We start from the raw sequence: 56,463 nt of genomic DNA, 5'->3' as shown, positions 1-56,463 counted from the left end.
CTGGTGGTTCGATATCCTCAATTGCCAGCTCCATCTGCTCAACGCCTCGACACGGGATCGCCGCATCGTCTCGCTGCCCGAAATGGCCAGTGCGATGGCCGTCGTTGACGAACACCGCCAGATCATCGCCATGGAAACCGGCCTTTATTTTCATGATGTCTCCACCGGAGCGCTGTCGCTGCATGCGGCCATCGAACCGGACAACGCCGTTACCCGTTCCAATGATGCCCGGGTTCATCAGTCCGGGGCATTCTGGGTTGGCACAATGGGCAAGAATGCGGAAAAGGAAGCGGGCGCGATCTACCATGTGCTCGGCGGCACGGTGACGAAGATCTTCGACAAGGTGACCATTCCCAATGCCATCTGCTTTTCGCCCGAAGGGGATACCGGCTATTATGTCGATACCGACCTCAACACGCTGATGCGGGTTCCCCTCGATCCCGAAACCGGGCTGCCGGACGGGCCGGAGGAAGTGTTTATCGATACCTCGCAAAAGCCCGGCGGCATGGATGGGGCGATCTGCGACGGTGACGGCCATATCTGGAATGCCCGGTTCGGGGCCGGTGTTCTCGACCAGTATGACCCCGCCGGCAGGCTGGTTGCCCGCTTTCAGCTGCCGGCCCGGCAGCCGACCTGCCCGGCCTTTATCGGCCGTGACGGCGGCTGGATGATGGTGACGACCGCCGCGCGCGATGCGAAGCTCGATCAGGAGCCCAATGCCGGCTTCACCTTCGCGCTCGTCACCGGCGCCAAACCGCGTTTCGACCCGGCCTACAAGGCGTTTTGAGCGTTCATATCAGCGAACAATAGCGCAGTGCGTCATAAATGGCGGCATGGATGTTGCGGGCATGGATCGCATCGCCGATGCGCAACAGGTCGAAACTCCCTTCTCCGTTTGTCCGGGGCAAGGGGGGCTTGCGGGCAGTCAGCGCCGTGTAATCGACGGCTCCGCCGTTGCGGGAAAGCGGTTTGAGGGCGAAATAAAGATCGTCCATCGGCATCGTTCCGTCTTCGACAACGACCTGTCCGGTCTCGATTTCCTCGACGAACCCCGGCGCATAATCGGAGATCAACTGCGCCTTCAGCCCGTTGCCGTCGCGCCTTATGGCGTGGAGCCGCTTGCTGATGGTGATCCGGACGCCCTTTTCGGCAAAACGCCGGGCATAGGGCACGTGATTCATGCCGCCGACATCGGGGGCGAAGAAACGTTCCGGGGTGACGATTTCGAGCGCTGCACCGCTGTCGGCGATCATCTCCGCTGCCGTCAGGCCGGGATGGCCACCGTGATTGTCGTAAAGCAGCACCTTGTCTGCCGGTTTGACGGTGCCGGCGAGGATATCCCAGCTTGAAACGGCCAGCGCTTCGCTCGCCTCAAGCGGCGGCGATTGCGCAATGCCGCCGGTGGCGATGACCACCAGATCCGGTTTTTCGGCCAGAACCTCTGCTTCTTCGGCGAAGACATTGTAGCGGATCGGAACGTTCAGGCGTTCCAGCTCGGCAAGTCGCCAGTCGACAATGCCGATCAGTTCGCGCCGGCGCGGATTGCGGGTCAGAAGGTTGATCTGCCCGCCGGCTTCACCGGTTGCCTCGAACACGGTGACCGCGTGTCCGCGTTCGGCGAGCACCCGGGCGGCCTCCAGCCCGGCCGGTCCCGCGCCGACGACGACAGCCTTGCGGGGGTGAGCGGCCTTGGGAATGTCATGCGGGATCGTTTCTTCGCGGCCGGTTGCGGCGTTGTGGATACACAGCGCCTCGCCGCCCTCGTAAATCCTGTCGAGACAGTAGGTGGCGCCGACGCAGGGGCGGATACGGTCCTCGATCCCGGCCATGATCTTGCGCACGATATGCGGATCGGCGATGTGCGCGCGGGTCATCCCGACCATGTCGAGCCGGCCCTCGGCAACCGCGTGGCGGGCGGTGGCGACATCGGCAATGCGGGCGGCATGGAACACCGGGAAACGGGTTTGCTGGCGCACATCGCCTGCGAAATCGAGATGTGGCGCAGACGCCATGCCCTGGATCGGGATCACCTCGGTCAGCGGTGCATCGTGGTCGATATGGCCACGAATGACGTTGAGAAAATCGACCATGCCGCTGTCGACAAGGGCCTGACAGATCGAAAGCCCCTGCGCGCGGGAAAGGCCGCCCGCCCGGTTCTCGTCGGCAACGAGCCGCATGCCGACGATGAAATCCGGCCCGCAGCGCTTGCGGATTGCATCCAGCACGAGAAAGGTGAAACGCAACCGGTTTTCCAGTGCGCCATTATGCTCGTCGTCGCGCAGGTTGGTCAGCGGCGACCAGAAACTGTCGAGCAGGTGGCCATAGGCCTCGATCTCGATCCCGTCGAGACCGGCCGCCATCATCCGTTCGGCGGCGCTGGCGTAATCCTCCGCAATCCGGGCAAAGTCGAAATCCTCCATCGCCTTCGGGATGGTGCGGTGGGCCGGTTCCCGCGTCGGCGAGGCGGACAGCACCGGAAGCCAGTCGCCCATGTTCCAGCCGCTGGTGCGCCGGCCGAGATGGGTGAGCTGGATCATCACCGCGCAGCCATGTTCATGACAGTCTTCGGCAAGGCGGGCCATCAGCGGAACGATCTCGTCGCGCCAGGCGTGGAGGTTGCCGAAGGCCGCCGGGGAATCCGGCGCCACAACCGCCGAACCGGCCGTCATCGTCAGCGCAATTCCGCCCCTGGCCTTTTCCGCATGGTAGCGCCGGTAGCGCTCTGTTGGCAGCCCGCCTTCGCCATAGGCCGGCTCGTGCGCGGTCGACATCAGGCGGTTCTTGAGACGCAGATGCTTCAACTGAAAGGGTTGCAACAGGGGATCATGTTCCATGGCAGCGCTCCGGCGGCGTTCGATCGTGCCATGTTACACCGAAAACCGATGTCCGGTTCGGTCGATCCCGCCGGGTGCTGTTCAGCCTGCGTCAAAACCCGAGGGGCGGCGGCCGTCTTCCAGTCCGCCGCCTCATTACTGTCGCGTCTCTCACCACCTGACGCGGAAGCCGACATTGCCGCCGTAGCCGTAGGAACTGCTGTCGAAGCCCATGGAGGCGGTGACTTCGCCGTAGATGCCGTAGCTGATTTCGTTTGCGCCCTCCCAGTCATAGGTGCCGCCGAAGCCGATCTCGCCGGTCCAGGCGTCAAGCTCGGTTTCCAGTGTGTAAAACTGTTCCACCGTCGCCTTGGTCTTGTTGTCGAAGTCGTAATAGATATTCGCGATGCCGTAGACATTGCCCTTGCGGGAAAGGCCGCTCTCGTCCTTCCAGTGGCTTTCATGCTCCAGCGCAAGGCCGAGCCGGGCCGTCAGGCTGTCGCCGTCATTGAAGGCGGCATCGTCATTATAGGCGCCGGTCAAGCTGTCGATATCGACCGATGACCACATCAACTGGGCCTGCGGGGTGACGAGCATGTTGTTGTCGCCGAAGCCGATCTGCTGGCCGGCCTCGAGAGACAGCGCGTATCCGAAAGCGTCGCTGTCTTCGATGCCGTCATAAAGATCCTCGGCCTTCATCTCGCTCGAATACCAGGTCGCCTCTGCCTGGGCGTCGGTATAAAAGCCGTTGTCGCCCAGCCAGGTCAGCGTGCCGCCGAAGCCCCAGCCATCCGGAAACAGCTTGCTGTCGCCGTAGCGCGAGCTGAACTTCGCTTCACCGGTGCGATAATGGCCCGTCAGCCCGGCAAACAATCGGCCGTTTCCATTGTCGAGGAACAACCCGTCGACACCGGCCTGCGCTTCAAACTGCGACAGGTCGTAATCGTAATCCAGCGTTGATGACGTCGGGTCGATATGATCGAAACCGCCATCGATCCGGCCCCAGACCGCATCGAATGCCGGGGTCGTCTTATAGTCCGCGCCGGCGGTCATCGGCTGCGCATAATAACCCTCATCCTTCGGCGTCAGCATCGGAACAACGGCCACGTCGTCATAAAGCCAGTAGCGCTTGCCGACGCGCTGGCGCATGGTCGGCAGTGTGTTCATCTCCAGAAGCGCCGACTGATAACCTTCGTAAAGCGGGATGAAGGGCTGGATGGAATCCGGGTCGGCATAAAGATAAAGGCCCGGTGTCGACCCGATATTCGGATCGCCGGTGAGGTTGTAATAAAGCGCATAGGCGTAAAGGCCCGAGGCCGTCTTGCCGGCGCGTTCCACGGCGAATTCGTTCCGGTCGATGGCCGTGGCGACGGTGGTATCGGCAATCAGGATGGCGCCGAAGCGGGCGCGATTGGCGCCGGTCACATCGGCGATGTCGAACCGGCTGAAGCCGTCAATGGCGCCGCCGAAGGTCACCACATCGGATTGAAGATTATAAAAATCGACATCGAGACCAAGCCGGCCTGCCGTGCTCTGATAATCGCCGCCGATGATGAAATTGCCGCCGGTGAGGCCGTCCTGCATCGACAGCGCGCCGGCGTTCACCAGATTGGCGTTGAGGGTGAAGGGGCTGGTCAGCCCACCCATCAGCGTGGCGCCGGGCGTGATCGTGGCAAGGCCTAGGTCATTGGCATTGCCGCCGTCATAACCATCCAGCGTCATCGATCCGTCGGCAAAGCCGACCGTCGCATTATTGGCGACGGTGAACTTTTCCCAGTGCCGGATATTGTTGCCCATGAGGCCGTCATTGTTACCGGTGAAGGTGATGGTGTCGGAATCGGACGAAATCTCGCTTTCCGGCGCGCCGCCATCCTCGCCGCCATCGAAGATCGCCGCGGCAAAAGACGGCGAGTTCGGCACGGATATCGTTGCCGTGTCATTGCCGCCCTGACCGTAAAACCCGCTGTTCAGCGTGCCGCCCGTCCAGATGAAGTTGTCGGAGCCCTGCACCGGGGTTGCGAGGCCGGGAATCGGGTTGTTCGGGTCGAAATCGCCATAGATGTCGCCGGTCCACGACCCGCCGGAAAGCGTAAAGGTGGAGCTGCCACTGCCCATCATGGCATCGCCTGCAACCGAACCTGCTGTGGTCAAAACAACGTTGTTGTCGCCGCTCGGGTCACCGTTCCAAAGCGCGTAGCCGAAGGACGAGGTTGATGCATCGATCACCATGTCCGGGCCGATCGTAATGATCTGCTGATAGGCAGGGTTGCCGCTCCCGCCACCTGTGCGGTTCGACATGGCAATTGCAGCCAGGCCATCGCCGGTAACATTGATCGTGCCACCGGCGAGGTTGATTACGCTGGCACCGGTTTCGTAGTTATAGGCCTTGACCCCGATTGAGCCATAGCCGGATGCATTGATGGTGCCGCCAGTCATTTCGACGAGGCTTTGGTATCCAGCTTCGGAATATGCAGCTGTTCTGAGGCCATATGATCCATGGTTGGCAACGATGCCAGCGTCATCTGTATCGCTCAGAAGGTCAATTTCGCCACCGGTCATTGTGGAAATCACATTGGCGGTGCCGGTGACATAGACGCCAGCCGTAGCGCCGTCCTGAACGATGATTTTGCCGCCATTCACGGCAACGGATGCGTCGCCGTATCCGTAGTTATACGAGGCCACGCCAACGGCCGAACTGCCGGCAGGGTCGCCATAGAGGGTAATTGTACCGCCATTCATCACAGCCGTTGCCGAGCCGGTCGCCACGGATGAATTTACCAATGCGATAACGCCGTAGGCTTCGCCGCTTTTCTGGTAGACATCGATGGTTGCTGTGTCGAGGCCGCCAGAAAGGCTGGCATAGGCACTGCCGGTTCCACCATTGCTGATCGAGGCATTGACCCCCCAGGGGGCATTGCAGCAGCCGCTTGGGCTAGGAGCGAAATTCTGGCCGACGGTGATATTCGAAGGCCCATCACTGTCGTCCATGGTCACGATCGAGTCACCGGAACCGAAATTGCCCGTTGTAAGGGCGTAGTCGCTCTCGGAAATCACTGTGCCACCGGTGAATTTGATAACCGCATCGGAGGAAGCGGAAGTGGAGTGAACGTTCGCCTGTACCGGACGGCGCCAGGCTTCGACATGGCCGCCGGACATTTCGACCAATGCTTCTCCGGAGCCGTAGCTGTCGGCAGATACCCCGAATTGATTGGCTGTGGGATCGGTTGTCGAATTGTTGATGACCGATGCCGTGCCTGAAATGACGACATGCGCATTGCCCTGCTGCGCGCGCGCATAGACGCCATAGACGTTTATGCTTGTGCTGGTAATCGACCCGCCGGACATGGTGGCAATCGCATCGCCGGTCCCGTTGTTGTAGGCGACGATGCCTCTGGTGCCCTGAGTGGTCTGCGTCAGAGTGATGGTGCCGCCGGTCATGTTGGCCACTGCATCGCCGGTCGCGGCACTGTTGCTGATCTCGGAATCCAGAGCATAGGCATTTCCACCGCTTGTGGTAATGGTGCCGCTGGAAAAGTTGACTGTCGTGGTGCCCAGCCCCGAGGTCTTGGCCGCAACTGCGTGTGCATTGGCCGCCGTTGTCGTGATCGTGTCGAAGGACTTGGCGTCAATCACCAGATCGGCCGTCGAGGACGTATCCGTGTCCTGCAGAAGAACCGGCCCGGAGATTGCCATGGCAGCGTTGTCGAGGTTCAGCGTCAGGTTATCTGCGCCCGACGTGTTGTAGGTGATGCTCGCGTAGGATGCATCGTCGCAGGTCACTGTTCCATCGGAGGCCGATCCGCACTCGCTGTCCGCCGCGGCCATGCCGGCGCCAAGCAGCCAGAGCGAGCCGGCCGATGCGGCAAGTGAAACGGAAGAAAGAAGCCTGACGGTTGTCGACTTTTTGTTGAACTCAAGACAGAACACGGAACCCCTCCACGCAATAATAGGACGATGGAGAAGAGAGTTTCATTTTTAATAATAAAATATCAACATGTGATATTTTTATATAAATTTAACAAAGTTTTCTTATGATATTTATATAAATAATATTTAATGTAAATTTTACATTATTTAACAAACTATGTTTTTAATATTATTAATAATGAATGAATGTTGTTATTAATGGTCTTTGTGGCCGTTCTCTCTGTTTTCGGTGTATGTCAAATGTCCACAAGGTTCGGTATGAAGGATAGGTGTCGCTAACCATCGTTATGTGCCGCCGGAAATGCCGGTTACCTTTTCCGTTTTCGAGAAGAACGCGAATCTTTGTTTTTGTTATGCAATTGTTGCATGCGGGCAACAGAGACGGGCCTCCGGCCTGCCGGTTAAGCGGATGATCGGCGATAAATGACGCCGTTCTGGCCGCTACGGTGGAAGAAGATGTCGGAGCGGGCGCCGATCCAGCGTAAAAGCCGATCGAGCCCGATTTCCGGCACAAACACAGCATTTCAATGTCGGGTGACACGCAGCGTTTCCATATCGCGCGAATCCCTTTAGATATGTGCCATGAGCATCAGACAGCTTTCGGAAACCGTCATCAACCAGATTGCCGCCGGCGAGGTCATCGAACGGCCGGCGAGCGCTGCCAAGGAACTGGTGGAAAACGCGCTCGATGCCGGGGCGACGCGCATCGAGATCGCGACGGCCGGCGGCGGCAAGGCGCTTTTGCGGGTCACCGACAATGGTTCCGGCATGACGCCGGACGATCTGTCGCTGGCCGTCAGGCGGCATTGCACCTCGAAGATTTCCGCAGATCTCACCGATATCCGCACGCTCGGTTTTCGCGGCGAGGCGCTGCCGTCGATCGGCTCGGTGGCGAAGCTTGCCGTTTCGAGCCGCACAAAGGGCGCGGGCGAAGGCTATCGTATCGAGCTGCATGGCGGCAGGCTGACGGAACCGCAGCCCGCACCGGTCAATCCGGGCACCATTGTCGAAGTGCGCGACCTGTTCTTCGCGACGCCGGCCCGGTTGAAATTCCTGAAAAGCGAGCGGGCGGAATCGGGCGCGATCACCGAGGTGGTCAAGCGCATGGCGCTTGCCTTCCCCGCCGTCCGCTTCGTGCTGTCCGGCTCCGATCGTTCGACGCTCGAACTGCCGGCCACCGGTGATGATCGCCTTGCCCGCATCGCGCAGGTTCTGGGCAAGGATTTCCGGCCGAACGCAATCGAAATCGATGCACTTAGGGAGGATATCGGGCTTACCGGCTATGTCGGCGTGCCGACCTTCAATCGCGGCAATTCGGGGCACCTTTATGCCTTCGTCAATGGCCGTCCGGTGCAGGACAAGCTGTTGATGGGCGCAATTCGCGCGGCCTATGCCGAGACCGTGCCGAAGGGGCGGTATCCGATGGCGGTCCTGTGGTTTTCGCTCGATCCGGCGCTGGTCGATGTCAATGTCCATCCGGCCAAGGCCGATGTCCGTTTTCGCGATCCGGGGCTTGTGCGCGGGCTGATTGTCGGGGCGATCCGCGAGGCGCTGATCAAGAGCGGCGACCGGGCCTCATCCACCGGTGCGGATGCGATGCTGCGGGCTTTCCGTCCGGGCACGGCGCCGCAGGATGGCGGCGCATCGCCGGGGCGTTTCGGCGGCGGTTTTGGCAATCGCGACGTGCGGCGGTCGAATGTCGACTGGTCGGCGGAACGTTCGCCCTTCCGGCCTCAAGGTTTTGGCGAGACGCCGGCCCCCGGCTTTTCCGCCGATGCGACGGTTGCAGAAAGGGCAGGGCAGGGCGGCGATGTGTTCGCCGGTTTCGAGGCGCCGTCGGCGCGATCCGAAACGTTTGAGCCGCGTACGGATGATGCTGCGAGCGGGCACCCGCTGGGCGCCGCCCGCGCACAGGTGCATGAAAACTATATCGTCGCCCAGTCGCAGACCGGTCTTGTGATCGTCGATCAGCATGCCGCGCATGAGCGTCTGGTCTACGAGGCGCTGCGCAAGGCGCTGGCCGAGCGCAGGCTGCCCTCGCAGGTGCTGCTGATCCCCGAAATCGTCGACATGCCGGAAGAAGACTGCGACCGGCTGATGCCGTTTTCCGAAGAGATGAACCGTCTCGGTCTCGTCTATGAGCGTTTCGGACCCGGGGCAATTGCGGTGCGCGAAACGCCGGCCATGCTGGGCGAGGTCGATGCGCCGGCGCTGATCCGCCAGCTTGCCGATGAGGCGGGCGAATGGGAAACGGCCGACGGCCTGCGCTCAAAACTGGAAAGCGTGGCGGCGACCATGGCCTGCCATGGTTCCGTGCGGTCCGGCCGGCGCTTGCGCGTTGAGGAAATGAATGCTCTCTTGAGGCAGATGGAAGAAACACCGGGCTCCGGACAGTGCAATCACGGCCGTCCGACCTATATTGAATTGAAGCTTTCCGACATCGAGCGCCTGTTCGGACGCTGACAACGGCAAGCAGAACATCCTGAATTTGGAGAATGTGCGGTGAATATCCTGGAAGGCAATGGCAGGGGCGAGGCGAAAATTCGCTATCTGGATGCTGATTTCGATGTGATCGTACCGGGCACGCATGTGATCTGCGCGGTCACCGGAAAGCGGATTCCGCTCGACGAACTGCGCTACTGGAGCGTGGCCCGGCAGGAAGCCTATGTCGATGCGCCGGCCGCCTTCGAAGCCGAGAAAAAGGCTGGAGCGCTGCCGACCGACAAGGTCTGATTTGGCCACGCTGATCGCTCTCGCCGGACTTCCGGGCACCGGAAAAACCACGATCGCGCGGCTTGTTGCGCAAGCACGGCCGGCGGTTTTTCTGCGTATCGATGAGATCGAGGCTGTTCTGCGCGTCGAGGACGAACGTCGCGATATCGGCCCGCTGGGCTATCAGATTGCCGCCGCCCTTGCCGTTTCCAATTTGAAAACCGGGCAGGATGTCATTGTCGACTGCGTCAATCCATGGCCGCTGACGCGCGCCATGTTTGCGGATGCGGCAACGCATGCTGCTGCCGCCTTTCTGAGTGTCGAGATCATTTGTTCGAATACCGACCTGCACCGCGGCCGGATTGAAAGCCGGGTGAGCGATATCGGCAAAGGGCATGCAGAACCGGACTGGCAGGCCGTCATCGATCGCGATTACACGCCCTGGCGGGAGGCCGATGTGTGCCTCGATACGGCGAAGCTCTCTCCCGAGGCGGCGGCCAAGCGCATCCTGTCGGCGTTGTGCGCCTGACGTTTCCTAGTTTCCGCCCGGCAGGCCGAGCTGGCCGCGGACGAGTGCAAGGCCTTCCATGCCATCGCGGTTGCCCATTTCCGCCAGCGCTTCGAACACCTTCTGGGCATCGAAATAGCGACCGAGATTGTAATAGGCATAACCGCGGATGACCATCAGGCCGGTTTCGTCGGGCGCAAGCTGGCTGCGCTGGTTTAGCAGCAGCAGGGTGTCTTGATAGTGACCACCCTGATAGGCGGCGATGGCGCGGCTGGTCAGGATCTGAACCTGGATATCGAGCTGGCGTTCTTGGCTGAGCGGCTCTTCGGCTGCGGCAACCGCCGCTTTGCTCGTCAGCCCCATGCGCATATAGGCAAGGCTCTGGCCGTAGGCGGCTTCTTCGCGGTTCTTCGCCGAGCTTGAGCCGAGTGCGGTCTGAAATGCGCGGGCTGCTTCCATCGGCCGTTCGAGGTCCATCAGGCACCATCCCTGCCGGAGCGCTGCGTTTGGCGACAGGTTGTCCGAAGAACGCCCGTTCCAGCAGCTTCCGCCCGATGACGAAGATGATGTTGAAGATCTGCGCTGCCGCTTTGCCGTCGTCGTCGAAGCAGATGACGTGGCCGCCGGGGTGGTGGAAACCGGCGTGCCCGCGGGCACGGGCGTGCCGGCCGGCAGCGTCGAAATGGTGACACTGTTGCCGGTGGCATTTTCCTGGTTCAGGAAATAGGCGATCTCGAACTGCCGCAGATAGTCGCGGTTGATATAGGCCTGCTCGTCGAACCGATAGATTTCGGTCTGGTCGGAGGGCTGGCCGGTTGTGTAGAAGGCGGCCTGCACCTGTGCCGCCGAAACATTGTAGCGGTTCCGGTTTGCTTCCAGTGCGGTATTGAGCACGGTCACGGTCTGCACGCCGGTCACCGGATCGGTCTGGATCATGTCGCGCGGAATGGTCAGGCGCTCAAGCGCGCGCATGCGTGAGGCCACTTCGCTGTCGCCGGCAGCCGGCGGCGTACCGGTGGCGCTGTTGCCATAGTAGTACTGGTAGTATTCCGGCACATAATTGGCCGGGGTGTTTTCGGCTTGTTCGCCTTCAAGCTGCGGTGTGCCGGGGGCGTTAAGCGGCGCGGTCAGCGCAACGCCCGTTCCGGTCTGACCGGGCGCGCCGGAGGACGGTGCGGCAGCTGCGCCAAGCGGGGTCTGCTGGCCGGTGGAAAGGTCGATTTCGGCAATCGGCACGGCAACTGTGCGGGTGGTGCCGCCGGTTTGCTTCAGGCTTGTCAGCTCGAACACCGTGGCCATCACGTTTTCGATCGTGGTAACCGGCGCATTCGGATCGTTGAGCCAGGCAATGCGCTCCGAATAGGGGGCCCAGACTTTCTGCATCAGGTAGACGCCCGGCCTGTAATTCAGATCGTTGAGCATCAAAGTCACGCCATAGGCCGCCGGCTCGTAATAGGGTTCCCACGAAAGCGCGGCTTCGAACCATTGCAGCGCAGCCAGCGGCTGGCCGTAGTCGTTCGAATACCAGCCGAACTGTTGCGCGGCGGTCATGCTCTGGGCCTCGGTCACGACATCGGCCATGCGTGCGAGAATGTCCTGTCCGTAGTCCTTGCGCGGGATACGGCCGAGCATGTTAACCACGGCGTTGAGATAGGTGTCCATCGCTTCGGATGAACTGTTGCGCCAGGGGTACATCACCGCCTCGGCTTCTTCCGCGTTGTCCTGCTCGATCAGGATCAGGGCGAGCCCCTGGGAAATTTCGGCGGAATCCCCTTCCTTGCGGGCTTCGCGGAACCATTTTTCGGCGGCTGCATCGCTGTTGCGCACCAGGAAGTACCACGCCAGAAGCTCCGCATCCTTGGGGTCGCCGCCGTCGGTGGCAAGGCTTTCCATATGCGCCAGATCATCCGGCGAAATGATGATGGTCTCGTCTTCACCGGCCTCGGCAAACCGGCTGCGCAGCAGCGCATCGCGGATTTCCTGAAACTCTGCCGTGCCGTCATCGTTCTGGCGCTCATAGCTCAGAAGCGTTTTCATGTCGTCATAGGGCATGAACGCCATGGCCTTCTGCATCGTGGCCAGCCGTTCCTGCGGAGCGTCGCAGTTGTTCAGGATATAGGTATAGGCATCCATGGCGCGCGAAAGCCGATCGGTCTTGGCAAAGGCTTCGCCGACCTGCCACAGGACGTTGATTTCCGCACAGGTCAGAAGGCTCGGCGCCTGGGAGGCATAGTCGATAACGTCCTCATAATCGCCGTCTTCCGAAGCCTTCAGCAATCTGGCGCGGGTCTGGGCGAGGTGAAGGCGGTTGACAAGGTCGGCCGGCGGCGTCCAGTCGGGTTCTTCCACCCGGCGGTCCTCGATCAACTGGTGAACGGTTGCATAGTCGCCTTTGGCATAGGCGGCCCACATGGCGTTGAGCTGTTCGTCTTCACCATCCTCGACGGCAAGCGGATTGGCCGGCGGTGTCCAGTTGGGATAAAGCGACCGCAGCCGCGAGATTTCCGCCTGGAGGCGCTGCAGGTCGCCCTGCTGGGCAAAATAGCGCAGCGCGCTTTCGTCGACCGTCGGCGTGGCGGGCTGCTGGGAAGGGGCGGTTTCCGACTGACCGCGGGTGATCTGCGTGACAGGCTGCTGCGGTGCGGTTGCGTTTTCCGGCAGGTTTCTCAGGTTTTCGCTCGGTTCCTGCGCCCGGGCTTCACTGATGGTGGAAAAGCGCGGTTGCTCGACTGCGGGCGTGGCCGGCGTGTCATTGTCAACGATCTGTTCGTAAGCCCTCCGGAACTCATCCGAAGGCTGCGCCGATGCCGTGGAGACAGGGAGTTTCCGGCCGGATTGACTCATGCCGATTGCACCGATCATGGCGATCGCGCCGGCGGTCAGTGCAATATAAGTCAGCTTCATAACATCCTTACTCCGGCCAGGCGCACAGCCGCCAATTCCAAAACCACGCAATCCCGCGAATTCACCTTCTCACGACCCCGCCCCATGTGACCTGCCAGGATCGCATGTGGCGTCCCGGAGACGTCTTTCGGTCGGAACGTATACGATATGATCCTCCATCCGCAGAGCACCGCTTTGGGCACTACAAACCCATATTGTCGTTAAGAAATGTTAAAAATCCATGCAGCGCAGCCCTTTCCGGCGAAAAATCGCGGTTTCGCTGCGCCGGCGGTCATCGCAACCCGGCCGGACTGTTTATTGTTTGTTTACCAAAATCTGAAAAATATGGAGACTAATCCTGGCTGACCAAGGCCGGAAGTGCCAGTCGCAGCCAAGCCGAGGTGTGCCGCAATCATGTTGAACGCAATTGCCTATCAGATCAGGACCGGGAGCCGTAAGGCTCTGGCCCTTGTTGGGGTAGGCTTGCTTGCGGGCTGTGCCGGCAATCTCATGCCCTATACCTCGAATGTGCGCAATCTCATGCCGGAAGAGGCCGTGGTGATGCCGCCGCCGGGCGGACCTGCGATGATCTCCGTGCTGGAAACGCAGTATTCCAACGCCATCGACCAGCGGATCCTGCTGCGCACCGATGCCCGCACGCCGGGGCAGAACTATATCAACGCGATCTTCTTCGGCACGCGCAACTATTCTCCGATGAACGGACAGTCGCTCAGCTATCATTCGGTTACCGATCTGCGGGTCGAAGAGGAGATGCGCGAGGAACTTCCCGGCGTCAGGATGGTTCAGTCGCCCTATTATGTGCAGAACAATTACGGACCGTTTGGCTATGCCTTCGGTAACGGGCGCGGCGACGATCTTTGCCTTTACGGCTGGCAGCAGATCAGGCCGGGCCGGGACAGCCGCGCGGCCTTTGGCCAGGCCGGCACAATCCAGATCCGGGTCCGTTTCTGCGAAAGCGGGGCCAGCGAAGACGATTTGCTCGGCATCATGTACGGCTATACCATCAATGCAGCCGTCGAGGCTTATGGCTGGAACCCCTACGGTGAGCAGCCATCGCCGCCGCCGCTGCTTGGCCAGTCCGGCGCGCCGCTTTATCCGCGCAGCGCCCATGATGACCGGCCGGAACGTGTCAGCAATACCGAAAAGGTCCTGTCGGATTCAACAGCTCGCCCGGCGCCGGCAACACGCACCAGAACGACCCGCACCAGCACGTCGACGGCCGGTGCCGACGAGATCAGCGTCGATGTCGTGCGTCTTCCGGCCGGCAGCCTGCCATCCGGCGGCTATACCAATATTCCGCCGGCTCCCGGCGCCATGACACCTGCCGGTGCCGCGACGGCCGGTGGGGCATCTATCCCGACGCCGGGGCGTCAGCAGGCGCCGGCCGCACGACCGGCCGCCAGCCCGTCATCGCCAGCAGCACCGTCGGGCACCAGCATGCCCGTACCGGCCAGAACCGGCAGCGCATCGTCTTCCGCCTCTTCGGCAACGGCGCCCGCGCCGGCTGCGCGCTCCATCCCCGCGCCGCCCTGCCGCCTGTTGCCCGGGTCGACCACCGTCACCTGCGAATAGTTTTGCTCACGCTGCCGGCGGCGATATCCGGCCGCCCATCCGCCATGGCGTTTGCCATCATTTGCGGGTTGGAGCACGCCATGCTTCCGTGCATATTAGCGGACGAGAATAAAACGGCGGCGGTCAGACGGAAGGTGGAATGCGAAGCTTGAGCGGACAGCATTCTCACGGTAGCAGAGCCGGCGCCTGGAACGGCAAGCGCATGGCCATGTGTCCCGGCAGGTTTGGCCATGTCCGGACTTTTTTCGGAAAAATGACTTGGCGGAAAACAATTCTTAGTTTTCTTCCGTATAGGTTAGAAAAGCTATCATGCCAGCCTTCAGAAAGGGTTTCACCTGATGCGTAGGGCCGCAATCGTCATTGCCTGGATCATTACGTCGATTTTTGTGCTGGGTCTGGTCACCTTGCCGATCGACCTGCGCACGCAGATTGTTGTGAGTGCGGTTGCCGTTGCGGTGATGATGGTGCTCAAGCAGATGCATGCTGAGGGAAACTGGCGTTTGATTGCGCTTGCTTTCGGCACGTCCATTGTGCTGCGCTATGTCTTCTGGCGCACCACGAGCACGCTTCCGCCGATCACCGAGCTTCAGAACTTCATTCCCGGCCTTATGCTTTATTGTGCGGAGATGTTTTCGGTCGGCATGCTGGCGCTCAGCCTGTTCGTGGTCTCCTTTCCGCTTCCCGTGCGTCCGCGTTGGGGCAAGCTTGAAGGCGATCTTCCCTATGTGGACGTCTATGTCCCGTCCTACAATGAGGACGCCACGTTGCTGTCCAATACCCTGGCCGCTGCCAAGGCGATGGATTATCCGCCCGAAAAGCTGAAAGTCTACCTGCTGGATGACGGGGGATCGGAACAGAAGCGCAATTCCAAGAACCTTGTGGAAGCCAGCCTTGCCCAGACGCGCCATCGTGAGCTGAGGCAGCTCTGTGCCGAACTCGGCGTCGGCTATCTGACCCGGCCGCGAAACGAGCATGCCAAGGCCGGCAACATGAACCATGCGCTGCAATATACCACCGGCGACCTGATCGCCGTGTTCGATGCCGACCATGCGCCGACCAACGACTTTCTGCAGGAAACCGTCGGATATTTTCAGGAGGATCCCAAGCTCTTCCTCGCCCAGACGCCGCACTTTTTCATCAATCCGGACCCGCTCGAACGCAATCTGCGGACTTATGAACTGATGCCGAGCGAGAACGAAATGTTCTACGGCATTATCCAGCGCGGCCTCGACAAGTGGAACGCGTCCTTCTTCTGCGGTTCGGCCGCGGTGTTGCGGCGCGAGGCGCTTGCCTCCGTGAACGGCTTTTCCGGTGTGTCGATCACGGAAGACTGCGAAACGGCCGTGGAGCTGCATTCCAACGGCTGGAACAGCGTTTATATCGACCGGCCGCTGATTGCCGGTTTGCAGCCTGCGACCTTCTCGAGTTTCATCGGCCAGCGCAGCCGCTGGGCCCAGGGGATGATGCAGATCCTGCGCTTCAAGTTTCCGATCCTGCTGCGCGGCCTGACCATACCGCAGCGCCTGTGCTACATGTCGTCCAATCTGTTCTGGCTGTTTCCGTTTGCGCGCGCATCCTTCCTGATCGCGCCGCTGTGTTATCTGTTCTTCGGCCTGCAAATCTTCGATGCGTCCGGCGGCGAGTTTCTGGCCTATACGCTGTCCTATCTGATCGTGAACATGCTGATTCAGAACTATCTTTTCGGTCAGTTCCGGTGGCCATGGATTTCCGAACTCTATGAATATATCCAGACGGTGCACCTGATGCCCGCCGTCGTTTCCGCGATCATCAATCCCAAGAAACCGTCCTTCAAGGTCACGGCGAAGGATGAATCGATCGAGCACAGCCGTCTTTCGGAAATCAGCCGGCCGTTCTTCATCATCTTCTTCATCTTCGTCGCCGCCATGGTGATGATGGTTTACAGGCTTTATGCCGAACCCTATCTGGCAGGGGTGACCTGGGTCGTGGGCGGCTGGAACTTCCTCAACCTGTTCCTGACGGCGGCCGCGCTCGGCGTGGTGTCGGAGGTCGGCGAACGGCAGAAGGCGCGGCGGGTGAAAATGTCCCGGCGCTGCGAACTGGTGATCGGCGACAGTGTTTATCGCGGAACCATCGAGGATGTCTCGACCGATGGTGCAGGGCTTCAGGTGCAGGTGCGCGATCTCGACAGGCTGCGCCCCGGCACCCATGCGTTGCTGCGTGTCGAGCCGCACAGAGGCGGTGATCCCGGCGAAGTGCCGGTGATGATCCGTCATGCGCGTTCGCTTGGCGAACTGGCGATGGTCGGCTGTCGTTATGCGCCGGTCAGCAGCCTGCATTATTCCGTGGTGTCCGATCTCATGTTCGCCAATTCGGATCGCTGGCAGCAGCTCTTGCAGTCACGCAAGAATGATCCCGGAACGCTCGGCGGCACCTTCTGGTTCATCAAGATGTCGCTGCGGCAGATGGGGCGCGGCATGAGCTATTTCATCGGGAAATATCAGCCGAATACCGGCGGCGCACCGGTCAAGGCGAGGGGCAAGAGCTGATGAAACGGATCCTGCTTTTTCTTGTTGTGTTCATTGCAGGCCCGCAGCTGGCAGCCGCACAGACGGCGGCGCCGTTTGACATGGGCTCCGATGGGTCCGGTCCGCCGCCGCAGGCGGTTGATCCGGCACAGCCTCAGCCGTCGGCATCGCCGGCCTCCCAGGCGGCTTCGGCCACCGGTGAGGGCGTTCCGTTTTTCCGCTATGTCATTCCCGCCGACCAGATGCGGATCGAAGGCGAAAACGTCGAACGCTCCTGGTCGGTGTACCTGACCGAAGAGCAGGCGCGCTCGTCCGTAAAGTTCAACATCGGCTATCAGAATTCGATTTTCGTCGCGCCGGAATTCTCGCGGCTGACGGTTTCCTTAAACAATGTAGAGGTTGCGCGTCCGCCGCTGACATCCTCGGAGCGACAGTCCGACATGCGCTTCGACGTGCCCGATGGCGTGTTGAAGCCCGGCTACAATCTCGTTTCCTTCAACATCAAGCAGCGCCACAGAACCGATTGCGATCTCGATTCGACCTATGATCTGTGGACGGATATCGATCCGGAGCGGACATTCCTGCTGTTCGACAACCCCGACGCCGGGATGATGTCGACAACGGATGATATTCGCGCCATCGGGGTCGATTCCATCGGCCGCACTCAGTTCCATATCGTGGCGCCGGGCCTCAGCGACACGATTGCCGCCGATCCGATGCTGGAACTGGCGCAGGGGCTTGCGCTTCTGGCGGACATGCCGAACACTTTCTTCACCTATTCGAAATCCGAACCGGCGCGGTTCGCCTCGGGCGTTCTGCCGGTCTATGTCGGCACGCCTGCGGAGCTGCAGCCGCTTCTGGGCGACGCGCTGCCTGATATCGGCACCACCCAGTCGGCCCGTTTCGTCTCCACCAACGCGCTTGGCCAGAGCGTCCTCGTTCTGATGGCCCCGTCCTGGCAGCGGATCGGTCCGCTGATCGACGGCATCACCACGCCGGCCGCCCGCAGTGCCGCCCAGAAAGAGGAAGCCTATTCGACCCATTCCTGGCGCAAGCAGGATACGCAGCTTTTGACCGGCCATCGCACGCTGACCTTCGAGCAGCTCGGTATTCCCTCGCAGGAGTTTTCCGGTCGCGTCTTCCGCGCCGAATTTGCCATCGGCCTGCCTGCCGACTTTTATGCCGATGCCTATGGTGAGGCCCGGCTTTTGCTCGATGCCGCCTATGGGCCGATCGTGCTGCCCGGCAGCCGGCTGCATGTCTTCGTCAACGATCAACTGGCGGCAACATGGCCGATCAGCACCGTCAACGGCGCCGTGCTTCGGCGCACGCCGGTGCGCTTCACCATGCGTCACCTGAAACCGGGCGTGAACAAGATCGTGCTTGAAGCTGCCCTTTTGACCAAGGAAGATGCCGCCTGTCTGCCGGGAGCGACAGCCGACGACACGCCGCGCTTTGCCGTGTTTGATACAAGTGAATTCGAAATGCCCAATTTCGGGCGGGTGGCGCAGGTTCCCAATCTGTGGGCAACAAGCGGGACGGCGTTTCCCTATTCGCGCCATGAGGAGCGTATTCCTCTCTACATGGACAGCCTCAACGGCGACACGATGAGCGCGGCCTCGGATTTCGTGGCGAAACTGGCCAATGCCGCACGCCGACAGATTCCCATCGATGTGGTGCACGCGGTCGAGGATGTCGGCGACGGCGATGCGATTTTCCTCGGCAGTATCGGCACGGTGCCCGCCCAGGCATTGCGGGAGGCCAAGATTTCCCAGACCAGCCGCAGCGTGTGGACCCAGCAGGTCGGCGGCGAGGCCAATTATTCGGAGGGGCCGGAAACCACGATCGAGGAGTGGGACGAGGCGGTGACCGCCGGGTGGTACAACTGGATCTTCGAGGTCGAAAAATACCTGAAACGCAATTACGATCTCTCCTTCGAGACGCTGCGCTTCCTGCCGCGGCCGGATGACGATTATCTGCCGCCGAACTCGATTTCGATGATCATCGCCCAGGAGCCGAGCCCGGACGATGACGGCGCCTGGACCGTGATCTCCGCCCCGACCCACGAAAATCTCTCCAATGGCATGATGGCGCTGACCAAACGCCAGCACTGGGACGCCGTGCAGGGCCGGATCACCACCTACAACCGCAATACCGGCGTGATCGACAATGTCGGTATCGGATCGACCGTGTTCATCTTCGATACGCCGTTTTCGATCAGCAATATCCGGCTGGTGCTGACCAACTGGTTCTCGACCAACACCATGTCTTTTTCGCTGGCACTGGTGATCGGGACCGTCCTGCTCGGGATTGCCACCAAGCAGATGCTGACCCGTTTCGGCCGTTACGACGAATAATATCAGAGATCGGTATTATCGGTCCCCCCAGACCGCTGACAATCCGAAGACGTGCGGGTTGTTGCCTCCGTCAGCTGTCCCCACAGGTGTCATGCTCGGATGTGATCCGAGCATCCATTCCACTCAACCCTTTAATAAGAAAGGGTTTCTGGCAAGCATACTGCGTGTAGCCCTGGATCCTCGGGTCAAGCCCGAGGACGACCCGGAGGGAGGGCTGTTTTGTCAACAAACCGAGGGATCGGTGTCATCGTTCCTTGGGTAAAAACGCCTGAAATCCGATCGCTGCCGCGCCGGCAAGGCCGGGCTCTTCGCCGCTTGCCGCGGGCACGATCAGCGGATGGGCGGGTTTCGACAGGGTCAGCGGGCGCACCGCTTCGTCGATTGCCGCCACGAGCGCATGGTTGCGGGCAAGTCCGCCGCCGGTGGGAACGATGGTCGCGCCGGTGAGGTTGACCGCCATGGCCAAAGGCCCGGCGACGAGCTGCAGAAACACCTCCACCGTGCGCGCAGGCCCGGTTTCGCCCGCCTGCCAGTCGGACAGTATGGCTCTTGCCGTATCGTTCTTTCCGTGAAGATGGGTGTGGAGGCGCTCAAGGCCCGGCGCTCCGGCGACGGTATCGAGGCAGCCCGAAAGGCCGCATCCGCAGGCAAAGTGCGGTATCGGCGTATCACCGGCCATGAGCGGCACGACCGGGCCATGGCCCCATTCGCCCGCAAAGCCGCCGGCGGTGTTGATCAGCCGCCTGCCGGAAACGAGGCCGCCGCCGACCCCGGTTCCGAAAATGACGCCGAAAACGATATCATGTCCCTTGCCGGCGCCGAAAACGGCTTCGGCAAGGGCGAAACAGTCGGCGTCATTGGCAATGTGCACGGGAATGCCGATCTGGCGGTGCAGATCAGTTTTCAGGTCGGTGCCGTGGATCGCCGGTATATTGGCCACGATCAGTTTTCCGGTTTTTGGGTGGACAACCCCGGCAAGCGAGATGGCGATGGCATCCGGCCGTTGCGGCAGGGCCGCTGCAAGGCTCGCAAGCCGGTCCAGAAACGCGGCGTGGTCCCGTGCCGGCGTGTCGAAGCGGGTCACAGCGCCCGGCATCTGTCCGTCAATGGCCAGAGCCGCACGGATCGATGTGCCGCCGATATCGAAACACAGGATTGAACGCGTCATCGCATGCTCCCTTGAAAAAAGGCCTCACGCGGTGATTTTTACCCGATTGCGCCCTTCCGTCTTTGCTGTGTAGAGCGCCTTGTCGGCCAGATCAACGATGTCGGGCTGGCTGGCCTGCGGGTTGAACACCGATACACCGATGCTGACGGTCAACTGGCTTTCGCTGCCATCCGGCAACACCATGGTATGTTCGGATATCGCCTTGCGGACCCGCTCGGCGATTGCCGCCGCCTCATAGGCTCTCAGCCCCGGCATGATCATCACGAATTCCTCACCGCCATAGCGGTAGGCACGATCTCCGTCGCGGGCGTTTTCCGAAATGACCTGGGCCACCTGGCGCAAAACGTCGTCACCGGCAAGATGGCCATAGGTGTCGTTGAAGACCTTGAAGTGATCGACATCGATGATTAGCAGGGCAAAGGGCTGATTTGTCTCGCGTGCGGTTTGTATTCTTGTATCGAGGACCCGGTCGAATTCGCGGCGATTGTCGAGGCCGGTCAGCCCGTCGGCGCGTGCGGCTGCGGCGAGTTTGTCTTCCTGCTGGATGATCTGCTTCATCATCGCGTTGAAGGCCTGGGCGACGGAGGCCAGTTCCGGCGGAACCCGCACATCGATCTCCCGGTCGCGTTCCCCGTTGGCAACCCGCATGGCGCCTTCGACAAGCTTGTCCGTGCTGCGGATCAGGGCCTGATCGATGATGTAGATGCCGGCTGCGGCAAACAGGAAGGCGAACAATCCGGCCAGTCCGGCAAAGAGCTCGAGACTTTTCATGACTTCAAGCGCGCGGGCATGGCTCTGCTCGTTGAGGATACGCATGGTCTCGGCAATATCCTCGATGCGCTTGCCGGTTTCCGCGATAGCGCTTTCAAAACGGATCAGGGTCGGATCGACCGTTCCCTCCTGAGGCTCGACGGCGGCAGCGGCCCTGAGAAGCGCGGACCATTGCTGCTCCACGCCTTCAAGAATCGGGATGAAGGCGGGATGTTCACCGGTGACCTGTTCCAGATCGCGCAAGTGGGTGGCGACTTCTCGCTCGGCAGCCTCGAATGTGCTGCGATAGTGTTCTTCGCCACTGTTGGCGTAGTCATTCACAGAGGCAGCGATATCCCAGAGATTGCTCTGGATCCGTTCCAGCGAAACGAGCACGCGATGCTGGGTGTGGAGGACATTGCGGAACGGCTCGGCAACCTGCTGGCGATACTGGGTGTACCAGACGGTCGACAGCAGGACGACGGGCAGCAGCGCAAGAGCAAAGCCGAACACAAGCCAGGCCCGCAAGGAGCGGCTTTGCAGCCATCGCCTGATGTTACCGGCCTTGATGTCGTCATCCATTCGGGTCGTCTCCAGTCCATAGATATTATCGGTGCCGGGGCTGCTGCCCGGGAATGAACAGGATGTGCATGCTGCTCATGTGTTAAGGCCGTCAGACCGCGTCAGCTTTGCATTCCTCTCCTGCCGGTGCCTATGCCGTTGGCCGCCAACGCCATGAATTCCGTGGGCGAGAGGCTGTGCCGGAAAGCAATGAAATCTGCCATTTGAACCAGGATCGGGGTGAACGGTTCGAATGCACTAAAACCCTTATGCACGGAAAGGTTCAACTATCCGTAAGTTGTTTTCGGCTCTCGAACGAGATGTTGTATCGCCGCAAGTACATCAACCTGCAATATCCGTCCCGATATCCGGTGCCACCCGCTCTTTCAGCCTATAACGGAAATACCGCCCCGGCAGATCAGGCGGCCGGAAACAGCGACCCGCTGGCTGTTGGCGCGCGCATAGCGGTCGCTTGAATTCTGGGCGAGGGCAGCCTGATCCGTATCCTCTGGAGGCTGTTTGGGGAGGTCTGCGTTTTTTGCATAGGGGCCTTGCTGAAAAGGGTCTGTCTCATCCAAATCAAAACGATTATATCGGGTTCAACAGCAATTGATGAGCGTCCCTCAAGCGAGACGCCTGATTGAAGAGACAAGAAGATGAACGTCACACGCAGCCTCAGCAACTGGATGAAATACCGCCGCACCGTCAGCGAGCTGGATCGTATGTCCAGCCGCGAACTGTCCGACCTCGGCATCAACCGCGAAGACATTCGCCGGATCGCACGCCGGGCTTCGTTCTAAGCGACGCATAAAGAATTTACAGAATTCGAAGGGTATTCTCCTCCTCCTCCCAAATACCCTTCGATAGGTCGGTGATACTCCTCCTCCTCCCAGTCACTGACCACATCAAATGGCGCTCACCGGATTCCTCCTCCCCCGGTGAGCGCTATTTTTTTGTGCTTTTGCAGACGAAGCGAAGCAGAACCGCTCGGGACGCGGAGTTGCACGTTTTCTGATCAGTTTGGGCGCGCGACAGCGCTAAGCATTGCAGAAAATGCATAGGACTGTTGACGCAAACCCTCTGCCTCACGCCCGGGACAGGATCTATATTCCTCATTGTCAGAAGCAAGGATGCGTCGCACGGATGCGACGCCGAGACCTTCAGGTGAAGGGAGAAACGATATGAGCATGACACATAGCTTCAACAACTGGATGAAGTACCGTCAGACGGTCAACGAACTGAACCGCATGAACAACCGCGAACTGGCCGACCTCGGCATCAATCGCGAAGACATCCGCCGGGTTGCCCGCAAGGCTGTAAAGTAAGACCCGGCTCCGTTCGGGGCCGCGGCTTCCTTTCATGACGCCGCGTTGACGATACCGACGGAAAGTCCGGGGCGGACTGGCGAAAAACGCCGCGCTCCGGCGACAGAAAATCCCCATCGCCCTCTGTCCCTCCTCCCGGGCAGAGGGTGTTTTTTTACCTGAAAACCGACTTTGTCCGGCGTTTGCGCCATGTATAACCGTACCGAAAAATAAAAAATTAGCGTCTTGCTCCGGTCATGATTGTCGCGTAACAAATGCACTATCGAATTTGTTTGCTAAGTTACGTCTGCGTGAAAGCGCTGGAAACGGTCTTCCTATCAAAATCGAACGACACTGCATGGTGTATATCATGTGAATTTGGAACGCACGATTTGAAAGGAAATCGTTATGAGCGTCGGTACCGTTAAATTTTTCAACACCACCAAGGGCTATGGCTTTATCGAACCGGAAGACGGCAGTAAGGACGTTTTCGTCCATATCTCCGCTGTTGAGCGCTCCGGCATGACCACGCTGGCCGAAGGCCAGAAGGTCAACTTCGAAGTTGTCGCCGATCGCCGCACGGGCAAGAGCGCCGCTGAAAACCTCAGCGCCGCCTGATTTCCGGGCGCGGACCGGCCATCACGGCCGGGTGAAAAACAAGACCCTCCGGAACGCCTGTTCCGGAGGGTTTTTTCATGCCTGATATGCCGGTGTTTTCGGTCGCGACCGTTTCAACGCACCAGGAAGACCGGGATTTTGCAGGCGCGCAGCACGGCCGTTGTCGTCGAACCGATAACGAGGGTACGGATGCGCGAATGGCCGTAGGCGCCCATCACCAGAAGGTCGGCGCCGGTTTCGACGGCGGTGTCCTCGATGATCTTTTCGGCGTGGCCCTGACGGGTCAGAAGCTTTGCCGTTACACCGGCATCCTGCAGGCGCTTCAACGCCGCTTCCGCCTTTCCGGCGAGAGGATCGCCATCCTTGCAGACCGTCAGAAGCGTGGCCTCCGTCTCCTGCAGAATGCTGCTTGTCGCAACGCGCTCCACGGCCTTTTCGGCACTCGGGCCGCCGTCATAGGCGATCAGCACCTTGTGGATCGGCTTGAATGCGCGGGCGGCCACGAAGACCGGCTGCTTTGCCGAGCGCACGGCGCGTTCCAGGTTGGAGCCGAGATGGCCGGTGGCGATATCGGCTCCTTCGCCGCGCTTGCCGATGACGATCACGCGGGAATCCGCGCCAACGTCTTCGATCGCTTCGACGAAATCGCCATTGCGCAGCCGGATATTGACGTCGGTCACCCCTTCGGCGGCAAGCCGTTCCAGCGCGCCTTCGAGCAGAAGCCGGCCGCGCTTCTGCGCCAGTTTTGCGTTCTGTGCGTCAAGCTCGGCCAATTCCTCCAGAAGCGCGGTGCGGGCGCCAAGCCCGATGGATCCGGAAAGATCGGTCGGCGCGTGATGGCCCTGTGGGCGCTCCAGCACATGAACCAGTTCGACGGAGAGGCCAAGCTGCCCGGCAATCCAGGCGGCATGGTCGCACACGCTTTCGGCGTAGTTCGAGCTGTCGATAAAGGCAGTCAGTTTATCCATGATCTCTCTCCCTAGTGCCCCTCTTTCATGAATTCTTCGAGCGCGTCGGGCTTGTCGTGGACGGCAAGCCGGTCGACGATGGTCGCGCTTGCCTCATTGAGGCCGACGATATCGACGTCGGCGCCCTCGCGTCTGAACTTCATGACTACCATATCCAGCGCTCCGACACTTGATATATCCCAAATGTGGGCATGGGAGACGTCGATAACGACCTTTTCGAGTGCTTCACGGAAATCGAAGGCGGCGTTGAAATCCTCCACCGAGGCAAAGAACAGCTGGCCTTCGACATAGTATGTCCGCGCGGTGCCGTCTTTGGAAAGTTCCGAACGGACGCCGAAGAGCTGGGCGATTTTCCAGGCAAAGAAGATGCCCGACAGCAGCACGCCGACGAGAACGCCGATCGCCAGATTGTGGGTGGCGACCACGACGGCGACCACCGACAGCATGACAGCGGAAGAGGAACGCGGATGATCCTTCAGATTCTTGATCGAAGACCATGAGAATGTCCCGATCGAGACCATGATCATCACCGCAACAAGCGCGGGCATCGGGATCTGGCGAACCCAGCGGTCGAGCACGACAACGAGGATCAGCAGGACGAAGCCGGCAATAAAGGTCGAAAGCCTGCCGCGGCCGCCCGATTTCACGTTGATCATCGACTGGCCGATCATGGCGCAGCCGGCCATGCCGCCGATAAAGCCGGTAAAGAAGTTGGCGATGCCCTGTCCGGCGCATTCCTGGTTGCGGTTGGAGCGGGTATCGGTGAGGTCGTCGATCAACTGGGCGGTCATCAGGCTTTCCAGCAGGCCGACCACGGCGACGGCCAGCGAATAGGGCAGAATGATCACAAGCGTCTCAAGCGTCAGCGGCACCATCGGCAGGTGGAGCACCGGGAAGGCGTCCGGCAGTTCACCCATGTCGCCGACATTGCGGACGTCGAAATGGAAGATCATCGTCAAGGCGGTGATGACGATGATGGCGACCAGCGGGGAGGGGACCGCACTGGTGACGCGCGGCAGCAGATAGATGATCGCCAGCGCGCCCGCGACCAGCACATAGGTCATCCAGGTCACGTCCGTCAGCTCCGGCAATTGCGCCATGAAGATCAGGATCGCCAGCGCATTGACGAAGCCGGTCATCACCGAGCGTGAAACGAAACGCATCAGCGCACCGAGTTTCAACAGGCCGAAGATCACCTGAATGATGCCGGCAAGCACCGTGGCGGCCAGCAGGTATTCCAGCCCGTGGCCGGCGACCAGCGGGGTCATCAGCACGGCGGTTGCCGCCGTTGCAGCAGAAATCATGCCGGGCCGGCCGCCGACAAAGGAAATGATCACGGCAATCGAGAAGGAGGCGAACAGGCCGACCTTGGGGTCGACGCCGGCGATGATCGAAAAGGCGATGGCTTCGGGAATGAGCGCCATGGCAACCACAAGGCCGGAAAGCGTGTCGGCGCGCACATTGCCGAACCACTCCTGCCGGTACTGGGCGAGTGAGAAATGTCTGGTGTTCATCAATGGTCCCTGAAAGTCTGTTTGCGGCCGGCAGGCGGAATGCGGGCCGGAAAATCATGAAAACAGTTTCAATGGTTGTCCGGCGGATCGGCGGCCGGAAGAGCCACCCGGGTTTTCACCGGGTCCGGGGTTCATTGACGACAGTCAATACGGACTTGGGCGCGACGGGGCAAGGTTTGCGGTGCAAAATATGGCGAAATTGGGGGCGATTGTTTGCGCCGGCGCGCGAACAGCTGATGCGCTTGCGCGATCAAGCGGGCCTTCAGGCTGCCCGCTCGCGTGATTTATGCGTTTGCCAATGCAGACAGATAGGCCTCGCACATCAGCAGCAACTGACCATGCAGCCCGTCGGCCGCGTCAGTGTCCAGGCCGCGCTCGAAGGCGTTGCGCACCGTGCCGAAGATGACGGTCACAAGCGTCAGGTTCACTTCTGCGAGGTTGGCGAACTCCGTATCGCTGGCACTCGAAAACATGGCGGTGGTTGCCGCGTCGACCCGGTGTGCGAATGTTTCGATGAGCGCGGTGTTATCGAGATCGGCGACAGAGCGATAAAGCGCCCGTGTGACCTCCGGCCTTTCGGTCTTGGCCTGCCAATAGGTGTCGATCAGGGCCTTAAGCATGTTCTTTGCGGTTTGACCCTCCTGTGCCCGGCAAGTCGCTTCGATCCTTTCCGCAAGCGCTTCGAGATAGCGCGCGTTCAGGGCGTAGATCAGCGCCTGCTTGTTTGGAAAATATTGATAGAGCGTGCCGACCGAAACGCCGGCGCGTTCGGCCACGCGCGTGGTCGTCAGGTTTTCCGCGCCCGGTCGGGTTAAAAGCTGAATGGTCGCCTCGAAAATGGCGTCCACGGTGGCTTCGGCACGCGCCTGACGCGGCTGTTTCCGGGGTGTCAGAGAAGGGCGGGCGGGGCTGGGCAAAAGCGAATCCAAAAGATGAATAATGCTTCATATATTAGGCTCGGAATGCGATCTTTGGAAAGGATTTGATGAATGTCTGAACAGAAAGCGGTCCTCGTCACCGGCGCCAACAAGGGGATCGGGCTGGAGATCGCCCGCAAACTTGCCGCCGCGGGCATGCAGGTGATCATCGGCGCGCGCGATGACAGCCGCGCTCAAAAAGCAGTGGACGACCTTGGTGCCGAGGGGCTTGTCGTCCAGTCGGTTCACATTGATATCGATGACAGTGAAACGATTGCCGCAGCGGCAGCATGGATCGAGGAAAGACACGGCAGGCTGGACGTGCTCGTCAACAATGCCGGCATTTTCGATTTTTCCGACGGTCCTCCGGATACCGCCGCAATCAGCGCCGTCCGCCGGGTCATGGAGACGAATTTCATCGGAACTCTTGCCGTCACGCAGGCCATGCTACCCCTCTTGCGAAAGGCGGAGAAGGGACGGATCATCAATATCTCAAGCTCACTCGGTTCCCTGACGCTCAACGGCGATCCGACGTCGCCCTATTACGCCTCGCAGTTCATCGGATATAATGCCTCCAAGGCGGCGTTGAACATGCTGACGGTGCAACTGCATGAGGCGTTGCGCGGCAGCAGAATTGTCGTCAATTCGGTGAGCCCGGGTTTTGCGAAGACGGATCTAACCGGTTTTGGCGCGATGACGCCGGAAGAAGGTGCACGGCTTCCCGCCCGCTTTGCGCTTGAGGGGGAAGAGTCCGGCGGCTTCTTCGAACCGGACGGCAAGACGCCGTGGTGAGGTGAGGGGACATGTGCGCAACGGCGCCTGTCTCGATCTGCACCAGGATAGGGAGGCAGAGGACGTGATGTCAGAGAAAGGGAGGCGCCCCGAACAACGAGCCGGTGATGACGATACGGTCGAAGGCATTGTCATTACCCACCCGGACCGCGAACTTTTCCCGAAGGCCGGGGTGCGGAAGATCGATATTGCCCGTCACTACGGCCGTGTCGGCGCGCGCATGAGCGTTGTCTCGGGCGCGCGTCCCGTCTCGCTTCTGCGCTGTCCAGCCGGTATTGATGGCGAATGTTTTTTCCAGAAACATGCGGGCAAGGGCTTTCCGGAAGCGCTCGCCCGGATCGACATCGCGGAAAAGGACGGCGAGACCGGGGAGTATTTCTATGTCGCGGGCCCTCAAGGCTACATCGCCGCGGCCCAGATGGGCACAATCGAGTTTCACGGCTGGGCAGCGCGCGCCGACCGGCTGGAGCGGCCGGACCGGATGGTGTTCGATCTCGATCCCGACGAGGGCCTCGGCTTTGCCGAAACGAAGAAGGCAGCCTTCGACCTGAAATCCCTGCTTTCGGATATCGGGCTTGAGGCCTATGCGATGGTGACCGGCGGCAAGGGCATTCACGCTGTCGTGCCGATCAGGCGCACGGTCGGCTGGGAAGCGTTCACAACCTTCGCCAGGACGTTTGCCCATCTGATGGCCGATGCGCAACCCGACCGTTTCACCGCCACCATGTCGAAGGAAAAGCGCAAGGGGCGCATCTTCATCGACTGGCTGCGCAATGAGCGCGGCGCGACCGCAATCCTGCCCTATTCGGTGCGCGCTCGCTCCGGCGCCCCGGTCGCTACCCCTGTCGCTTGGGACGAGCTGAAGGACCTGAAATCGGCCGCCGCCTTCGGGTTGCAGAATATGGCGGAGCGTTTGAAACGGGACGATCCGGCGCTTGCGGTCAAGCCGCAGACGCTTGGCAAGACGGTGATCGACAGGCTCGAAAAGCGGATCCGTTGAGTTTTCCGCCCTGGTTACGGATGCCGCGTGATGCAGCCATGCGTGGCCGTGTTTCCATTGTGACTTGAGAAACGAACCGTTTTTCACTAAACAAACACCCACTTGTCCGCTTTATGACGGTTTTATGAATGTTTTCCCGGATCTGGAATAACTACCTCGCTCCGCTGCTTGGCCGGCCTGCGCGTGTGCAGCTCGCCGCCCTTTGCCATCGCGACGGAGCTGATGGTCCCGAAGTCCTGCTGATCACCTCGCGAACGACGCGGCGCTGGATCATTCCCAAGGGATGGCCGGTGGCCGGGACCGATGGTGCCGGCACGGCGCTGCAGGAGGCCTGGGAGGAAGCCGGTGTCAAACCCGCCGACACTGACCGTATCCGGATCGGACGCTATCGCTACAACAAGATCGTCAATGGCGGCTTGCCGGTGCCGACCGATGTTTATGTCTATGCGGTCAAGGTCGAGGCGCTGCTGGACAGTTTTCCGGAAATGGCCGAGCGCGAGCGGGCATGGATGAGCCCGGAAGACGCGGCGCGTGCTGTTGATGAGCCTGAACTCAAGGCAATCCTGAAGGATTTCCCCAAACGCATCGAAGACGCGCGTCGCCGCTGAGTGCCGTTTGGCATGGCTGACCGGCTTCCGGATTTTCAAGGACATTCAAAGTGACAGAAGACGCCACGCCGCAGTGGAAGACGCTCGACAAGGACCTGAACCGTCTGACGCGTCTGGAAGAGGCGACCATGTATGCCGCCCGCCCTCTGGTGGGCGTCGGCGTCAGTCTCGTGTTCGTGACCCTGACCGTGGTCGCGGCCGCGATTTTCACCGGCGGTGAGCCGCAAAGCCTTGCGGTCATCGTGGCGGCGGCCTTCGGGGCCTATATGGCGCTCAATATCGGCGCCAATGACGTTGCCAACAATATGGGGCCGGCCGTGGGGGCCAAGGCATTGTCGCTGCTCGGCGCCATTGCCATTGCCGCCGTGTGCGAAAGCGCCGGTGCGCTGCTGGCCGGCGGTGACGTGGTCTCGACGATTTCGAAGGGCATCATCGATCCCTCGGCGCTTTCCAGCACGGCGGTTTTCGTGCGCGCGATGATGGCGGCACTGCTGGCGGCCTCGGTCTGGGTCAATGTTGCGACCTGGATCGGCGCGCCGGTCTCCACCACGCATGCCATGGTCGGCGGCGTCATGGGCGCCGGCATTCTGGCGGCGGGCTTTGCCTCCGTGCACTGGTCGACCATGGGGGCGATTGCGGCAAGCTGGGTGATCTCGCCGCTGCTGGGCGGCGTCATCGCGGCGGCCATGCTCGCCTTCATCAAATGGCGGGTGATCTATGTCGAGGACAAGATTGCCGCTGCGCGCACCTGGGTGCCGGTGCTGATCGGGGTGATGAGCGCCGCCTTTGCGGCCTATCTTGCGCTGAAGGGATTGAAGAAAATCGTCGCCATCGATTTCGGCACGGCCCTGATCATCGGCGCGGTGGCTGGCGTTATCCTCGGTTTTGTTTCGGTGCCCTTTATCCGGCGCCAGTCCGAAGGGCTGGAAAACCGCAACCGCTCGCTGAAGACATTGTTTCGTCTGCCGCTCGTGGTCTCCGCGGCACTGCTTTCCTTTGCCCACGGCGCCAATGATGTGGCCAATGCGGTGGGGCCGCTGGCAGCCATTGCCTATGTGCAGAAATCCGCAGCGGTTGCCGGTCAGGTCGCCATTCCGCTGTGGGTGATGTTGATCGGTGCACTCGGCATTTCGTTCGGCCTCGTGCTGTTCGGGCCGAAGCTGATCGGCATGGTCGGCAGCCAGATCACCAAGCTCAACCCGATGCGGGCCTATTGTGTGGCGCTTTCGGCCGCTGTGACGGTGATTGCCGCCTCATGGCTCGGCCTGCCGGTCAGCTCCACCCATATTGCGGTCGGCGGAGTATTCGGCGTCGGCTTCTTCCGTGAATGGTACATGGAACGGCGCGCCCGTCGCATCGAGATGGAACGGCCGGTTGCCCGCCGCATTCCGGGGCAGGAGCGCGCCCGCCGCAAGCTGGTGCGCCGCTCGCATTTCATGACCATCATCGCGGCCTGGGTCATCACCGTGCCGGCCGCAGCCTTCCTGTCTGCCGGATGTTTCCTGCTGTTGCAGGCTATCGGTTTTTAGGCGGCGTGCTCCGCTGGTCTGAGGTCACAGGATTGCTGCCGTTGATGTGGAAAATCGCGTCGATATGGTGTCAGATGTTGAAGCATTCGTGTTTTAGAAAGTGCGTTACGTTGTGATCGCGGTATTTTTCATTTAGGCTCTGGCCATCGTGCACCCGGGCAGACGTTCGGGTAAGGGTTGTGCGGGGACATAATGACAGTACCTTATCGCTGGTTCAGCCAGCGGCGAAAAATGAAGTCCAGAAAGTGGCCATGCAATCATTGGCGAGGCTTTCTGATCGGAACCCTTGCGCTGGTTCTGGTGGCGTTTGCGGTTCTGGATTATCCGGTCGGTTTCATGAGCCGGAATTTCCATCCGACGATGGTTCATTACGGTGAACTTCTGACGCATTTCGGTAAATCCGACTGGATTCTGTTCGCCAGCTTTCTCGCTGTTGTCATTGGACTGGGGGCAGCCGGCACGGGGGATCGGCGCACCCGGGCCAAAGGTGTGTTCTTTGCCCAGGCGTCCGGTTTTGTCTTTGCGTCGATCGCCTCTTCAGGCATCGCTGTTGCGATCGTCAAGAACCTGGTTGGTCGGCCACGCCCCTATTTGCTTTTTTCCCGGGAGATCGGACCGTTCTCGTTCAGCCCGATGAACTTCAATCCTGATTTTGCGAGCTTTCCATCCGGGCACTCAACGACGATCGCGGCGATGTTTACCTGTGCCGCGTTTTTCATGCCGCGTCATCGCATGCTGTTCTTCAGTCTTGCGGTGTTGATTGCCATGTGTCGCACGATTGTCAGCGCTCATTATCCAAGTGACGTCATCGTCGGGCTCGCCTTCGGGACCTGGTGCACCTATTTCGTGGCGATCTTCTTTTCACGCTACCGCATGGTTTTTCGGATCGACGAAACCGGCAAGCCGGTGCCGCGCAACAGTATCAAGGCACTCAAACCGGCCTTCATGCGCAGCCACCATGCTCAGGCTTCCGGGGAAACAGACCTTGACTTGCGGGCTCAAAAAGGCCATTAGCCTTCGCGGTTAAAGGACACAAATTCATGCTGAAGCTTCTGCGTCCCGTATCTGGCGATGTTAGCCTGGCGCCCCGCGCCGGCAGCAGGGTCTGTGCATCCGGAATTCTCATCAAAACGGCCAAGAAAACGACGACAAAAATCGTCTGATGTCTCTGGCCCTGCCGCTCTCTCCCCGGTCTGGCCGGGGACTGGAAGGGGCCTGACGGCCGCTCTTCCGCTCCCGACCACATGAGGAGAGAAACGAAAGAGAGCAATATCATCATGGGTTTCAAGATTGCAGTCGCTGGCGCTACCGGCAATGTCGGGCGCGAAATGCTTTCCATCCTCGCAGAGCGCGGTTTCCCGGCCGATGAGGTCGTGGCGCTCGCTTCCAGCCGGTCCGTCGGCAAGGAGGTTTCCTTCGGCGACAAGACCCTGAAGGTCAAGAACCTGGAGAACTACGATTTCTCCGATACCGATATCTGCCTGATGTCTGCAGGCGGTTCGATTTCGCAGAAGTGGTCGCCGAAGATCGGAGCGCAGGGCTGCGTGGTGATCGATAATTCGTCGGCCTGGCGTTACGATTCCGAGGTTCCGCTGATTGTGCCGGAAGTCAACCCGGATGCTGTCGAGGGCTTTACCAAGCGCAATATCATCGCCAATCCGAACTGCTCGACGGCCCAGCTGGTTGTCGCGCTGAAGCCGCTGCATGATGCCGCAACCATCAAGCGCGTCGTGGTCTCCACCTATCAGTCGGTTTCCGGCGCCGGCAAGGATGGCATGGACGAGCTGTTCAACCAGACCCGCGCCGTGTTTGTTGCCGATCCGATCGAAAACAAAAAGTTCACCAAGCGCATCGCCTTCAATGTCATTCCCCATATCGACGTCTTCATGGAAGACGGATACACCAAGGAGGAATGGAAGGTTCTGGCCGAGACCAAGAAGATGCTGGACCCGAAGATCAAGGTCACCTGCACCGCTGTGCGCGTGCCGGTGTTCGTCGGCCATGGCGAAGCCGTGAACCTGGAATTCGAAAAGGAAATCACGGCCGACGAAGCGCGCGATATCCTGCGCGAGGCGCCGGGTTGCCTGGTTGTCGACAAGCATGAGGATGGCGGTTACGTCACCCCGGTCGAATGCGCCGGTGAGGACGTCACCTATATTTCGCGTATCCGCGAGGACGCGACGGTCGAAAACGGTCTGGCCCTGTGGGTGGTTTCCGACAATCTGCGCAAGGGGGCAGCCCTCAATGCCGTCCAGATCGCCGAATTGCTGGTCGAGCGCAATCTGATCAAGTCGCACGCTACGGCCTGATCAAGACATTTTATCCTGAAATCACTGAGCGGCGTCGGGAAACCGGCGCCGTTTTTCGTTGCTGCCGTCTTGCTGGGAATATCCGTGCCATTCCGGGCGCGTGTCCCGCAGCACTTCATGCCGGGCATAGTGGCCGTCACGGCTCCAGTTCGCTGTCCCAGTAGAGGTAGTCGAGCCAGCTTTCGTGGAGATAGTTTGGCGGGAAGCGGCGGCCGTTGTTGTGCAGGTCTTGCACCGTCGGGCGGTAAGGCTTCTGCCAAGGGATCATGCCAGCCTGTTTCGGCAGTCTGGATCCCTTTTTCAGATTGCACGGCGAACAGGCCGCTACCACATTTTCCCACGTCGTCTCGCCGCCCTTGCAGCGCGGGATGACATGATCGAAGGTCAGTTCGTCATGGCTACCGCAATACTGGCACTGGAAACGGTCGCGAAGGAAAACATTGAAGCGGGTAAAGGCCGGGTTGCGCGAGGGTTTGATGTAAGTCTTGAGACAGACGACACTCGGCAGCCGCATGGAAAAGCTGGGCGAAGACACGGCCTGATCATACTCGGCGATGATGTTCACACGGTCGAGAAAGACGGCCTTGATCGCGTCCTGCCAGGACCATAGCGACAAGGGGTAATAACTCAGGGGCCTGTAGTCGGCATTCAGCACAAGCGCCGGCAAGGCCTGAGGCGAGACTGCAATCGTCAAGTTGCTCTCCTGATCGATTCGGCATCCTTTCTCTGTATATTAGGCTTGTTGTTACAGCATTGTGAAGCCTGATAAAACGAGTGCATGAATAAGGGGGATAAAGTCGCTGCAATTCTTCAGCCGACCGGAAGAACTTCTTTTTTCATCACGGTGGCATAATAGGCCCAGAGAATGCGCGCCGCGACTGCGCGATACGGGCGCCAGTCTTCAGCGTGTGCGCGCAGCACCTTTTGTTCCGGCCGCGTCGCAAGCCCGAATGCGTGTGCGGCAGCTGCCCTGAGTGCCAGATCGCCTGCCGGGAAAATGTCGATATGTCCGGCGGAAAACATCAGATAGACCTCTGCCGTCCACGGTCCGATGCCGCGATGGGCGGTCAGTTCGGCAATCGCGGTCTCGCTTGGCTGATCGGCAAGGCGGTCAAGATCGAGACTGCCGTGCATAACGGCCTGTGCGACCGTCTCAAGGCTTGCCTGTTTGGCGCGCGTGAGCCCGAGACCGGCGCGTGTCTGTGGCGAGAGCGCAAGAAAGGTTTCCGCCGTCAGCAGCGGGCAGGCGGCCTTCAGCCGCGCGAAGATTGCGGCTGCGGCCTGTTTGGAGATCAACTGCCCGACCACGACCTCGGCAAGCCCCTCAAACCCGCCCGGCCGCAGCCTGAGCGGGATTTCGCCGCTGACGGCCGCAATTCTTGCCATAGCGGTCACGCTTTTGCATAAGTTGTGCACCGCCGTGTCGAGATCGGCGGCATTGCGCAGACGCTGCATCGGCCTTACCCCTTTCCATGAATTTTGAACGCGGACTGTCATCGCATGAATTTGAACATCGCTCGACCCGTTTTCCGCTTCGCGCCGAGCCCGAACGGCCGGCTTCATCTGGGCCATGCGTTGTCGGCGCTTGAAAACCAGCGGAGGGCACATGCCGCCGACGGACGGCTGTTGCTGCGGATCGAGGATATCGACCGCGCCCGCTGCACGCCCGAACTGGAAGCGCAGATCATCGACGACCTGGCCTGGCTCGGTATCGACTTCGATGGGCCGGTCTTCCGCCAGTCGGCGCATTTTGCCGACTATCAGGCCATGCTGCTAAGCCTGATTGATCGCGGCCTTGCCTATCCGGCCTTCATGACCCGCGGCGCGGTGAAAAGACATGTCGCCGAACACGAAGAACAGGGGAAGACGTGGCCACGCGATCCGGACGGCGCGCCGCACTATCCCGGCGATGACCGCAGCCTGTCTCTTGAAGAACGCTGGGAGCGGCTGGAGAGCGGCGTGCGGCATGCCTGGCGGCTCGATATGGCGGCGGCGATAGAGGCCGTTGGCAAGCCGCTTTTCTGGCTGGAGGATACCGATGACGGCATCGTCGAGACGCCGGCGGACCCCGGGGCATGGGGCGATATCGTGCTGTCGCGCTCGGATGCACCGTCGAGCTATCATCTCTCGGTCGTCACCGATGACGCGGCCCAGCACGTGACCCATGTCGTGCGCGGCATGGACCTCTACCATGCGACGTCCGTTCACAGGCTGTTGCAGGAGCTGCTGGGACTGCCTACGCCGGTCTATCATCACCACCGGCTGATATTGGGCGCGGACGGGTGCAAGCTTTCCAAATCCAATCAGGATACGGCATTGGAAGAATTGCGGGCCAAAGGTGTGTCACCCGCCGATATTCGGGTCATGTGCGGGTTCTGAATGCTTTGCCTTGCGGGCGCGGTGACGGCTCCATGGGGCGTGCTTGATGACCTTGTATTTCAGGAGAGCGGCGTTGACCTCGGCCCCCAGAAGCAGGATCACACCGATCGAATAGAGAAACACCAGCAGGATCATCGGGGTCGCAAGACCGGCATAGGTGGCGCTGTATTGCGCGAACGTGCCGAGATAATAGGCAAAGCCCGACGCGAACAGCGACCAGACGACAAGCGTCAGAATGATCCCCGGCAGCACATCGACCAGCCGGCGGCGTCCGGAGGCCAGAAACAGGTGGGCGATCACCAGCCCGAACAGCAAAAGCAGAAACGTGCCGAGCAGACGGGCATTGGAAAGCAGGTTGAGCGCGTCTTCCAGCCAGGGGAACCAGCGTTCGGCGAAATGCAGCGCCAGCGGCACCACCACGAACATGATGCTGAGAAAGGCGAAGATGATCGCCGCCAGCAGCACGAAGCCCAGACTGCGGATCCTCAGCCACCACCAGGTGCGCGTTTCTTCCACCCTGTAGGCGCGGTTGAGCGAAAGGCGGACGGCTTCCACGCCGTTGGAGGCAAAATAGGCCGCCGCCAGAACCGATACGGTCAGCAACCCGCCCCGCGGAACCGTCAGAACCTCGCGGATCTGGTTGGAAACGGGTTCGGCAATGGCCTCCGGCCAGGCGCCGACGATGAAATTGATGGCGACATTGGCAAATTCATCGGCGCCGAGAAAACCGGCAAGCGTTGTGCCGAAGATCAGGAAGGGAAACAGCGCCAGCAATGTCGAGAGTGCCACATGGCTTGCCATGGCCCAGCCGTCATCCTCACTGAAATGATAGAGCGCGTCATAGGCGACCTTCAACGTCATCCGGACCGGCGTCTTCATACTCTCTCCCAATGGCGGTTGCAGCGGGGGAACCGTTTGTGGCGTATCTGTAACCTTATATAGGATAGTGATCGGTTTGATGTACCGGAGAGAGACAATTGACTGAAAAATCCACGATTATCGTCACCGGCTGTTCAAGCGGCATCGGTGCTTTCTGTGCCCGCGCGCTGCATGCCGATGGATGGCGGGTGTTCGCCACCGCGCGCCGTGAAGACGATCTTGCAGCGCTGGCCGCAGACGGGCTCGAGGCGCTTTATCTGGATTATACCGACAATGCCTCGATTGCCGCGCTGGTCGAAACCGTTCTGCAGCGCACCGGCGGCAAGCTCGATGCGCTGTTCAACAATGGCGCCTACGGCCAGACCGGCGCGGTGGAGGATGTCGCAACCGATGTTCTGCGCGCCCAGTTCGAGGCCAATGTCTTCGGCTGGCATGAGCTGACGCGGCAGATCGTGCCGGTCATGCGGGCTCAGGGGCACGGCCGCATCGTGCAGTGTTCCTCGATCCTGGGCCTCTTGCCCTATCGCTATCGCGGGCCGTATTCGGCATCGAAATATGCGCTCGAAGCCCTGTCGCTGACATTGCGCATGGAGCTTGAGGGAACCGGCATTTTCGTCAGCCTGATCGAGCCGGGGCCGATTGCCTCGAAATTCACCGCCAATGCGCTGAAACATATCAGGGCCAATATCGACCTCGAAGGCTCGGTGCATGCCGAAGACTACCGCCGACAGCTGGCCCGTCTCGATGGTTCGGGTCCGGCCAACCGTCACAAGCTCGCCCCCGACGCCGTCCATGCTGTCTTGCTGAAGGCGTTGACGGCGAAACGGCCAAAGCCGCATTATCTCGTGACAACGCCGGCCAAACAGGGCGCCATCCTGAAGCGGGCGATGCCGGCCGACTGGTTCTACCGCCTGATGGGCCGGATGAGCTGAGGTGACCGAGGAGAACACAATGACCGAAATTTCCGTCATCAGGGCCGACATCACCAGGCTTGACGTCGATGTTGTCGTCAATGCCGCCAATACCTCGCTTCTGGGCGGGGGAGGGGTCGACGGCGCCATTCACAGGGCAGCCGGTCCCGGCCTTCTGGCCGAATGCCGCACGCTTGGAGGCTGTCCCACCGGCGAAGCGCGGATCACCGCCGGATACGATCTGCCGGCGCGTCATGTGATTCACACGGTCGGCCCCGTCTGGAAGGGAGGATCGCATAACGAGGCTGAATGTCTTGAAAGCTGCTATCGCAATTCCCTGAATCTGGCGGCGGAAAACGGTTGCCGCACGATCGCCTTTCCGGCCATTTCGACCGGCGTTTACGGTTTTCCGGCGAACAAGGCCGCAACAATTGCGGCCACGACGATCATAGATATGGCCTCGGCTCTGCCTGTCATCACCGCTGTCTATCTGGTGGCATTTGACGGCGGCATGGAGGCCCTTCTGGAGGCGGCCGTTGCCGCAGCGTTTGCAGCATGAACATCCGCTGCCCTTGCATGCTTGTGCAATTTATCGTCTGATGCAGCTTTCCTGCGCAGGTGGGAACAACGGAGGAGACGGTACCGCCCCATGTCCAGCTTTTTCATATTCGTGACAATCATTGCGATGATGCTGGTCGTGTTCTTTCTGGTGCGCGGCCTCATAAACATGATGAAGGGCGGCAGCCCTCAATTTTCCAACAAGATGATGCAGGGGCGCATTGCCTTTCAGGCAATCGCAATCGTCCTCATCATGTTCACACTCTGGCTCATCCAGTCCGGACACTGATTTTCAGGCATGGTCAAACTCAACAAGATCTATACGCGCACCGGCGATGGCGGCACGACCGGGCTTGCCACTGGTCCGCGCCGCAAGAAATCCGATCTCCGGCTCCACGCCATCGGCGATGTGGACGAAACCAATGCCGCGCTCGGTCTGGTGCGGCTTGAAATCGATGGCGAAGGCGCGCTTGCCGGCGGGCTGAAACGCATTCAGAACGATCTTTTTGATCTCGGCGCCGATCTGGCAACGCCGGAAACCGGTGATGCGCTTTCCTATGAGCCGCTGCGGATCGTCACCACGCAGGTCGAATGGCTCGAAAGCGAGATCGACCGGCTGAATGCGGCGCTTTCGCCGCTCACCTCCTTCATCCTGCCCGGCGGTAGCCGGCTGGCCAGCGGGCTGCACATGGCGCGCACCGTCTGCCGCCGGGCGGAACGGACCATGGTGGCGCTTGGGGCGGAAGAAGCGGTCGGCAAACCTGCGCTTTCCTATATCAACCGGCTTTCCGATTACCTGTTCGTGGCCGCCCGCCATGCCAACGACGATGGCCGCGCCGACATTTTGTGGGTGCCGGGGAAAAACCGATGATTTATCGAAAAATGCCTGTTTTGAGGCAATGATTCTTTGTCAAAGCAGGCAAATGAAATTATTCATGTCGCCCATTGGCAAGCGAGCGCGGTCGAAAGGCCGCAATCTCACCCACGCCGGAATGTCCGTTCCGGCCCAAATGTCTCGATTGAGGCCGTGAGGCCCTGATCCAGGAGGTAGAAGATGAAGGTTCTGGTCCCGGTAAAGCGGGTTGTCGATTACAACGTCAAGATTCGTGTGAAACCGGATGGCACCGGCGTTGAACTCGCCAATGTGAAAATGTCGATGAACCCGTTCGACGAGATCGCGGTGGAAGAAGCCCTCAGGCTGAAGGAAGCCGGCATCGCCACCGAAGTGATTGCGGTTTCCATCGGCCCGGCCAAGGCGGAAGAAACCATCCGCACCGCCCTTGCCATGGGTGCTGACCGCGGCATCCTGATTGCCACCGACGAAACCGTCGAGCCGCTTGCCGTTGCCAAGCTTCTCAAGGAAGTTGCCGCGGCGGAAGAGCCCGGCCTCGTCATTCTCGGCAAGCAGGCGATTGACGACGACAGCAACCAGACGGGCCAGATGCTGTCGGCCCTTCTCGGCTGGAGCCAGGCGACCTATGCCTCCAAGCTTGAAGTCGGGGAGAGCGAAGCGACCGTGATCCGCGAGATCGATGGCGGGCTGCAGACCATCACCGTCAAGCTGCCGGCCATCATCACCACGGACCTGCGCCTCAACGAGCCGCGTTACGCTTCGCTGCCGAACATCATGAAGGCGAAGAAAAAGCCGGTCGACAAGAAGACACCGGCTGATTTCGGCGTTGACATCGCCCGTCGTCTGGAAGTGCTGAAGACCGAGGAGCCGGAAGCCCGCAAGGCCGGTATCAAGGTGGCCAATGCCGCCGAACTGGTCGACAAGCTGAAGAACGAAGCCGGCGTGCTGTAAGGAGATATCGAGACCATGACCATTCTTCTCGTTGCAGAACACAACGGCGCGGCCGTTTCCGAACAGACCGCCAAGGCCGCAACCGCGGCTGCCGCCATCGGCGGCGATATCCATGTGCTGGTCGCCGGCAAGGCCTGCGCGGCAGCAGCCGACGACGCGGCAAAGATCGACGGCGTTTCCAAGGTGCTGCTGGCTGAAAGCGACGCCCTTGCCGAAAGCCTGGCCGAACCGCTTTCCGCCACCATTCTCGGCCTTGCCGACGCCTATGACGTGATCATGGCGGCGGCCACCTCCACCGGCAAGAATGTGCTGCCGCGCGTGGCCGCGCTTCTGGATGTGATGCAGATTTCCGAGATCACCGAAGTCGTTGCGCCCGACACCTTCAAGCGCCCGACCTATGCCGGAAACGCGATCGAGACCGTCAAATCCCACGACGCCAGGAAGGTGATTTCCGTACGCACCGCCGGTTTTGCCGCCGCCGGCATGACCGGTTCGGCCGCAGTCGAGACGGTGGGTGCCGCAGACGATCCCGGCCTCTCGACTTTCGTGAAGAACGAGATTGCCAAATCGGAACGCCCGGAACTGACCTCGGCGAAGATCATCATTTCCGGCGGACGTGCGCTGGGGTCCTCGGAAAAATTCCAGGAGGTCATCCTGCCGGTGGCCGACAGGCTTGGAGCCGCCGTTGGCGCTTCGCGCGCCGCCGTCGATGCCGGCTACGCGCCGAACGACTGGCAGGTGGGCCAGACCGGCAAGGTGGTGGCGCCTGAACTCTACATTGCCTGCGGCATTTCCGGTGCCATCCAGCATCTGGCGGGCATGAAGGATTCGAAGGTGATCGTCGCCATCAACAAGGACGAGGAAGCCCCGATCTTCCAGGTGGCCGATTACGGCCTTGTCGGCGATCTGTTCGAGATCCTGCCGGAACTTGAAAAGGCGCTGTGATGCGCACTGCACCGGCCTCTTTTAAAAAAGAGGCCGGTGCGGCAAGGAAAGGACACCATGCCGCAGACCCGTCTGACCATTCAGACCCGTGGACAGGGGCTTTATGAACTCACCGACGAGGCGTGCCGTTTCGTGCGCGGCAATACGGACGGGGAGGGGCTGCTGACCGTGTTCGTGCGGCACACGTCCTGCTCGCTGCTGATCCAGGAAAATGCCGATCCCGATGTGAAGCGGGACCTGTCGGCCTATTTCTCCAGACTTGTACCGCGCGCCGATGACCCTGCGATGCACTATCTGGTTCACCGGCTGGAAGGCCCGGACGATATGCCCGCCCATATCAAGACCGCGCTGACACAGGTTTCGCTTTCGGTGCCGGTGGCAGACGGCAGACCACTGCTCGGCACCTGGCAGGGGCTTTATCTCTTCGAGCACCGCGACCGCCCGCACCACCGCGAAATCGTGCTGCATCTTTCCCCGTAACGGTAAAAGCGGCATGGCGAATTCTGCCCTGTGGCGCTCCGCCGGATAGCCGGGTGAGTTGGCTGTGGGGTGATTTGCTGCGCGCTTTCGCTATTTTCGCGACCGGAACGGTTCAGGACTGTTTGAATGCATAAAAAGGCGCGGGGCGGACTACCCGTATGAACAGCCTCACCCCGGAAACTGGCAAAATTCTTCAGGGCTCTAGTCCTGCTCGATTGCCAGGGTCATGTTGACGGTGATGGTATAGGTGTTTTCACCGGCGGCAATCGGCGGTGCGCCCGATGCCTTTGCCATCATCATGTCGGACCGGGCGAACATCACAGGCCCCGGCATCGAACTCTGTTCGGAGATGGACAGCACATCGCCGAGAGAAACGCCGGCCGCTTCTGCAAGGGTTTCGGCCTTGGCGAGCGCGTTGGCGACGGCCTCGCGGCGCGCTTCGTTTTCGGCGGCATGCGGATCACTGTTTGAAAGCGCGATGCCGCCACCGGAATTGACCCCGAGTGCGACCGCGCGGTCCAGCACGGCGCCGAGCTTTGTAAGGTCGCGGACTTTCACATTGAGCGCGTTGCGCACCTCGTAGCCAGCGATCTCGCTCCCGGTAGAACCGTCGGATGCCTTGACCTGCCGGTAGCGCGGATTGACGGAGAAATTGGCGGTCTGGATATCCTTTTCGGCAATGCCGTCTTCCATCAGCGCGGCCATCACCTTCTGCATGGCGGCGGAGTTTTCGGCCATGGCGGTGGCGGTGTCGTCGGCCTGGGATACGACGGCAAGCGAAACGGTCGCCATATCCGGCACCAGCGTTGCATCGCCTTCGGCGGAAATGGAAATGGTCGCCGGGGTGTCCGCAGACTGGGCAAATGCTGTCTGGCCCGCGAACGGCGCGGCAAACAGAAGCCCGGCGGCTGCGATGCGAACCGGTAGATTGGTCATGAAAGTCCCTCCTTGAAAATGTTTCACATTGTCTTGACGGCCAATTGTGAAGCCAATGCGGCAAGGCTTGCCGTGCTTTTGATTTTGGGGTAGTCGGAATGACCGCGCAAGGAGCCATTGCCAGCGCGGCGCCGGCTGAAAGCTGCCTGATGCCGGATGGGCCTGTAGCTCAATGGTTAGAGCCGGCGGCTCATAACCGCTTGGTTGGGGGTTCGAGTCCCTCCAGGCCCACCAAAAATTCTAATTTCGTATTTTATTTCAGCACCTTAATATTATTTTTGGCGAACCTAGACTGAAGGTTCACCACAGTTTGTTCTCGGTTTGGTCGAGAGATCAGCTTCTCGCAAGCCGAGTCAGCTAAGCTCTCGCGCATTGCTGCATCGGTATACCGTTGCACTTCGGCTATCCGCCGCGCCCCCTCAAATCCTATTCCGCTGAGTAGAAGAACCCGGAAAACCGCGGTTCAAATGCAATGTGGGTTACACGCGGCTCACGAAGTCCTCGAGAAGCGCCTTGCCTTCCGGCCAGCCGCCCAGCTGGCTTTGATCGTTGATATGACCAACTGCGCCGATGACCGCCAGATCGCTCCCCCACTTTTCGGCTTGCGAGCGGACGTAAGGCAGCGAGCCATAGGGATCGTCGGTGCTTGCCACAATCAGAGAGGGGAATCTGAATTTCGTCTGCGGTGCATCTGCGAAACCGGCCGCCAGCAACGGAAAGGCCTGAGAGCGCGGATCAGGCACGGCGACCAGCATTGCCTCCTTGATCGGCAGATCGGAAACCTGATGCCAATGCGCAACAAGCAGGCAGGCCAGACTGTGGGCCACAAGAACGGGTGGTGTTTGCGCGGTGCGTATGGCTTTTTCCAGTGCCGCAATCCAGTCGGAAAGATCCGGCTTGTTCCAGCTTGCCGGAGCAAAACGACGTATGGCGGGATCGGCATCCTCCCAAAGCGTTTGCCAGTGGGTTTTGCCGGAATTGCCGATACCCGGCAGATGAATGATCTCGGTCATGTCTCGTCTCTTCGTTTTTCTGCTGCCGTTATGCCCATTTACAAGAGTGGGAAAAATAGACATTCATCGGAAAACAAGCCCGACAGCCGATGGATTCAAGGTCACTATGAAACACGCCGATCAACGCCCCGCACTCGATCCAACGGACATCTCCATAATCGAAACGTTACAGGATGACGGGCGCATCAGCGTTTCCGAACTGGGAAGAAGGGTCGGGCTTTCTCAGCCGGCAACGTCGGAACGTCTGAAGCGACTTGAAGAACGCGGCATCATCAATGGCTACAGGGCTGTCATCGATCCAGCCTCGGTCGGTCTTGGGATGATGGCAATTATCCGTCTGCGCACCACGCATGAACATATCGAGGCTTGCCTGAAGCAGTTTTCCGGCATGCCTCAGGTGATCGAGGTTCTGAGACTGACGGGAGAAGACTGTTTCCATCTGAAAGTGATCGTTCCCTCGCCAGCCGAACTGGAAGGCATCGTCGATGCCATTGCCCGTTATGGTTCGGTCACCACGGCGATCGTGCTGCGCAGCGAACCCGCAAAGCGGGTCGGACGGGAACTCATCATGAAGAGCTGAATTGAACGTCGTCCTGCCCGGGCGAAGAAAGACAAGAAAACAGGCTTCGGTCGATATGGTCCCCGTCGGCGATCTGCTGTGCTGCAATCCGGTCGAATTCCATGCCGTCCAACAGACAATCGTGGCCGTCAGGAGATTGCGGCCGGCATTTCGGCCTGAACCACTCTAAGCTTGTGAGCGACAGATCCCGTTGAATGCCGTCATCTGCGTGCTTCGCGCAGGGCCGCCCAGAGCAGACTTGCCCCCATCAATCCGAAGGCAGCCGCGAAAACGCCTTCGAACCACCGTGCGAAACGCGTATAGCCACGCATGGCGGCACCGGTTGAGAACAGCCATGCATAGGTTCCGTAGATAACCAGCCCCGAAAGAGCGCCCATCGGACCGAACGCCAGAACATACCATGCATTCAACCCATGGCCGAAGAGGAAGGACGCGACTGCAGCCCACATGAGCGCGGCTTTGGGATTGGTGAGCAAAACGAGGATGCCGTGCCGCCACGCCTGCCCATCGCTCAAAACGCGCGCACCGGGTATAATTGTTTGCGCCGCGCCCCCTCGCAAGGTCGCACGCGCCGCCTTCAGACCCAGGAAAAGGAGGTATCCTCCCCCCAGGAACTTCAGCACAAGCAGTGACATCGGGAATGCTTCGATGAGAACGCCAAGACCGAGAGCCGTCGCCATCGACCAGACGAGCATACCCGAAGCAATGCCCGTCACGACAAACAGAGCCGGGCGCCTGCCATGCGCCAGGCCAACCGAGGCAACGGCTGCCAGATTTGGCCCCGGAGAAATCTGAGTGGCCAGAACGCCCAGCCACACCAAAGCATAAATCGAGATCATCGCACTCAAGGTCCCGTGATTGTATCAACTGCCAACGTTACCGATCCGGCCACGCTTGGCAAGGTCAGGAACGGGCTGCCCCATATGGGCAGACACTCTCACGGAGACCTTCGATCTCGTAGCCGTGCTGTCGGCGCGCGGCATTGCTCCCGTCCGGCCCCAGGGCTTACTCCATGTGCCTGTCGAACCAGTCGAGCATCGGCTGCGGGTTGCGCGAGAAATAGTTGTAGCCGTCCCAACGCCGCGTCGTGCCCTCGATCCAGAACAGATCCTTGTCGGCTGCGCCCAGGCTGTCGAAGATCGTCTGCACGTCCACGGGCTTGCTCATGGAATCATTGCGGACCTGATAGAGGAACGTCGGCAGGGTCACGTCCTTCGCCGGCTCCACCGGCGAGAGCTGATCGAAGCTGAAGCCGGTCGCCATTTTGACGAAGTGATCGAGGGTCTCGATCCGGTCGGCGGGAATGCCGGACACGGCGAGCTGACCTTCGTAGTAAAATCTCGGAGACAGCGGCTGCGCCCCAACCAGGCAGCGCACCCCCTCGAATTCGTCCGGGTAGAACGACATGGCGAACATCGTCGAATTGCAGCCCAGGCACCGGCTCAACAGCCCAACCGACATATCGCGCAGATCCTCACGCGACCGGACGTAGCGCTGGGCACCCACGACGTCCCGCGATTCGAACCGGCCGCTGGTGACGATACCGTTGCCGATCCCGCTGAGACCGTGATGGCGCAGGTCGTAGGTCAGCACGTTGTAGCCCGCGTCGTGGAGGATGCGATAGTCCTGCGTGAAATCGACCTCGATGTCGTTTCCTGCCGCCGACAGCGTCGATTTCCATGGCTCAAGATGGGAAGGCGAACCGTAGCGGTTGAAGCCGCGCGGATGATTGACGATCACCAGGCGGTTCGACCCCGCCCTGGGAATGAACCAGGCTTCGATTGGCACCCCGTCGAGCGCCGGAAACACGACATCCTCGAATTGCAGGCCGACATCGGCGGGCGTGCGCAGGATCGGGGCACGAAGCTGACTCTTGAAGGCATTCGCGATAGTTTGCAGCACTTGATTGATGCGCTCCTCATCCGTTTGATGAGCTGCGTTATTATGTTGAACCATATGCTTTCTCCAGTAATCAGGCTGTCAGGTGCGGTCCGGTCTATATATGGAGGGGCCTCCGTTTATGCAAGGGAACCGGTGTGCGAACCTCGAAAGTTGAAACTGCGATGCGCGCGGATGCCGCTGCGAACAAGGCCCGCATCATCGAAGCGGCCCGTGCAGAATTCGTTGAAGGACACAAGGCAATCAGCCTCGAAGCGGTCGCCCGCAAGGCCGGCGTCGGGATCGCCACGCTTTATCGGCATTTCGGCTCACGCGATGCGCTGGCGGCCGCCGTTTACCATCGCGAGGTGGACGAACTCGTCGATCTCGCCGCCGCGCTCGGTGACGATCTCGACCCCGTCCAGGCACTGCGGACATGGTTGGCGGCCACGGTCGATTTCGTCTCGACTAAAAAGGGCATGGCCGAAGCGCTCAGATGGTCGGCCCGGGTGCCCGATGATCTGACCGCCTATTCCAGCGATCATCTGACGATCGCCGTCGGGCACCTGCTTGAACGCGCGGTTCCCGGACAGGCCGGACGGCCGCGCATGGAGCCGCAAGATCTGCTGAGGGTTCTGGTCGCACTGTGCTACGAATTCGATCAGGAGGACTGGCAGCAGCGCGTCCTCTTCCTCCTGGATACAATGCTCGATGGTCTGATCGGTCGCGGGCCGTAGGGGCGAGCCACGGCACACCCTCTCGGTTTATCGGCGGGCGCTTTCCCTCATGAGCGGCACGCCGAAGATCGCCAAAGGTTTTATCCGGCCAGCTCATCGTCATGACTGTCGAGACCAGCGCCTTGATAGCGGATGTCTCTGCCCGGCGAAACGTCGAACATGCGGCCATACTCCCGGGTGAACTGCGGGACGCTGGCATATCCGACCGCGTGAGCCGCCTGCATAATCTCCGCGCCCTCGCTCAGCATCAGCCGTCTGGCTTCGATCAGCCGCAGCTGCTTCTGGAATTGCAGCGGCGACAGGGTCGTGAGCGCGCGGAAATGCCTGTGAAACGCCGCCTCGCTCATTCCGGCGGATTTGGCCAGTTCGTCCACCTGTATCCTGCGCCTGAATTCGCGGCGGAGGATTTCGATCGCGCGCCCGATCCTTTCCGCATGGCTGTCGACCACGCCCAGAGCGCTGATCGCCGGTCCATGAACCCCGGTGAGGAGCCAGTAGTGCAACTCCCGCAAAAGGCCTTCGCCCAGCACCGCCAGGGCTTCGGGTTGATCAAGCAGCCGAACGAGACGCAAGGCGGCGTCGGTCACTTCGGCAGCGATCGGCTCCACCCTCACGGTCCGCGCCTCCCTCGGCCGATCCGCAACCACATGGATCAGCTCACGCAGGATGGCCGGGTCGAGTTCCATCACAAGGGCATAATAGGGCGCCGCCGCACTCGCGCGGGTAATCTGGCTGACCGTTGGAATATCCGCCGAGACCACCATCGCTTCTCCCGCGACATATTCAAAGCTCGCGCCCGGCGTGGTCACGCGCTTGCGGCCCTGCAACAGCATGGCGATCACGGGTCTCTGGACCGCAACCTGCAGCGCGCCCGGATCAAGGGCCCGCACCACCGAAAGGCCGCGCACAGATGTTGGCGCGGAACCGTCCGGCGTGGCATGCGCATCGGCGAAGCGGCGGCAATACGCAAGCAGCGCAGCAAAATCGTGATTGGTTTGAGCAACAGTCATGCAGAGAAAATGCCCTGTTTCGGGAGAAATTGAAAGTGATGAGCGGGAATAGGCAAGAAGTGGAGGGCATCGGGCAACACGGCCCTGCCGGCCATCTCTATATCCCGGATATCACAAAACCTGAAAGGACATACCCATGAGCAAGATCACTCTCGTCACCGGAGCCAATCGCGGCCTGGGTCGCAATACCGCTCTCGCCATTGCCCGGGCCGGCGGAGATGTCATCCTCACCTATCGTTCGGACGAGACGCAGGCCGAAGAGGTTGCCGCCGAGATCCGTGGGATGGGCCGCCGTGCGGTGACTCTGAAACTCGACATGGCGGAAACGGCAAGCTTCCCGGCCTTCGCCGCGACCCTGCGCGACCGCCTCAAAGAAGTCTGGGGCCGCGACAGCTTCGACCATCTCGTCAACAACGCCGGGCATGGCGAGTTCGCGCTGATCGAGGAGACCACTGAAGCCCAATTCGACGGGCTGTTCCAGGTTCATGTCAAGGGCGTCTTCTTCCTCGTGCAGGCGCTTCTGCCGCTCGTGGCCGACCAGGGACGGATCGTGAACTTCTCGTCTGGTCTCACGCGCGTCTCCTATCCCGGCTTTGCGGCATATTCGGCGGCCAAGGCGGCGGTCGAAATGCTGACGGTCTATATGGCGCGCGAATTCGGCGCGCGCGGCATTGCGGTCAATACCGTCGCTCCAGGTGCGATCGAGACCGATTTCGGCGGGGGACTGGTGCGCGACAACGCAGATGTCAATGCCCAGTTCGCGCAGATGACAGCCCTGGGCCGCGTCGGGCTTCCCGACGACGTCGGCATGATGATCGCCAACCTGCTGGATGATGGAAACCGCTGGGTAACGGCGCAGCGCATCGAGGTTTCTGGCGGCCAGTCCATCTGAGCACTGTTCCACGATCATTGCGGGCATCCAGGCAAAGCTGGATGTTCGCAATGAGGCTCAATGCCGTGGTTACCCCGCGTGACCACCTGCGATGCCCCTTCGGTCCGACCAGGATGCGTTCGGCATAATCGAGATAGGTTTCGCCTTGCTTGTCAGCACCAAGCGTCGCGTCTCGTAGATGAAAAGCGCCACGCCGATTTCCGCTTCCAGTTGCCGGATCCGGTGGTGGCGTTCGACGGCACGCGACCAGGCAGCGCGGCGGCTCGGGTGATGCTCTCCTTCCTGGCGTCGGCCCTGAAGACGGCGAGTGCGGCAAGGTCCATCTGGAATTTTCAATTACAAAACGAGCGGGAATATATATTCGTTAAGTGGAAATACACGCCAGAGCCAATTCTCTTGCCGAGGATTTGCGCTGGCCCGGCAGATGTATGCCCCGAAGAGCGAAGGGAGATGGCGACGTGCTGGAAAAAATCGGAATGACGCTGCCAATCATTCAGGCGCCGATGGCCGGCGTTTCGACGCCGGCGCTGGCGGCGGCGGTATCAAACGCCGGCGGGCTCGGCTCGATCGGCATTGGCGCGAGCGACGTCGCCGGTGCCCGCAAGATGATCGACGAGACCTTCGCCCGAACGGACCGGCCCTTCAACGTCAACGTCTTCGTGCATGGCCCTGCCGTCCAGAACCTGGAGCGGGAGGCGGCATGGATTGCGGCTCTCAAGCCGGCCTTCGCCGAATTCGGCGCCGCGCCGCCGGCCGGGCTGCGCGTCATCTATAAGAGTTTTACGGATGATCCGGAGATGCTGTCTCTTCTGGTCGAGAAAAAACCGGCGGTCGTCAGCTTTCATTTCGGCCTGCCGCCGGCTGAAACGCTAGCTGCCTTGAAGGATGCGGGAATCCGGCTTTTTGCAACGGCGACGAACCTTGCCGAGGCTGAAGCCGTTGAGGCTGCCGGGCTCGATGCCGTCATCGCGCAGGGCATTGAAGCCGGCGGGCACCGTGGTGTGTTCGATCCGCTTGCACCCGATGTCGGCCTTGGCACATTTGCGCTGACGCGACTTCTGGTCAGGAAGACCGGCATTCCCGTCATCGCGGCAGGCGGGATCATGGATGGCGCAGGCATTGCCGCCGCCCGCGATCTCGGCGCGAGCGCCGCGCAGCTCGGCACAGCCTTCATCGCCTGTCCAGAGACAGCCGCCGATGATGCCTATCGCGCGGCGTTGAAGGGGCCGGGTGCCCTTCACACGCGGCTGACGGCCGCGATTTCCGGACGGCCGGCGCGCGCGCTTGCCAACCGGTTCACGGAACTGGCGGAGGCCGCACTTCGCGAAACCACGCCGCCCGACTATCCCATTGCCTACGACGCCGGAAAGGCGCTGCACGCTGCCGCCAAAGCCTGCGGCGAAAGCGGCTACGGTGCGCAATGGGCAGGACAGGGAGCTCCGCTCGCGCGTGCCATGCCCGCAGCAGAGTTGATGGCAACGCTCGCACGTGAAATGCGGTTGCGGTGAAGGGCGTGCAATGATGACCGGCGCTAGTTCTTGCGATGCCTGCCTTGCACGCTTAACCGCTCCCTCCGTTACCATTTTCCCGAAAGTGCAGGCGCATGATTGGTTAGCCTAAAGAATAGGCCGGTTACCCGGCCCATTCTCGTGTGATATCTCTACCCCTCAGCCGATCCGGATCGACTTGATGTTGACGAATTCCTTCAAACCTTCCGGTCCGTGTTCACGGCCATAGCCGGACGTCTTGACGCCGCCGAAGGGCAGGGTGGGATAGGCGACGTCGAAGGTGTTGATGAATACCATGCCGGTGTCGAAGTGATCTGCCGCCAGCTTGCGGGCGCGTTCGACATCCCGGCTGAAGATGCCGCCGCCAAGACCGTAGCGGCTGCTGTTTGCAATCCGCATGGCATCCTCATCGTTCTTCGCGCGAATGATGGATGCCGCCGGACCGAACATCTCGTCCTCATAGGCAGGCTGTCCGGGCGCTACATCGGCAAGAACGGTCGCCGGATAGAACCAGCCTGTGCGGTCCGGAACCTTGCCGCCGACCACAAGCCGCGCGCCCTTGTCGATGCTCTCCTGCACCTGTTCGTGCAGCGTGTCGCGTTGCTTCTCCGTCACCATCGGCCCGAGGTCGGTGTTCTCGTCGGATGGGTCACCGAGCCTGATCTCTTCGAAAGCCTCTGCATAGGCCTTGACGAAGGCATCGTAGTTCTTCTCGGTAACGATGAACCGCTTGGCGTTCACGCAGGTCTGGCCATTATTGTAAAGGCGGCCCTGGACACAGGTCTTCACGGCAAGGTCCAGATCGGCATCGTCGAGCACCAGATAGGCGTCGTTGGAGCCCAGCTCGAGTACGGTCTTCTTGACCAGCCCGGCAGCCTTGGCGCCGACGGCGCGGCCGGCCTTGTCGCTGCCCGTCAGCGTCACGCCGCGCACGCGTTCGTCTTCGATGATCCTGTCCGACTGATCGTGCGAGATCACCAGCACGCCGAAGAGCCCCTTGGGCAGACCGGCGCGCTCGTAGAGATCGCGCAGGAAAAGACCGCTTCCGGTGCAGGCCGAGGCATGTTTCAGCAATACGCCATTGCCGGCCATCAGGCTGGCGATCGAATATCGCACGGCCTGATAGGCGGGGAAGTTCCACGGCTGGATGCCATAGATCACGCCGATCGGAGAGTGGGTAACATAGCCCTTGCCGCCTTCGACCTCGCGTTCGTCGTCTGCCAATGCATCGGGACCGATCTTCGCCGTGTAGTCGCAGATGGCTGCGCAGAGCTCCACTTCGTCACGACTGTCCTTCAGCAGCTTGCCGACTTCGTCGGTCATCAACTGGGCGAACGCGTCCTTCGACTTGCGCATTTCCTCGGCAATTGCCGCGATCACTTTGGCACGCTCTTCAAGGCTTCTCAGGCGCCATTCGAGGAAGGCATTGTGACTGGCCTCGACGACAGCCGTCGCTTCCGCATCCGACATCTGCGGATAGGATTTGAGTTCCTCTTCGGTCAACGGGTTGATGGTCTTCAGGGAGTTGGTCATGTGAAAGGGTTTCCTCGTGTTTCTGTTTTTCGTTTGGCCGGAACATCAGCCGTGGGCGGCGCGATGTCTGGACAGTGTCTTCTCGACCGCGGCCAGCGCATCGGTCATCTCACGTTGCCAGCCGTCCTCCGGCAATTTGCGGATGGATGAGTGGGCCGCACACACGATCGGCGTGCCGGACCAGGCTTCGGCGAGGTTTCGTGCCCATCGCGCGTAATCGTCGGCAGCGCCCGCACGCTTTTGCAGCGCCTTGGAAAGCTGCGGATGGAATTTCAGTTTCGATTGCGGCAGCATCTTGCCTAGAAGTCCCGGTGCGGCCAGCACATTGAGTGTGTCATCGACGTGGACAATGCCGCTCTGCCGGTGGCGAACGAGAACCGAGGCAACATGGACGCTCTCGTCGTGACTGATGAAATCGACGCCCTGCGGGGCCGAGAATGCAAGGTCTGCGGCAAACGCATCCTGGGTCTCGGGGTCCTCGATCAGCCCCGGTTCCCAGGGTAAATCCGGTGCCTGCTCGTGATGGCGTCGTGTTCCGATAAGGCGGGCCTGCGGAACAAGCGCATGAACAGCGGCGCAATGAAGCGTGTGGAACGGGTGGACGTTGATGATGGCTTCGATTGCCCGCCCCCCATCTGTCATGGAAAGCAGGGCGTTGCGGTCGTCTTCCTTGAGGTCATAGCTGTCGAGAAGCAGGAACCTGCCGTTCGCCTGTCGCACAAGCGACATGTGGGTGCCGAGGTTGATCACCTTGGCGACTTTAAAATCGCCACGGAAAGTCCAGAAATTTTCAGCGAGCTGCTGCATCGTGTGGCGTTCCCTCAGATCCGGGTGTTGGACCTGCGATCAGATCCAACGATTCTCAAATGGATGGGGAAGGGGATATGTTCCTGCACACAATGCGATGGCTGAACAGTGCGTGCGTTCAGAACAGGTGCTGAGTGCAATATACCGGGCAAATAAAACGCCGGGCCATGCAATAAAACCTCCGGCCAAAAGCCGGAGGCTCGTCGAGTGTCTGGGGAGCGCAAGAGCGCTTTCTTTGTGTCTTTGCGGGCCGACGCTCAGCCGATCGGGCAGGAAACGCCGGTGCCTTTCAGGCCGCAATAGCCGGCCGGGTTCTTGGCCAGATACTGCTGATGGTAGTCTTCGGCCGGATAAAACGCGCCGGCCGGTGCGATCTCGGTGGTGATCCGGTCGCTGCGGCCATTGTCGGTCAGTGCCTGCTGGAAGCGGTCACGTACCGTTTCGGCCAGTTTCAGATCATCCGCGTTGTCGAGATAGATGGCCGAGCGATAGGTGGTGCCGATATCGTTGCCCTGACGCATGCCCTGGGTCGGATCATGCGCCTCGAAAAACAGCCGGAGCAGGCTTTCAAGGCTGACCTCTGCCGGATCATAGATGACCCGCACAACCTCGGCATGACCGGTCAGGCCGGTGCAGGTTTCTTCATAGGTCGGGTTGGGGGTCAGGCCGCCGGCATAGCCTGCAACGGTCACATAAACACCGGGCGTCTGCCAGAGCAGTCTCTCCGCGCCCCAGAAGCACCCCATGCCAAGCTGCACTTCCTTCATGCCGGCCGGATAGGGCGGGGCAAGCGGACGGCCGTTGACAAAGTGCCTTTCAGCCGTGGGGATCGGCGCCGAACGTCCCGGCAGGGCCGTATCGGGCGACGGCATTACGGTCTTTTCCTTCTTGAGTGTGGAAAGAAACATCGGGATCTCCTTTGGGCTGAGCGCAAACGGCGAAGGCGGTCACCAACGTCCGCACTCCAAAACGCGATCATCGTCAAGATAAGTATCGAAAGGCGTTGCGGCAAGGCGGGTTGCCGATGTCACGCCATTCATGTCCGATCAGCTTCAGGGACGCATATCGGCCGCGCATTTCGTCCCGGTAAAGCAATTGGCGGTGAATACGAGGCGAAACAATTCAAAAATCTGTCAGAATCGGGTTGATCATCGCCGCCGCATCGGTATATATCGCGCCGATCCCGCCCTTCGGTTTTTCCGAAGCTGGTGCAGGATGGACAGGTGGCCGAGTGGTCGAAGGCGCACGCCTGGAACGCGTGTATACGGGCAACCGTATCGAGGGTTCGAATCCCTCTCTGTCCGCCATTACCTTCTCCCAAGATCATGGTTTTATTTCCAGGATTGATTGAGGTGCATTTCAAGGTGCAGCCTAGGATATTGAGTGTTCGCTGAGCGTTCACAGCTTTCCAACGCACATTAAAATATCCGATCAGGCAACGAGCCTGAGAATAGTTCAAACTGATTCACGGTCATAAAGTAAACCTCCGGCGAGGACCGCGGTTCAGGCCGCCTGAGCGCTCAGCGACTGGGGTGTCCAGTTCCAGGGAAGCAATTGCTCCAGCCTGCTGATCGGCGTGTCGGCAATGTTAGCGAGAACGTCGGCGAGCCAAGCCTGCGGGTCCGATGTCATTGAGCTTGGCGCTCATGATGAGCGTGGCCATGAAGGCGGCGCGATCAGCACCGCGATCCGATCCGGCGAAGAGCCATGACTTTCTGCCGAGTGCGAAGCCTCTGAGCGCGCGCTCGGCGGCGTTGTTCGTGAGACAGATCCGGCCGTCGTCGAGGAAGGATGTGAAGCCAACCCAGCGCTTGAGCATGTAGTCGATTGCCTCGGCGACCGGAGAACTGCGCGACAGCTTTGCCCGCTCGGTTTGGAGCCAACCATGCAGTTCTTCGACGATTGGTTGGCTGTCTTGGTGGCGGCGCTCCAGGCGTTGGTCGGCGGCAAGACCGTTGATCTCCCGTTCGATGTCGAACAGGCGATCGATCCGTTTGACGGCGTCCAGCGCAATAGGCGAGATCGGCGCGGCTTTGCCACCACGTTTGGCGTTCGTGGCGATGTCGGCCAGCACGAAGAACTTGCGACGCGAATGTGCCCAGCAGAGTGCCTGGCACAGAGGCGCGGGATCGCGATCTGCTTTGAACAGCGGATTGTAGCCGCCATAGGCATCTGCCTGCAGAATGCCGGTGTAGGTCTTCAGGTGGCGCTCGGGATGCTCCTGTCGCCGGTCTCGTGAGGCATAGTAGAGGGCGGCGGGCGGTGACTGTCCGCCGAATGGCCGGTCATCCCTGACATAGGTCCAGATGCTGCCCGTATCGGTCTTTCCTTTCGCCAGGATCGGCACAGTCGTGTCATCACCATGCAGTCGTTCGGCCGCCAGAACATGGGCCTCGATTAGCGAATGGATGGGCCTGAGGGCCGCGGCACACGCGCCAACCTGGTCAGCCAGTGTCGAAAGGCTGAGATCGATCCCCTCATGGCAATAGCGTTCGCTTTGACGGTTGAGCGGTTGATGCTGGGCGAACTTCTCAAACAGGATCATCGCCAGAAGGTTCGGCCCCGCAAAGCCGCGCGGTGTCACATGGAAAGGTGCCGGAGCCTGCGTGATCTTCTCGCATTCACGACAGGAGAACTTCTCCCGCACTGTCTGAATGACCTTCCACTGACGCGGAATGACCTCCAAAGTCTCGGTGACATCCTCGCCGAGCTTTGACAGCTTGGCCGATCCACAGCAGGGACAACTGACTGGGGCGGCGATAACGACACGTTCGCGCGGCAGATGTTCAGGAAAGGGCTTGCGTGACGGACGCTTACGTTCGAAGGCCCTGACGATTGAGGCACTGGCTGCGATCTCTGCTGCCAGTTCATCTTCGCCGGCATCAGCTTCGAGTTCTTCGAGCTGCAGTTCCATCTGTTCGAGAAGCCGTGCCTTGCGCTCCGAGCGGCTGCCGTAAAGCTCGCGGCGAACCTTCTCGATCTCCAGCTTCAGCCGGGCGATCAGCGCCTCGGAATGCGACACGAGCGCCTTTGCACTGGCAGCTTCCGCCTTCGCTATCGTCGCTTCGGCCTCGGCCGCAACACGGCGCGCTCGCTCTTGCGCCAGAACAGCAAGTGCACTGGCAAGATCCTTAGGAAGCTGTTGGGCCGCGTCGTTCATGGAGTGATGGAATCATATTCGCTCCCGTCATTCCAGCATTTTTACTTACCCGACCGAGGTCGGCCGCCAGGTTTTTTGCGGCATCCGCCAGTCGATCCCTTCCAGCAGATATCCGAGCTGCGCAGGTGTAATCACCACCGTTCCATCGGCCGCCGACGGCCATATGAAGCGTCCCCGCTCCAGCTTCTTCGTGAACAGGCACGCTCCCTGGCCATCATGCCAGATGACCTTGATCAGGCCGCCGCCACGACCGCGGAAGACGAACAGGTGTCCACACATAGGATCGCGCTTCAGCGTCTCCTGCACCATCAACGACAAACCGGGAAAGCCCTTGCGCATGTCCGTGTGGCCTGTCGCCAGCCAGACCTTCACACCAGCAGGAACCAGGATCATCGCCGACCCAGCACACAATCGAGAATGCGGCCAAGTGCCTCCGTGTCGATGTCGCTACCCACGCGGACACGACGACCGCGGCCCAGATCAATCGTGACATCGCTGCGTTTCCGGCGGGGATGCGATGAGGCCGGCGCTTCTGAGGCGGAAGGCTGGGCTGCCGACGCGGCCTCCGAAACGATCACGGGTACCAAGGTGCTCGATCCCGGCGTCGACGGCTCCTCGATCCGGCAGAATTCCTTGCGCCACCGAAAGAGCTGGCTCACGTGGATGCCGGCCGATCGCGCAATTTCGGAAAGAACCGCACCAGGCTCAAGGCAGGCGGCAACCAGCCGCTCCTTGTCCTCGCGAGACCAGCGCCGACGGCGCCCGACAGACGTGATCACTTCAATCGAATGCTTGGTCATAGGACTACTCCTGGTGTTTGCACTAGGACTTCCAATGTTCACGCCAATCTCGCAAGACGGCCTTCACCGGAGGCTTACGTCATAAACGCCACTCAGTGACGATCACCCTATAATGACCTTCAGCCTTCAGACAATATTTGCCCGCCTGACATGGTGCATTCAGACAGGCGATGCTTTGCGGCTACGGCGTTTTATATATCTCGTGCTGACACTGGCTTCTTGACCTGAGCCCCTGAACTTCCTCCAGATTCTGGTAGAGTCTGTCACGACACGGAGACGGACGGCATGAAGCGTTCACGGTTCACGGAAGAACAG

General features: G+C 60.5%; 51 protein-coding genes, 2 tRNA genes and 1 other annotated feature (1 of these 54 only partly in view). Of the genes, 31 read left to right on the top strand and 22 right to left on the bottom strand.

Translation table 11 applies throughout. The features are described from left to right. Window positions 1-787, top strand: the 3' portion of a protein-coding gene (locus tag ABID12_RS12545) for an SMP-30/gluconolactonase/LRE family protein (protein WP_354434481.1). It extends 95 nt beyond the left edge of the window; the window shows 787 of its 882 coding nt (coding positions 96-882); its start codon lies off the left edge, out of view; the stop codon is at window positions 785-787. Between the two features lie 4 nt (window positions 788-791). Here ABID12_RS12545 and ABID12_RS12540 read toward each other — a convergent pair whose 3' ends face one another. After that, entirely contained in the window at window positions 792-2,834 is a 2,043-nt protein-coding gene (locus ABID12_RS12540) for an oxidoreductase (RefSeq protein WP_354434480.1), read from the bottom strand. A 150-nt stretch (window positions 2,835-2,984) separates the two neighbouring features. After that, window positions 2,985-6,740 carry an autotransporter outer membrane beta-barrel domain-containing protein gene (locus ABID12_RS12535; protein WP_354434479.1) on the bottom strand — a complete coding sequence of 1,252 codons (3,756 nt, stop codon included), beginning with the start codon at window positions 6,738-6,740 and terminating at the stop codon, window positions 2,985-2,987. Window positions 6,741-7,322: 582 nt separating this feature from the next. Between ABID12_RS12535 and mutL the strand changes: the two genes are divergently transcribed. The 3 genes from mutL to ABID12_RS12520 are packed head-to-tail and all read left to right on the top strand — an operon-like array spanning window position 7,323 to window position 9,981. Then, window positions 7,323-9,203 carry a DNA mismatch repair endonuclease MutL gene (mutL, locus tag ABID12_RS12530; RefSeq protein ID WP_354434478.1) on the top strand — a complete coding sequence of 627 codons (1,881 nt, stop codon included), beginning with the start codon at window positions 7,323-7,325 and terminating at the stop codon, window positions 9,201-9,203. Between the two features lie 39 nt (window positions 9,204-9,242). Further along, on the top strand, window positions 9,243-9,473 hold the full coding sequence (locus tag ABID12_RS12525) for a DUF2093 domain-containing protein (protein WP_354434477.1): 231 nt from the start codon (window positions 9,243-9,245) through the stop codon (window positions 9,471-9,473). Window position 9,474: 1 nt separating this feature from the next. Further along, window positions 9,475-9,981, top strand: coding sequence for a P-loop nucleotide/nucleoside kinase family protein (locus ABID12_RS12520; RefSeq protein ID WP_354434476.1), 507 nt, complete (start codon window positions 9,475-9,477; stop codon window positions 9,979-9,981). Window positions 9,982-9,987: 6 nt separating this feature from the next. On the opposite strand, the gene ABID12_RS12515 is transcribed toward ABID12_RS12520, so the two are convergent. Beyond that, window positions 9,988-12,864 carry a tetratricopeptide repeat protein gene (locus ABID12_RS12515; RefSeq protein ID WP_354434475.1) on the bottom strand — a complete coding sequence of 959 codons (2,877 nt, stop codon included), beginning with the start codon at window positions 12,862-12,864 and terminating at the stop codon, window positions 9,988-9,990. A 393-nt stretch (window positions 12,865-13,257) separates the two neighbouring features. Between ABID12_RS12515 and bcsN the strand changes: the two genes are divergently transcribed. From bcsN to ABID12_RS12500, 3 genes are all read left to right on the top strand, one after another. Next, on the top strand, window positions 13,258-14,436 hold the full coding sequence (gene bcsN, locus ABID12_RS12510) for a cellulose biosynthesis protein BcsN (protein ID WP_354434474.1): 1,179 nt from the start codon (window positions 13,258-13,260) through the stop codon (window positions 14,434-14,436). Window positions 14,437-14,774: 338 nt separating this feature from the next. Continuing rightward, a complete protein-coding gene (gene bcsA / locus ABID12_RS12505; RefSeq protein ID WP_319518966.1) occupies window positions 14,775-16,964 on the top strand; it encodes a UDP-forming cellulose synthase catalytic subunit in 2,190 nt (729 codons plus the stop codon). After that, window positions 16,964-19,300, top strand: a complete 2,337-nt coding sequence (locus tag ABID12_RS12500; protein WP_354434473.1) for a cellulose biosynthesis cyclic di-GMP-binding regulatory protein BcsB — start codon at window positions 16,964-16,966, stop codon at window positions 19,298-19,300. The genes bcsA and ABID12_RS12500 overlap by 1 nt, the downstream gene beginning before the upstream one ends. 244 nt (window positions 19,301-19,544) lie before the next feature. Here ABID12_RS12500 and ABID12_RS12495 read toward each other — a convergent pair whose 3' ends face one another. Together ABID12_RS12495 and ABID12_RS12490 are read right to left on the bottom strand one after the other, a co-directional pair. Next, window positions 19,545-20,468: an ROK family protein gene (locus ABID12_RS12495; protein ID WP_354434472.1), complete on the bottom strand. Its 924-nt coding sequence runs from the start codon at window positions 20,466-20,468 to the stop codon at window positions 19,545-19,547. Between the two features lie 24 nt (window positions 20,469-20,492). After that, on the bottom strand, window positions 20,493-21,800 hold the full coding sequence (locus tag ABID12_RS12490) for a diguanylate cyclase (RefSeq protein WP_354434471.1): 1,308 nt from the start codon (window positions 21,798-21,800) through the stop codon (window positions 20,493-20,495). 635 nt (window positions 21,801-22,435) lie between these two features. On the opposite strand from ABID12_RS12490, the gene ABID12_RS12485 reads away from it, so the two are divergent. The 3 genes from ABID12_RS12485 to ABID12_RS12475 all read left to right on the top strand — a co-directional run bounded on the left by ABID12_RS12485 (window position 22,436) and on the right by ABID12_RS12475 (window position 23,701). Then, the gene (locus ABID12_RS12485) at window positions 22,436-22,579 is read left to right on the top strand and encodes a DUF1127 domain-containing protein (RefSeq protein ID WP_106306594.1); all 144 of its coding nucleotides are present in this window, start codon (window positions 22,436-22,438) and stop codon (window positions 22,577-22,579) included. Between the two features lie 381 nt (window positions 22,580-22,960). After that, window positions 22,961-23,104, top strand: coding sequence for a DUF1127 domain-containing protein (locus ABID12_RS12480; RefSeq protein WP_319518970.1), 144 nt, complete (start codon window positions 22,961-22,963; stop codon window positions 23,102-23,104). A gap of 387 nt (window positions 23,105-23,491) precedes the next feature. After that, window positions 23,492-23,701 carry a cold-shock protein gene (locus ABID12_RS12475; protein ID WP_106306600.1) on the top strand — a complete coding sequence of 70 codons (210 nt, stop codon included), beginning with the start codon at window positions 23,492-23,494 and terminating at the stop codon, window positions 23,699-23,701. Window positions 23,702-23,814: 113 nt separating this feature from the next. On the opposite strand, the gene ABID12_RS12470 is transcribed toward ABID12_RS12475, so the two are convergent. The 3 genes from ABID12_RS12470 to ABID12_RS12460 all read right to left on the bottom strand — a co-directional run bounded on the left by ABID12_RS12470 (window position 23,815) and on the right by ABID12_RS12460 (window position 27,031). Next, window positions 23,815-24,669, bottom strand: a complete 855-nt coding sequence (locus tag ABID12_RS12470; RefSeq protein WP_354434470.1) for a universal stress protein — start codon at window positions 24,667-24,669, stop codon at window positions 23,815-23,817. Between the two features lie 11 nt (window positions 24,670-24,680). Further along, entirely contained in the window at window positions 24,681-26,183 is a 1,503-nt protein-coding gene (locus ABID12_RS12465) for a SulP family inorganic anion transporter (protein WP_354434469.1), read from the bottom strand. 73 nt (window positions 26,184-26,256) lie between these two features. Continuing rightward, window positions 26,257-26,312: a sequence feature (sul1 is cis-regulatory element that is thought to sense ions involved in sulfur or methionine metabolism; They are found in Alphaproteobacteria), on the bottom strand. A gap of 155 nt (window positions 26,313-26,467) precedes the next feature. Next, window positions 26,468-27,031 carry a TetR/AcrR family transcriptional regulator gene (locus tag ABID12_RS12460; protein ID WP_354434468.1) on the bottom strand — a complete coding sequence of 188 codons (564 nt, stop codon included), beginning with the start codon at window positions 27,029-27,031 and terminating at the stop codon, window positions 26,468-26,470. 141 nt (window positions 27,032-27,172) lie between these two features. Here ABID12_RS12460 and ABID12_RS12455 point away from each other — a divergent pair, with 141 nt between their 5' ends. From ABID12_RS12455 to ABID12_RS12425, 7 genes are all read left to right on the top strand, one after another. Next, window positions 27,173-27,892, top strand: coding sequence for an SDR family oxidoreductase (locus ABID12_RS12455; protein ID WP_354434467.1), 720 nt, complete (start codon window positions 27,173-27,175; stop codon window positions 27,890-27,892). A 67-nt stretch (window positions 27,893-27,959) separates the two neighbouring features. After that, entirely contained in the window at window positions 27,960-28,892 is a 933-nt protein-coding gene (gene ligD / locus ABID12_RS12450) for a non-homologous end-joining DNA ligase (protein WP_354434466.1), read from the top strand. A 128-nt stretch (window positions 28,893-29,020) separates the two neighbouring features. Continuing rightward, a complete protein-coding gene (locus tag ABID12_RS12445) occupies window positions 29,021-29,500 on the top strand; it encodes an NUDIX hydrolase (RefSeq protein WP_106306612.1) in 480 nt (159 codons plus the stop codon). A gap of 50 nt (window positions 29,501-29,550) precedes the next feature. Beyond that, complete coding sequence (locus ABID12_RS12440; RefSeq protein ID WP_354434465.1) at window positions 29,551-31,029, top strand: inorganic phosphate transporter; 1,479 nt, start codon at window positions 29,551-29,553, stop codon at window positions 31,027-31,029. 192 nt (window positions 31,030-31,221) lie between these two features. Further along, window positions 31,222-32,043, top strand: a complete 822-nt coding sequence (locus ABID12_RS12435) for a phosphatase PAP2 family protein (RefSeq protein ID WP_354434464.1) — start codon at window positions 31,222-31,224, stop codon at window positions 32,041-32,043. A 26-nt stretch (window positions 32,044-32,069) separates the two neighbouring features. Next, entirely contained in the window at window positions 32,070-32,192 is a 123-nt protein-coding gene (locus ABID12_RS12430; protein WP_319518978.1) for a hypothetical protein, read from the top strand. A gap of 114 nt (window positions 32,193-32,306) precedes the next feature. Continuing rightward, window positions 32,307-33,338, top strand: a complete 1,032-nt coding sequence (locus ABID12_RS12425) for an aspartate-semialdehyde dehydrogenase (RefSeq protein ID WP_354434463.1) — start codon at window positions 32,307-32,309, stop codon at window positions 33,336-33,338. Between the two features lie 136 nt (window positions 33,339-33,474). Here ABID12_RS12425 and ABID12_RS12420 read toward each other — a convergent pair whose 3' ends face one another. Continuing rightward, the gene (locus ABID12_RS12420) at window positions 33,475-34,032 is read right to left on the bottom strand and encodes an HNH endonuclease (protein ID WP_106306627.1); all 558 of its coding nucleotides are present in this window, start codon (window positions 34,030-34,032) and stop codon (window positions 33,475-33,477) included. Between the two features lie 116 nt (window positions 34,033-34,148). Beyond that, entirely contained in the window at window positions 34,149-34,793 is a 645-nt protein-coding gene (locus ABID12_RS12415) for a DNA-3-methyladenine glycosylase family protein (protein ID WP_354434462.1), read from the bottom strand. Between the two features lie 45 nt (window positions 34,794-34,838). Between ABID12_RS12415 and gluQRS the strand changes: the two genes are divergently transcribed. Next, a complete protein-coding gene (gluQRS, locus tag ABID12_RS12410) occupies window positions 34,839-35,717 on the top strand; it encodes a tRNA glutamyl-Q(34) synthetase GluQRS (RefSeq protein WP_354434461.1) in 879 nt (292 codons plus the stop codon). On the opposite strand, the gene ABID12_RS12405 is transcribed toward gluQRS, so the two are convergent. Further along, window positions 35,682-36,596: a YihY/virulence factor BrkB family protein gene (locus ABID12_RS12405; RefSeq protein ID WP_106306636.1), complete on the bottom strand. Its 915-nt coding sequence runs from the start codon at window positions 36,594-36,596 to the stop codon at window positions 35,682-35,684. The genes gluQRS and ABID12_RS12405 overlap by 36 nt on opposite strands. Window positions 36,597-36,694: 98 nt before the next feature. On the opposite strand from ABID12_RS12405, the gene ABID12_RS12400 reads away from it, so the two are divergent. The 7 genes from ABID12_RS12400 (at window position 36,695) to ABID12_RS12370 (ending at window position 41,294) form a co-directional block, all read left to right on the top strand. Beyond that, on the top strand, window positions 36,695-37,528 hold the full coding sequence (locus tag ABID12_RS12400) for an SDR family oxidoreductase (protein WP_354434460.1): 834 nt from the start codon (window positions 36,695-36,697) through the stop codon (window positions 37,526-37,528). A gap of 19 nt (window positions 37,529-37,547) precedes the next feature. Further along, window positions 37,548-38,066, top strand: a complete 519-nt coding sequence (locus tag ABID12_RS12395; protein WP_354434459.1) for an O-acetyl-ADP-ribose deacetylase — start codon at window positions 37,548-37,550, stop codon at window positions 38,064-38,066. Between the two features lie 90 nt (window positions 38,067-38,156). Continuing rightward, a complete protein-coding gene (locus tag ABID12_RS12390; protein ID WP_106306645.1) occupies window positions 38,157-38,354 on the top strand; it encodes a twin transmembrane helix small protein in 198 nt (65 codons plus the stop codon). A gap of 9 nt (window positions 38,355-38,363) precedes the next feature. Continuing rightward, window positions 38,364-38,936 (top strand): cob(I)yrinic acid a,c-diamide adenosyltransferase, encoded by a 573-nt coding sequence (locus ABID12_RS12385; RefSeq protein WP_354434458.1) that lies wholly within the window; start codon window positions 38,364-38,366, stop codon window positions 38,934-38,936. Window positions 38,937-39,119: 183 nt separating this feature from the next. Next, the gene (locus ABID12_RS12380; RefSeq protein ID WP_354434457.1) at window positions 39,120-39,869 is read left to right on the top strand and encodes an electron transfer flavoprotein subunit beta/FixA family protein; all 750 of its coding nucleotides are present in this window, start codon (window positions 39,120-39,122) and stop codon (window positions 39,867-39,869) included. 15 nt (window positions 39,870-39,884) lie between these two features. After that, on the top strand, window positions 39,885-40,814 hold the full coding sequence (locus tag ABID12_RS12375; protein ID WP_354434456.1) for an electron transfer flavoprotein subunit alpha/FixB family protein: 930 nt from the start codon (window positions 39,885-39,887) through the stop codon (window positions 40,812-40,814). Between the two features lie 57 nt (window positions 40,815-40,871). Beyond that, window positions 40,872-41,294, top strand: a complete 423-nt coding sequence (locus ABID12_RS12370; protein ID WP_354434455.1) for a secondary thiamine-phosphate synthase enzyme YjbQ — start codon at window positions 40,872-40,874, stop codon at window positions 41,292-41,294. Window positions 41,295-41,495: 201 nt separating this feature from the next. Here the strand turns inward: ABID12_RS12370 and ABID12_RS12365 are convergent, their stop codons facing one another. Then, window positions 41,496-42,230, bottom strand: coding sequence for an SIMPL domain-containing protein (locus ABID12_RS12365; RefSeq protein WP_319518988.1), 735 nt, complete (start codon window positions 42,228-42,230; stop codon window positions 41,496-41,498). A 158-nt stretch (window positions 42,231-42,388) separates the two neighbouring features. Between ABID12_RS12365 and ABID12_RS12360 the strand changes: the two genes are divergently transcribed. Then, a tRNA-Ile gene (locus ABID12_RS12360) sits at window positions 42,389-42,464 on the top strand. 245 nt (window positions 42,465-42,709) lie between these two features. On the opposite strand, the gene ABID12_RS12355 is transcribed toward ABID12_RS12360, so the two are convergent. Then, window positions 42,710-43,243: an RBBP9/YdeN family alpha/beta hydrolase gene (locus ABID12_RS12355; protein ID WP_354434454.1), complete on the bottom strand. Its 534-nt coding sequence runs from the start codon at window positions 43,241-43,243 to the stop codon at window positions 42,710-42,712. Between the two features lie 106 nt (window positions 43,244-43,349). On the opposite strand from ABID12_RS12355, the gene ABID12_RS12350 reads away from it, so the two are divergent. After that, window positions 43,350-43,823 carry an Lrp/AsnC family transcriptional regulator gene (locus ABID12_RS12350; RefSeq protein ID WP_354434565.1) on the top strand — a complete coding sequence of 158 codons (474 nt, stop codon included), beginning with the start codon at window positions 43,350-43,352 and terminating at the stop codon, window positions 43,821-43,823. Window positions 43,824-44,023: 200 nt separating this feature from the next. Here the strand turns inward: ABID12_RS12350 and ABID12_RS12345 are convergent, their stop codons facing one another. Continuing rightward, the gene (locus ABID12_RS12345) at window positions 44,024-44,662 is read right to left on the bottom strand and encodes a LysE family translocator (protein ID WP_354434453.1); all 639 of its coding nucleotides are present in this window, start codon (window positions 44,660-44,662) and stop codon (window positions 44,024-44,026) included. Window positions 44,663-44,828: 166 nt separating this feature from the next. Next, on the bottom strand, window positions 44,829-45,779 hold the full coding sequence (locus ABID12_RS12340; protein WP_354434452.1) for an alpha/beta hydrolase family protein: 951 nt from the start codon (window positions 45,777-45,779) through the stop codon (window positions 44,829-44,831). 80 nt (window positions 45,780-45,859) lie between these two features. Between ABID12_RS12340 and ABID12_RS12335 the strand changes: the two genes are divergently transcribed. Then, window positions 45,860-46,438, top strand: coding sequence for a TetR/AcrR family transcriptional regulator (locus ABID12_RS12335; RefSeq protein ID WP_354434451.1), 579 nt, complete (start codon window positions 45,860-45,862; stop codon window positions 46,436-46,438). A gap of 80 nt (window positions 46,439-46,518) precedes the next feature. Here the strand turns inward: ABID12_RS12335 and ABID12_RS12330 are convergent, their stop codons facing one another. Next, the gene (locus ABID12_RS12330) at window positions 46,519-47,448 is read right to left on the bottom strand and encodes an AraC family transcriptional regulator (RefSeq protein WP_354434450.1); all 930 of its coding nucleotides are present in this window, start codon (window positions 47,446-47,448) and stop codon (window positions 46,519-46,521) included. Between the two features lie 136 nt (window positions 47,449-47,584). Here ABID12_RS12330 and ABID12_RS12325 point away from each other — a divergent pair, with 136 nt between their 5' ends. Beyond that, window positions 47,585-48,340, top strand: coding sequence for an SDR family NAD(P)-dependent oxidoreductase (locus tag ABID12_RS12325; protein WP_354434449.1), 756 nt, complete (start codon window positions 47,585-47,587; stop codon window positions 48,338-48,340). A 458-nt stretch (window positions 48,341-48,798) separates the two neighbouring features. Further along, window positions 48,799-49,848, top strand: coding sequence for an NAD(P)H-dependent flavin oxidoreductase (locus ABID12_RS12320; protein ID WP_354434448.1), 1,050 nt, complete (start codon window positions 48,799-48,801; stop codon window positions 49,846-49,848). Window positions 49,849-50,007: 159 nt separating this feature from the next. Here the strand turns inward: ABID12_RS12320 and ABID12_RS12315 are convergent, their stop codons facing one another. From ABID12_RS12315 to msrA, 3 genes are all read right to left on the bottom strand, one after another. Next, window positions 50,008-51,381 carry an NAD-dependent succinate-semialdehyde dehydrogenase gene (locus ABID12_RS12315; RefSeq protein WP_354434447.1) on the bottom strand — a complete coding sequence of 458 codons (1,374 nt, stop codon included), beginning with the start codon at window positions 51,379-51,381 and terminating at the stop codon, window positions 50,008-50,010. Window positions 51,382-51,426: 45 nt separating this feature from the next. Further along, window positions 51,427-52,188, bottom strand: coding sequence for a hypothetical protein (locus ABID12_RS12310; protein WP_354434446.1), 762 nt, complete (start codon window positions 52,186-52,188; stop codon window positions 51,427-51,429). A gap of 257 nt (window positions 52,189-52,445) precedes the next feature. Continuing rightward, on the bottom strand, window positions 52,446-53,096 hold the full coding sequence (msrA, locus tag ABID12_RS12305) for a peptide-methionine (S)-S-oxide reductase MsrA (RefSeq protein ID WP_354434445.1): 651 nt from the start codon (window positions 53,094-53,096) through the stop codon (window positions 52,446-52,448). 309 nt (window positions 53,097-53,405) lie between these two features. Here msrA and ABID12_RS12300 point away from each other — a divergent pair. Next, window positions 53,406-53,495, top strand: a tRNA-Ser gene (locus tag ABID12_RS12300). A 196-nt stretch (window positions 53,496-53,691) separates the two neighbouring features. On the opposite strand, the gene tnpC is transcribed toward ABID12_RS12300, so the two are convergent. From tnpC to tnpA, 3 genes are all read right to left on the bottom strand, one after another. After that, window positions 53,692-55,348, bottom strand: a protein-coding gene (gene tnpC, locus ABID12_RS12295) for an IS66 family transposase (RefSeq protein WP_354434444.1) whose coding sequence is annotated in 2 segments (ribosomal slippage) — window positions 53,692-53,811 and window positions 53,813-55,348 — 1,656 coding nt in all. Because the reading frame shifts where the segments join, the coding sequence is not laid out codon by codon here. 45 nt (window positions 55,349-55,393) lie between these two features. Continuing rightward, entirely contained in the window at window positions 55,394-55,741 is a 348-nt protein-coding gene (tnpB, locus tag ABID12_RS12290) for an IS66 family insertion sequence element accessory protein TnpB (RefSeq protein WP_354434443.1), read from the bottom strand. Continuing rightward, entirely contained in the window at window positions 55,738-56,148 is a 411-nt protein-coding gene (gene tnpA, locus ABID12_RS12285) for an IS66-like element accessory protein TnpA (protein ID WP_354434442.1), read from the bottom strand. The genes tnpB and tnpA overlap by 4 nt, the downstream gene beginning before the upstream one ends. Window positions 56,149-56,463: the final 315 nt, after the last annotated feature.

This window comes from Martelella mangrovi, from assembly GCF_040545495.1.
Classification (GTDB): domain Bacteria; phylum Pseudomonadota; class Alphaproteobacteria; order Rhizobiales; family Rhizobiaceae; genus Martelella; species Martelella mangrovi.
The sequence above is the reverse complement of the archived record's forward strand: the minus strand, read 5'-3'. Positions and strand labels throughout refer to the sequence as shown.

Excerpts from the sequence above, each read along its gene's own strand:
- bcsN (WP_354434474.1), top strand. The coding sequence starts at position 13,258 with ATGTTGAACGCAATTGCCTATCAGATCAGGACCGGGAGCCGTAAGGCT.
- ABID12_RS12355 (WP_354434454.1), bottom strand. The coding sequence starts at position 43,243 with ATGACCGAGATCATTCATCTGCCGGGTATCGGCAATTCCGGCAAAACC.
- ABID12_RS12370 (WP_354434455.1), top strand. The coding sequence starts at position 40,872 with ATGCCGCAGACCCGTCTGACCATTCAGACCCGTGGACAGGGGCTTTAT.
- tnpA (WP_354434442.1), bottom strand. The coding sequence starts at position 56,148 with ATGACCAAGCATTCGATTGAAGTGATCACGTCTGTCGGGCGCCGTCGG.
- ABID12_RS12500 (WP_354434473.1), top strand. The coding sequence starts at position 16,964 with ATGAAACGGATCCTGCTTTTTCTTGTTGTGTTCATTGCAGGCCCGCAG.
- ABID12_RS12345 (WP_354434453.1), bottom strand. The coding sequence starts at position 44,662 with ATGATCTCGATTTATGCTTTGGTGTGGCTGGGCGTTCTGGCCACTCAG.
- ABID12_RS12540 (WP_354434480.1), bottom strand. The coding sequence starts at position 2,834 with ATGGAACATGATCCCCTGTTGCAACCCTTTCAGTTGAAGCATCTGCGT.
- ligD (WP_354434466.1), top strand. The coding sequence starts at position 27,960 with ATGTCAGAGAAAGGGAGGCGCCCCGAACAACGAGCCGGTGATGACGAT.
- ABID12_RS12405 (WP_106306636.1), bottom strand. The coding sequence starts at position 36,596 with ATGAAGACGCCGGTCCGGATGACGTTGAAGGTCGCCTATGACGCGCTC.
- ABID12_RS12475 (WP_106306600.1), top strand. The coding sequence starts at position 23,492 with ATGAGCGTCGGTACCGTTAAATTTTTCAACACCACCAAGGGCTATGGC.
- ABID12_RS12445 (WP_106306612.1), top strand. The coding sequence starts at position 29,021 with ATGTTTTCCCGGATCTGGAATAACTACCTCGCTCCGCTGCTTGGCCGG.
- gluQRS (WP_354434461.1), top strand. The coding sequence starts at position 34,839 with ATGAATTTGAACATCGCTCGACCCGTTTTCCGCTTCGCGCCGAGCCCG.
- ABID12_RS12315 (WP_354434447.1), bottom strand. The coding sequence starts at position 51,381 with ATGACCAACTCCCTGAAGACCATCAACCCGTTGACCGAAGAGGAACTC.
- tnpB (WP_354434443.1), bottom strand. The coding sequence starts at position 55,741 with ATGATCCTGGTTCCTGCTGGTGTGAAGGTCTGGCTGGCGACAGGCCAC.
- ABID12_RS12325 (WP_354434449.1), top strand. The coding sequence starts at position 47,585 with ATGAGCAAGATCACTCTCGTCACCGGAGCCAATCGCGGCCTGGGTCGC.
- ABID12_RS12340 (WP_354434452.1), bottom strand. The coding sequence starts at position 45,779 with ATGGTTCAACATAATAACGCAGCTCATCAAACGGATGAGGAGCGCATC.
- ABID12_RS12365 (WP_319518988.1), bottom strand. The coding sequence starts at position 42,230 with ATGACCAATCTACCGGTTCGCATCGCAGCCGCCGGGCTTCTGTTTGCC.
- mutL (WP_354434478.1), top strand. The coding sequence starts at position 7,323 with ATGAGCATCAGACAGCTTTCGGAAACCGTCATCAACCAGATTGCCGCC.
- ABID12_RS12430 (WP_319518978.1), top strand. The coding sequence starts at position 32,070 with ATGCTGAAGCTTCTGCGTCCCGTATCTGGCGATGTTAGCCTGGCGCCC.
- ABID12_RS12515 (WP_354434475.1), bottom strand. The coding sequence starts at position 12,864 with ATGAAGCTGACTTATATTGCACTGACCGCCGGCGCGATCGCCATGATC.
- ABID12_RS12380 (WP_354434457.1), top strand. The coding sequence starts at position 39,120 with ATGAAGGTTCTGGTCCCGGTAAAGCGGGTTGTCGATTACAACGTCAAG.
- ABID12_RS12310 (WP_354434446.1), bottom strand. The coding sequence starts at position 52,188 with ATGCAGCAGCTCGCTGAAAATTTCTGGACTTTCCGTGGCGATTTTAAA.
- ABID12_RS12375 (WP_354434456.1), top strand. The coding sequence starts at position 39,885 with ATGACCATTCTTCTCGTTGCAGAACACAACGGCGCGGCCGTTTCCGAA.
- msrA (WP_354434445.1), bottom strand. The coding sequence starts at position 53,096 with ATGTTTCTTTCCACACTCAAGAAGGAAAAGACCGTAATGCCGTCGCCC.
- ABID12_RS12455 (WP_354434467.1), top strand. The coding sequence starts at position 27,173 with ATGTCTGAACAGAAAGCGGTCCTCGTCACCGGCGCCAACAAGGGGATC.
- ABID12_RS12435 (WP_354434464.1), top strand. The coding sequence starts at position 31,222 with ATGACAGTACCTTATCGCTGGTTCAGCCAGCGGCGAAAAATGAAGTCC.
- ABID12_RS12390 (WP_106306645.1), top strand. The coding sequence starts at position 38,157 with ATGTCCAGCTTTTTCATATTCGTGACAATCATTGCGATGATGCTGGTC.
- ABID12_RS12395 (WP_354434459.1), top strand. The coding sequence starts at position 37,548 with ATGACCGAAATTTCCGTCATCAGGGCCGACATCACCAGGCTTGACGTC.
- ABID12_RS12350 (WP_354434565.1), top strand. The coding sequence starts at position 43,350 with ATGAAACACGCCGATCAACGCCCCGCACTCGATCCAACGGACATCTCC.
- ABID12_RS12480 (WP_319518970.1), top strand. The coding sequence starts at position 22,961 with ATGAGCATGACACATAGCTTCAACAACTGGATGAAGTACCGTCAGACG.
- ABID12_RS12385 (WP_354434458.1), top strand. The coding sequence starts at position 38,364 with ATGGTCAAACTCAACAAGATCTATACGCGCACCGGCGATGGCGGCACG.
- bcsA (WP_319518966.1), top strand. The coding sequence starts at position 14,775 with ATGCGTAGGGCCGCAATCGTCATTGCCTGGATCATTACGTCGATTTTT.
- ABID12_RS12415 (WP_354434462.1), bottom strand. The coding sequence starts at position 34,793 with ATGCAGCGTCTGCGCAATGCCGCCGATCTCGACACGGCGGTGCACAAC.
- ABID12_RS12470 (WP_354434470.1), bottom strand. The coding sequence starts at position 24,669 with ATGGATAAACTGACTGCCTTTATCGACAGCTCGAACTACGCCGAAAGC.
- ABID12_RS12465 (WP_354434469.1), bottom strand. The coding sequence starts at position 26,183 with ATGAACACCAGACATTTCTCACTCGCCCAGTACCGGCAGGAGTGGTTC.
- ABID12_RS12425 (WP_354434463.1), top strand. The coding sequence starts at position 32,307 with ATGGGTTTCAAGATTGCAGTCGCTGGCGCTACCGGCAATGTCGGGCGC.
- ABID12_RS12490 (WP_354434471.1), bottom strand. The coding sequence starts at position 21,800 with ATGGATGACGACATCAAGGCCGGTAACATCAGGCGATGGCTGCAAAGC.
- ABID12_RS12495 (WP_354434472.1), bottom strand. The coding sequence starts at position 20,468 with ATGACGCGTTCAATCCTGTGTTTCGATATCGGCGGCACATCGATCCGT.
- ABID12_RS12485 (WP_106306594.1), top strand. The coding sequence starts at position 22,436 with ATGAACGTCACACGCAGCCTCAGCAACTGGATGAAATACCGCCGCACC.
- ABID12_RS12330 (WP_354434450.1), bottom strand. The coding sequence starts at position 47,448 with ATGACTGTTGCTCAAACCAATCACGATTTTGCTGCGCTGCTTGCGTAT.